Source organism: Bacillus aquiflavi, assembly GCF_019915265.1.
Taxonomy (GTDB): Bacteria; Bacillota; Bacilli; order Bacillales; family Cytobacillaceae; genus Bacillus_BT; species Bacillus_BT aquiflavi.
Genome location: NZ_CP082780.1, coordinates 2,191,515 through 2,249,185, shown reverse-complemented (window position 1 = coordinate 2,249,185; position 57,671 = coordinate 2,191,515). Strand labels below are relative to the sequence as shown.

The 57,671-nt window shown below is 36.6% G+C and carries 48 protein-coding genes, 9 pseudogenes and 1 riboswitch (2 of these 58 cut by a window edge); of the genes and pseudogenes, 50 read left to right on the top strand and 7 right to left on the bottom strand.

Translation table 11 applies throughout. From position 1 onward, the window contains the following. On the bottom strand, window positions 1-1,636 hold the 5' portion of the coding sequence (locus K6959_RS10850; RefSeq protein ID WP_223086494.1) for a DEAD/DEAH box helicase. The gene continues 35 nt to the left of window position 1, outside the view; the window shows 1,636 of its 1,671 coding nt (coding positions 1-1,636); its start codon is at window positions 1,634-1,636; its stop codon lies beyond the left edge, outside the window. Between the two features lie 258 nt (window positions 1,637-1,894). Continuing rightward, a riboswitch (glycine riboswitch) is annotated at window positions 1,895-1,985 on the top strand. Between the two features lie 183 nt (window positions 1,986-2,168). Here K6959_RS10850 and gcvT point away from each other — a divergent pair. From gcvT to gcvPB, 3 genes and pseudogenes are all read left to right on the top strand, one after another. Beyond that, complete coding sequence (gene gcvT, locus K6959_RS10845) at window positions 2,169-3,272, top strand: glycine cleavage system aminomethyltransferase GcvT (RefSeq protein ID WP_163239293.1); 1,104 nt, start codon at window positions 2,169-2,171, stop codon at window positions 3,270-3,272. Between the two features lie 18 nt (window positions 3,273-3,290). Further along, a pseudogene (gene gcvPA, locus K6959_RS10840) lies at window positions 3,291-4,642 on the top strand (aminomethyl-transferring glycine dehydrogenase subunit GcvPA). Then, window positions 4,635-6,098: an aminomethyl-transferring glycine dehydrogenase subunit GcvPB gene (gene gcvPB, locus K6959_RS10835; protein WP_163239287.1), complete on the top strand. Its 1,464-nt coding sequence runs from the start codon at window positions 4,635-4,637 to the stop codon at window positions 6,096-6,098. The pseudogene gcvPA and the gene gcvPB overlap by 8 nt, the downstream one beginning before the upstream one ends. A gap of 308 nt (window positions 6,099-6,406) precedes the next feature. On the opposite strand, the gene K6959_RS10830 is transcribed toward gcvPB, so the two are convergent. Continuing rightward, the gene (locus K6959_RS10830) at window positions 6,407-6,790 is read right to left on the bottom strand and encodes a rhodanese-like domain-containing protein (protein ID WP_163239284.1); all 384 of its coding nucleotides are present in this window, start codon (window positions 6,788-6,790) and stop codon (window positions 6,407-6,409) included. 418 nt (window positions 6,791-7,208) lie between these two features. Here K6959_RS10830 and K6959_RS10825 point away from each other — a divergent pair, with 418 nt between their 5' ends. The 3 genes from K6959_RS10825 (at window position 7,209) to K6959_RS10815 (ending at window position 11,996) form a co-directional block, all read left to right on the top strand. Further along, on the top strand, window positions 7,209-8,045 hold the full coding sequence (locus K6959_RS10825; protein ID WP_163239281.1) for a lipoate--protein ligase family protein: 837 nt from the start codon (window positions 7,209-7,211) through the stop codon (window positions 8,043-8,045). A gap of 419 nt (window positions 8,046-8,464) precedes the next feature. Next, window positions 8,465-11,023, top strand: a complete 2,559-nt coding sequence (locus K6959_RS10820) for a vitamin B12-dependent ribonucleotide reductase (protein WP_163239278.1) — start codon at window positions 8,465-8,467, stop codon at window positions 11,021-11,023. Window positions 11,024-11,111: 88 nt separating this feature from the next. Beyond that, window positions 11,112-11,996: a patatin-like phospholipase family protein gene (locus tag K6959_RS10815; RefSeq protein ID WP_163239275.1), complete on the top strand. Its 885-nt coding sequence runs from the start codon at window positions 11,112-11,114 to the stop codon at window positions 11,994-11,996. A 149-nt stretch (window positions 11,997-12,145) separates the two neighbouring features. Here the strand turns inward: K6959_RS10815 and K6959_RS10810 are convergent, their stop codons facing one another. Both K6959_RS10810 and K6959_RS10805 read right to left on the bottom strand, forming a co-directional pair. Next, complete coding sequence (locus K6959_RS10810; RefSeq protein ID WP_246234459.1) at window positions 12,146-12,508, bottom strand: SA1362 family protein; 363 nt, start codon at window positions 12,506-12,508, stop codon at window positions 12,146-12,148. 60 nt (window positions 12,509-12,568) lie between these two features. After that, a complete protein-coding gene (locus tag K6959_RS10805; protein ID WP_163239269.1) occupies window positions 12,569-13,510 on the bottom strand; it encodes a DUF1385 domain-containing protein in 942 nt (313 codons plus the stop codon). A 231-nt stretch (window positions 13,511-13,741) separates the two neighbouring features. Between K6959_RS10805 and K6959_RS19850 the strand changes: the two are divergent. From K6959_RS19850 to K6959_RS10685, 25 genes and pseudogenes are all read left to right on the top strand, one after another. Further along, window positions 13,742-14,255: pseudogene (locus K6959_RS19850) on the top strand (YqhR family membrane protein). 67 nt (window positions 14,256-14,322) lie between these two features. Beyond that, window positions 14,323-14,802 carry a type II 3-dehydroquinate dehydratase gene (gene aroQ / locus K6959_RS10795; protein ID WP_163239263.1) on the top strand — a complete coding sequence of 160 codons (480 nt, stop codon included), beginning with the start codon at window positions 14,323-14,325 and terminating at the stop codon, window positions 14,800-14,802. After that, the gene (locus K6959_RS10790) at window positions 14,774-15,835 is read left to right on the top strand and encodes a M24 family metallopeptidase (RefSeq protein ID WP_223086492.1); all 1,062 of its coding nucleotides are present in this window, start codon (window positions 14,774-14,776) and stop codon (window positions 15,833-15,835) included. The genes aroQ and K6959_RS10790 overlap by 29 nt, the downstream gene beginning before the upstream one ends. 24 nt (window positions 15,836-15,859) lie before the next feature. Further along, window positions 15,860-16,417: an elongation factor P gene (efp, locus tag K6959_RS10785; protein ID WP_163239258.1), complete on the top strand. Its 558-nt coding sequence runs from the start codon at window positions 15,860-15,862 to the stop codon at window positions 16,415-16,417. Between the two features lie 127 nt (window positions 16,418-16,544). Further along, window positions 16,545-17,966: an alkaline phosphatase gene (locus K6959_RS10780; protein WP_262421768.1), complete on the top strand. Its 1,422-nt coding sequence runs from the start codon at window positions 16,545-16,547 to the stop codon at window positions 17,964-17,966. Between the two features lie 80 nt (window positions 17,967-18,046). After that, window positions 18,047-18,607, top strand: a complete 561-nt coding sequence (locus K6959_RS10775) for an NAD(P)/FAD-dependent oxidoreductase (protein ID WP_163239255.1) — start codon at window positions 18,047-18,049, stop codon at window positions 18,605-18,607. A gap of 357 nt (window positions 18,608-18,964) precedes the next feature. Then, window positions 18,965-19,888 (top strand): stage III sporulation protein AA, encoded by a 924-nt coding sequence (gene spoIIIAA / locus K6959_RS10770; RefSeq protein WP_163239252.1) that lies wholly within the window; start codon window positions 18,965-18,967, stop codon window positions 19,886-19,888. Further along, window positions 19,889-20,404: a stage III sporulation protein SpoIIIAB gene (spoIIIAB, locus tag K6959_RS10765; RefSeq protein WP_163239249.1), complete on the top strand. Its 516-nt coding sequence runs from the start codon at window positions 19,889-19,891 to the stop codon at window positions 20,402-20,404. It begins immediately after the preceding gene. Between the two features lie 18 nt (window positions 20,405-20,422). Further along, window positions 20,423-20,629, top strand: coding sequence for a stage III sporulation protein AC (spoIIIAC, locus tag K6959_RS10760; protein WP_223086491.1), 207 nt, complete (start codon window positions 20,423-20,425; stop codon window positions 20,627-20,629). An 18-nt stretch (window positions 20,630-20,647) separates the two neighbouring features. Beyond that, the gene (spoIIIAD, locus tag K6959_RS10755; protein WP_179959001.1) at window positions 20,648-21,037 is read left to right on the top strand and encodes a stage III sporulation protein AD; all 390 of its coding nucleotides are present in this window, start codon (window positions 20,648-20,650) and stop codon (window positions 21,035-21,037) included. A 37-nt stretch (window positions 21,038-21,074) separates the two neighbouring features. Beyond that, on the top strand, window positions 21,075-22,271 hold the full coding sequence (spoIIIAE, locus tag K6959_RS10750; protein ID WP_223086489.1) for a stage III sporulation protein AE: 1,197 nt from the start codon (window positions 21,075-21,077) through the stop codon (window positions 22,269-22,271). Between the two features lie 12 nt (window positions 22,272-22,283). Next, window positions 22,284-22,610 (top strand): stage III sporulation protein AF, encoded by a 327-nt coding sequence (gene spoIIIAF / locus K6959_RS19645; RefSeq protein WP_316252479.1) that lies wholly within the window; start codon window positions 22,284-22,286, stop codon window positions 22,608-22,610. Further along, window positions 22,600-22,923 carry a stage III sporulation protein AF gene (locus tag K6959_RS19640; RefSeq protein ID WP_316252478.1) on the top strand — a complete coding sequence of 108 codons (324 nt, stop codon included), beginning with the start codon at window positions 22,600-22,602 and terminating at the stop codon, window positions 22,921-22,923. Before spoIIIAF ends, K6959_RS19640 begins: the two co-directional genes overlap by 11 nt. Continuing rightward, window positions 22,910-23,569, top strand: coding sequence for a stage III sporulation protein AG (spoIIIAG, locus tag K6959_RS10740; protein ID WP_163239240.1), 660 nt, complete (start codon window positions 22,910-22,912; stop codon window positions 23,567-23,569). The genes K6959_RS19640 and spoIIIAG overlap by 14 nt, the downstream gene beginning before the upstream one ends. Window positions 23,570-23,573: 4 nt before the next feature. After that, the gene (locus tag K6959_RS10735; RefSeq protein ID WP_223086488.1) at window positions 23,574-24,137 is read left to right on the top strand and encodes a SpoIIIAH-like family protein; all 564 of its coding nucleotides are present in this window, start codon (window positions 23,574-23,576) and stop codon (window positions 24,135-24,137) included. A 483-nt stretch (window positions 24,138-24,620) separates the two neighbouring features. Next, window positions 24,621-25,130 carry an acetyl-CoA carboxylase biotin carboxyl carrier protein gene (gene accB, locus K6959_RS10730; protein WP_223086486.1) on the top strand — a complete coding sequence of 170 codons (510 nt, stop codon included), beginning with the start codon at window positions 24,621-24,623 and terminating at the stop codon, window positions 25,128-25,130. A 14-nt stretch (window positions 25,131-25,144) separates the two neighbouring features. Beyond that, entirely contained in the window at window positions 25,145-26,515 is a 1,371-nt protein-coding gene (gene accC / locus K6959_RS10725) for an acetyl-CoA carboxylase biotin carboxylase subunit (RefSeq protein ID WP_163239231.1), read from the top strand. Next, window positions 26,508-26,912, top strand: a complete 405-nt coding sequence (locus K6959_RS10720) for an Asp23/Gls24 family envelope stress response protein (RefSeq protein WP_163239228.1) — start codon at window positions 26,508-26,510, stop codon at window positions 26,910-26,912. The genes accC and K6959_RS10720 overlap by 8 nt, the downstream gene beginning before the upstream one ends. Before the next feature lie 148 nt (window positions 26,913-27,060). Further along, complete coding sequence (gene nusB, locus K6959_RS10715; RefSeq protein ID WP_163239225.1) at window positions 27,061-27,459, top strand: transcription antitermination factor NusB; 399 nt, start codon at window positions 27,061-27,063, stop codon at window positions 27,457-27,459. A 62-nt stretch (window positions 27,460-27,521) separates the two neighbouring features. Continuing rightward, window positions 27,522-28,379 (top strand): bifunctional methylenetetrahydrofolate dehydrogenase/methenyltetrahydrofolate cyclohydrolase FolD, encoded by an 858-nt coding sequence (folD, locus tag K6959_RS10710; protein ID WP_163239221.1) that lies wholly within the window; start codon window positions 27,522-27,524, stop codon window positions 28,377-28,379. A gap of 36 nt (window positions 28,380-28,415) precedes the next feature. Next, window positions 28,416-29,774, top strand: a complete 1,359-nt coding sequence (xseA, locus tag K6959_RS10705) for an exodeoxyribonuclease VII large subunit (RefSeq protein ID WP_163239219.1) — start codon at window positions 28,416-28,418, stop codon at window positions 29,772-29,774. 25 nt (window positions 29,775-29,799) lie between these two features. After that, entirely contained in the window at window positions 29,800-29,997 is a 198-nt protein-coding gene (gene xseB / locus K6959_RS10700; RefSeq protein ID WP_246234469.1) for an exodeoxyribonuclease VII small subunit, read from the top strand. A 100-nt stretch (window positions 29,998-30,097) separates the two neighbouring features. Continuing rightward, the gene (locus tag K6959_RS10695; protein WP_179959000.1) at window positions 30,098-30,892 is read left to right on the top strand and encodes a polyprenyl synthetase family protein; all 795 of its coding nucleotides are present in this window, start codon (window positions 30,098-30,100) and stop codon (window positions 30,890-30,892) included. Between the two features lie 315 nt (window positions 30,893-31,207). Next, window positions 31,208-33,100: pseudogene (gene dxs, locus K6959_RS10690) on the top strand (1-deoxy-D-xylulose-5-phosphate synthase). A gap of 6 nt (window positions 33,101-33,106) precedes the next feature. Next, the gene (locus K6959_RS10685; RefSeq protein WP_163239545.1) at window positions 33,107-33,937 is read left to right on the top strand and encodes a TlyA family RNA methyltransferase; all 831 of its coding nucleotides are present in this window, start codon (window positions 33,107-33,109) and stop codon (window positions 33,935-33,937) included. A gap of 269 nt (window positions 33,938-34,206) precedes the next feature. Here the strand turns inward: K6959_RS10685 and K6959_RS10680 are convergent, their stop codons facing one another. Further along, window positions 34,207-34,608 carry a GNAT family N-acetyltransferase gene (locus tag K6959_RS10680; protein WP_394373037.1) on the bottom strand — a complete coding sequence of 134 codons (402 nt, stop codon included), beginning with the start codon at window positions 34,606-34,608 and terminating at the stop codon, window positions 34,207-34,209. 282 nt (window positions 34,609-34,890) lie between these two features. Between K6959_RS10680 and ahrC the strand changes: the two genes are divergently transcribed. From ahrC to K6959_RS10650, 6 genes and pseudogenes are all read left to right on the top strand, one after another. After that, window positions 34,891-35,340 (top strand): transcriptional regulator AhrC/ArgR, encoded by a 450-nt coding sequence (ahrC, locus tag K6959_RS10675; RefSeq protein ID WP_163239204.1) that lies wholly within the window; start codon window positions 34,891-34,893, stop codon window positions 35,338-35,340. Between the two features lie 19 nt (window positions 35,341-35,359). Further along, the gene (gene recN, locus K6959_RS10670; RefSeq protein WP_223086484.1) at window positions 35,360-37,048 is read left to right on the top strand and encodes a DNA repair protein RecN; all 1,689 of its coding nucleotides are present in this window, start codon (window positions 35,360-35,362) and stop codon (window positions 37,046-37,048) included. Window positions 37,049-37,176: 128 nt separating this feature from the next. Next, a complete protein-coding gene (locus tag K6959_RS10665; RefSeq protein WP_163239200.1) occupies window positions 37,177-37,431 on the top strand; it encodes a hypothetical protein in 255 nt (84 codons plus the stop codon). A gap of 403 nt (window positions 37,432-37,834) precedes the next feature. Beyond that, window positions 37,835-39,117 (top strand): annotated as a pseudogene (gene spoIVB / locus K6959_RS10660) (SpoIVB peptidase). A gap of 288 nt (window positions 39,118-39,405) precedes the next feature. Next, window positions 39,406-40,191 (top strand): sporulation transcription factor Spo0A, encoded by a 786-nt coding sequence (gene spo0A, locus K6959_RS10655; protein WP_163239196.1) that lies wholly within the window; start codon window positions 39,406-39,408, stop codon window positions 40,189-40,191. 180 nt (window positions 40,192-40,371) lie between these two features. Then, window positions 40,372-41,091, top strand: coding sequence for a glycerophosphodiester phosphodiesterase (locus K6959_RS10650; protein ID WP_163239543.1), 720 nt, complete (start codon window positions 40,372-40,374; stop codon window positions 41,089-41,091). Window positions 41,092-41,285: 194 nt separating this feature from the next. Here K6959_RS10650 and K6959_RS10645 read toward each other — a convergent pair whose 3' ends face one another. Next, a complete protein-coding gene (locus tag K6959_RS10645; RefSeq protein WP_223086482.1) occupies window positions 41,286-41,528 on the bottom strand; it encodes a DUF2627 domain-containing protein in 243 nt (80 codons plus the stop codon). Between the two features lie 143 nt (window positions 41,529-41,671). Here K6959_RS10645 and K6959_RS10640 point away from each other — a divergent pair, with 143 nt between their 5' ends. The 13 genes and pseudogenes from K6959_RS10640 (at window position 41,672) to K6959_RS10580 (ending at window position 57,106) form a co-directional block, all read left to right on the top strand. After that, a complete protein-coding gene (locus K6959_RS10640) occupies window positions 41,672-43,747 on the top strand; it encodes a sigma-54 interaction domain-containing protein (RefSeq protein WP_163239192.1) in 2,076 nt (691 codons plus the stop codon). A gap of 143 nt (window positions 43,748-43,890) precedes the next feature. Continuing rightward, window positions 43,891-44,796, top strand: a complete 906-nt coding sequence (yqiS, locus tag K6959_RS10635; RefSeq protein ID WP_223088363.1) for a phosphate butyryltransferase — start codon at window positions 43,891-43,893, stop codon at window positions 44,794-44,796. A gap of 27 nt (window positions 44,797-44,823) precedes the next feature. After that, window positions 44,824-45,927, top strand: coding sequence for a branched-chain amino acid dehydrogenase (gene bcd, locus K6959_RS10630; protein ID WP_223086481.1), 1,104 nt, complete (start codon window positions 44,824-44,826; stop codon window positions 45,925-45,927). 195 nt (window positions 45,928-46,122) lie between these two features. After that, window positions 46,123-47,235 carry a butyrate kinase gene (buk, locus tag K6959_RS10625; protein ID WP_163239181.1) on the top strand — a complete coding sequence of 371 codons (1,113 nt, stop codon included), beginning with the start codon at window positions 46,123-46,125 and terminating at the stop codon, window positions 47,233-47,235. Window positions 47,236-47,268: 33 nt separating this feature from the next. Next, window positions 47,269-48,690 (top strand): annotated as a pseudogene (lpdA, locus tag K6959_RS10620) (dihydrolipoyl dehydrogenase). 33 nt (window positions 48,691-48,723) lie between these two features. Further along, on the top strand, window positions 48,724-49,719 hold the full coding sequence (locus tag K6959_RS10615; protein WP_163239177.1) for a thiamine pyrophosphate-dependent dehydrogenase E1 component subunit alpha: 996 nt from the start codon (window positions 48,724-48,726) through the stop codon (window positions 49,717-49,719). Window positions 49,720-49,731: 12 nt separating this feature from the next. Next, a pseudogene (locus K6959_RS10610) lies at window positions 49,732-50,715 on the top strand (alpha-ketoacid dehydrogenase subunit beta). A 63-nt stretch (window positions 50,716-50,778) separates the two neighbouring features. After that, on the top strand, window positions 50,779-52,038 hold the full coding sequence (locus K6959_RS10605; RefSeq protein WP_163239173.1) for a dihydrolipoamide acetyltransferase family protein: 1,260 nt from the start codon (window positions 50,779-50,781) through the stop codon (window positions 52,036-52,038). A gap of 601 nt (window positions 52,039-52,639) precedes the next feature. Next, a pseudogene (gene ltrA / locus K6959_RS10600) lies at window positions 52,640-53,901 on the top strand (group II intron reverse transcriptase/maturase). Between the two features lie 134 nt (window positions 53,902-54,035). Beyond that, a complete protein-coding gene (locus K6959_RS10595) occupies window positions 54,036-54,185 on the top strand; it encodes a hypothetical protein (protein ID WP_223086479.1) in 150 nt (49 codons plus the stop codon). A 355-nt stretch (window positions 54,186-54,540) separates the two neighbouring features. After that, the gene (locus K6959_RS10590) at window positions 54,541-54,852 is read left to right on the top strand and encodes a hypothetical protein (protein WP_223086478.1); all 312 of its coding nucleotides are present in this window, start codon (window positions 54,541-54,543) and stop codon (window positions 54,850-54,852) included. A gap of 479 nt (window positions 54,853-55,331) precedes the next feature. Next, the gene (locus tag K6959_RS19165; RefSeq protein ID WP_262421767.1) at window positions 55,332-56,549 is read left to right on the top strand and encodes a hypothetical protein; all 1,218 of its coding nucleotides are present in this window, start codon (window positions 55,332-55,334) and stop codon (window positions 56,547-56,549) included. Between the two features lie 4 nt (window positions 56,550-56,553). Beyond that, window positions 56,554-57,106, top strand: a pseudogene (locus K6959_RS10580) (SUKH-4 family immunity protein). A 217-nt stretch (window positions 57,107-57,323) separates the two neighbouring features. On the opposite strand, the pseudogene K6959_RS10575 reads toward K6959_RS10580, so the two are convergent. Then, window positions 57,324-57,671, bottom strand: a pseudogene (locus K6959_RS10575) (IS256 family transposase); its annotated part runs 591 nt beyond the window's last position; the annotation flags it as partial.

Sequence of the window (57,671 nt, the reverse complement as noted above, 5' to 3'; positions counted from 1 at the left end):
CCTTCATTTCATCAGCAAAATGTATAATAGATGTTAAATTTTCCATTTTGATTCTCATTTCACCTTCTGACGAAGAATCATTAAAAATATCGGCAAGGTGTTCTTCGAAACTTCCGAAGTCAAGCTTTGTTAAAAAATCATCAAGCTCGCCGACAACTCTTTCAAATAAATTAATTTTCTCATAGAGGAGCTTTAAAATATGCTCTTCTACAGTGTCCTTCGTTGTAAAATTATAAATGTTCACATCCTTTTCTTGTCCTAAACGATGAATCCGTCCGATTCGCTGCTCTAGCTTCATCGGATTCCAAGGTAAATCAAAATTAATAATATGATTGCAAAATTGCAAATTAATCCCTTCGCCCCCAGCCTCGGTCGCGATTAAAACTTGAGCGTGATTTTGAAAAAGCTCACGCATCCAATCTTTTTTTCCGCGTTTGAATCCTCCGCGAAAGGGAACAGAACTAATTCCATGTTGTTTTAAAAACCATTGTAAATATAGTTGAGTTGCACGATATTCAGTGAAAATAATGACTTTATCGTTAATAGAGCGAATTAATTGTAATGCTTTTTCTGCTTTTGAGTTCGTGTTTACCTGTTCGACTTTAGAGATTAATTCGGTTATTTTTTCTTTAAAGGTTTGTGATGGTTTTTCCGTTTTAGAAAGCATGTTTTTTAAAGTGTAAAACACTGCCTCCCTGCTGCTGCATGCCTCGCGTTGTAATGTTATAATTGAAAACCTGCTGCTATTTTTTATCGCTGAGACTGCTTCATAAAGCTCGCGTTCCTCTTTTGTCAGTTCAACTAAAATTGTTTCTATCTTTCTTTTCGTCCATTCGATTTTAGTATCAGCTCGCCGATTGCGAATCATTACTTTATTCACTAACTTTTTTAAGTGCTCGTCATCGTTAATCGAACGGGAATTTTTATTATATTTTTCAAAAAAGGCAGTTTCATTTCCTAAGTGCCCCGGTTTTAATAATGAAACAAGATTAAAGATTTCATCAATTCTGTTTTGAATTGGTGTTGCTGTTAAAAGCAAACAAAATTTCTTTTTTAAGTTTTGGACAAACTCGTAATTTTTCGTTTTATTATTTTTTAATTTATGTGCTTCATCAATAATGATCAAATCATAATCCTGCTCATAAATAATATCCCTATGCGGATTTCGTTTAGCGGTATCGATTGAAGATACAACTACATCACATTGATCCCAAACATAACTTTTTCTTTGGACGACAGCTGGGATATAAAATTTCTCGTTCAACTCTTTTGCCCATTGAGTTACGAGAGAGGCAGGGACTAATATTAGTACTTTTTTTACTAGACCGCGAATCATATATTCTTTTAAAATAAGCCCTGCTTCAATTGTCTTCCCAAGCCCAACTTCATCTGCTAAAATGGCCTTACCGTTCATATTTTCAACAACTTGTTTTGCGACTTCAAGCTGATGAGGTAAAGGAGTTAATTGGGGTAAATGATTGGGTGCCTGCAATCCTTCAAATTCTGGAATGATGAGATGTTTTTCTACCTCGACAGCAAGTTGAAATAACTCCCAATTCCCCCACGGACCGTCATTTTCGATACGCTGTAAAAAATTCTCTTGCCAAGTAGAATCAAACTGTATTTGCACCGTCATACTTCCAACTCCTTATTGCACATAAAATGTATTGCCGATCATAATTATTAATGGTAGGATGATAATAGTTTAGAAAGCTTAGAATTTTCATATTCCTAAATAAATCACTACAAACGAATGTTTAGTAATAAATAGTATAGCCAGTGAAAAGTATATTATCCCTACTAGTGAGGGGAATCACTTAATACATAAAAGTGATAAGTAGCTTTTTATCAGCATCAAGTGGAGGAATGTGATGTTCCTAGCTTATAAAGGCGAATGATAGCAAGGGGAGAGACTACATTAGTAGCGCCGAAGGAGCAAACAAAAAGTTTGTGAATCTCTCAGGCAAAAGAATCCTTGTTTGACGCAGCTCTGGAGAGTGTTTTAGGTTTTTACTAAAACCACCAAAGGGGAAAGCCATTAAGGTTAAACTTTCAGGTGCCAGGACAGAGATCTTCTTTGCTATAAGCGGGAGAGCTCTGTCTTTTTTTATTAAGTTTACCTATTAAATGGTAATATATAAAGTATGATGATTGAAAGGGGAAAAGAGATGTCACAATTAAAACGAACACCATTGTTTGATGCTTATAAAGAATATGGTGCAAAAACGATTGACTTTGGCGGATGGGAACTTCCTGTCCAATTTTCAAGTATTAAGGAAGAGCACGAAGCTGTTCGAACTAAAGCAGGATTGTTTGATGTTTCGCATATGGGAGAAATTGAAGTAAAAGGCCCTGACAGTCTTAACTTTTTACAAAAGATGATGACAAACGATGTATCAAAAATAAATATCGGTGATGCACAGTATACGGCTATGTGTTATGACAATGGTGGAACTGTTGACGACTTACTTATATATAAGCTTGCTGATGAACATTATTTACTTGTTGTAAATGCAGCAAATACTGAAAAAGATTATGAGTGGCTAATGGAGCATTTACATGGAAATGTTAAAATTGAAAACGTTTCACCTGAATTTGCTCAGCTTGCCATTCAAGGTCCCAAGGCAGAAGAAATTTTACAAAAGCTTACGAAGGAAAACTTAGCTAATATTCGCTTTTTTAAATTTAAACAAGATGTTCTTATAAATGGAAAGAAAGCGTTAGTTTCAAGAACCGGTTATACAGGAGAAAATGGGTTTGAAATTTATTGTTCAAACGAAGATGTCGTCAGCCTTTGGCATGAAATGTTAGAAGCCGGAAAGGAAGACGGGCTTGTTCCATGTGGCCTTGGTGCACGCGACACATTGCGTTTTGAAGCGAACTTAGTCCTTTATGGTCAAGAGATATCTCCTCAAATTACTCCTTTAGAAGCGGGAATTGGTTTTGCAGTAAAAGTAAATAAAGAAGCAGATTTTATTGGTAAACAAGCATTAAAAGAACAAAAAGAAGCTGGAGTTCCACGTAAGCTCGTAGGAATTGAAATGATCGACAGAGGTATTCCGAGAAATGGTTATCCCGTTTTTAAAGCGGATGAACAAATTGGTGAAGTAACGACAGGTACTCAATCGCCTACATTAAAGAAAAATATCGGTTTAGCATTAATAAAAGCAAATGAAGCTGAGCTTGGTACTGAATTAGAAGTGGAAATTCGCAAAAAAAGATTAAAGGCTAAAATCATCAAAACCCCTTTTTATAAGCGGGATAATAATTAAAGGAAAGGGAGAATTCACATGAAGCATCGATACTTACCGATGACCGAACAAGACAAACAAGCGATGTTGGAAACAATCGGTGTAGCCTCTATTGACGAACTGTTTAACGATATTCCAGAACATGTTCGTTTTAAAGGAGAGTACAACATTAAAAAAGCGAAATCTGAAACAGAGTTAATGAGAGAATTGACGGAGCTTTCTAAAAAGAATTTAAATTTAAAAGAAAGTGTATCATTTCTAGGAGCGGGTGTTTATGACCACTATATGCCGGTTATTGTAGATCATGTTATATCACGTTCTGAATTTTATACGGCATACACACCTTATCAACCAGAAATTTCTCAAGGGGAATTACACAAGCTATTTTTTTGAGTTTTCAAACAATGATTTGTGAATTAACAGGAATGGATATCGCAAATTCTTCAATGTATGATGGAGGGACTGCCTTAGCAGAGGCAGCGATGCTAAGTGCAGGTCAAACGAAACGAAAAAAAGTATTAATTTCTTTTGCTGTTCATCCTGAAGCACGCGAAGTAGTAAAGACTTATGCAAAAGGTCAATATATAGAAGTAATTGAAATTCCTATAAAAGATGGAATGACAGATATAGCTGCTCTTAAAGAAATGATGAGCGATGAAATTGGAGCCGTTATGGTTCAGTATCCTAATTTCTTTGGACAAATTGAGCCATTAAAAGAGTTTGAGGAAATCATTCATGCAAATAAAGCAATGTTCGTTGTATCTAGTAACCCGCTATCGTTAGGAATTCTTACACCGCCTGGAAAGTTTGGTGCGGATATTGTTGTTGGTGATGCACAGCCATTTGGTATTCCGACAGCTTTCGGTGGCCCGCATTGTGGTTATTTTGCGGTAACAAAAAAACTTATGCGTAAAGTACCTGGACGCTTAGTCGGACAAACAACAGACGACGAAGGAAAACGCGGTTTTGTATTAACCCTTCAAGCACGTGAGCAACATATTCGCCGTGATAAAGCAACATCAAATATTTGTTCAAACCAAGCGCTATTAGCACTTGCTGCATCTGTTGCAATGACAGCTCTCGGTAAAAAAGGTGTTAGGGAAATGGCAGCTGCAAACCTTCAAAAGGCTGAATATGCTAAACAAGCATTTAAAAAGAAAGGCCTTGAAGTAGTATTTGCTGGATCATCTTTTAATGAGTTTGTTGTAAAGTTAAATCGATCAGTCAAAGAGATGAATGAAAAGCTGATTGAAAAGGGGATTATCGGTGGATATGATCTTGGGCGCGATTATCCACAGTTGAAAAATCATATGTTAATTGCTGTAACAGAACTTAGAACAAAAGAAGAAATCGATACATTTGTAACAGAATTGGGGGATTATCATGCATAAGCAAGATCAACCGCTCGTTTTTGAATTAAGTAAACCAGGTCGTATCGGCTATAGTCTTCCTGAAATGGATGTTCCAGAAATAGACTTAGCTGAACTTCTTCCTGATGGATACTTGCGTGAAGAAGAGCCTGAACTACCTGAAGTCTCAGAGTTAGACATTATGCGTCACTATACCGCTCTTTCAAGGCGCAATCATGGAGTTGATTCAGGTTTTTACCCGCTCGGTTCATGTACAATGAAATACAACCCGAAAGTGAATGAAAATGTAGCACGTTTTGATGGTTTTGCTCACCTTCATCCGTTACAAGATGAAAGCACTGTACAAGGGGCATTAGAACTTATGTATGACTTGCAGCAACATTTGAAAGAAATTACCGGAATGGATGAAGTTACGTTACAGCCTGCTGCTGGTGCACATGGAGAATGGACAGGATTGATGTTAATTCGTGCTTATCACGAGGCAAACGGAGATTTTAAACGTACGAAAGTAATTGTACCTGATTCCGCTCACGGAACAAACCCTGCATCTGCAACCGTTGCTGGTTTGGAAATAGTGACTGTTCGTTCTAACGAAAAAGGACTTGTTGATTTAGATGATTTAAAGCGGGCTGTAAATGATGAAACAGCTGCATTAATGTTAACAAATCCGAACACACTCGGACTGTTTGAAGAGGACATTTTAGAGATTGCTGAGATTGTCCATGGCGCTGGTGGAAAAGTTTACTATGATGGAGCCAACTTAAATGCTGTTCTTTCAAAGGCTCGTCCAGGAGATATGGGTTTTGATGTTGTCCATTTAAACTTGCATAAGACATTTACTGGTCCACATGGTGGGGGAGGGCCTGGTTCAGGTCCAGTCGGTGTAAAGGCCGATCTTATTCCATTTTTACCTAAACCAGTCGTCACTAAGCGGGACGGTGAATATATTCTAGATTATGATCGTCCACAATCAATTGGTCGGGTAAAGCCGTATTACGGAAACTTTGGAATTAATGTTCGGGCATACACATATATTCGTTCTATGGGACCTGATGGACTAAAGGCTGTTTCTGAATATGCTGTTTTAAATGCAAACTATATGATGCGAAGACTAGCTCCTTATTACGACTTGCCGTTTGATCAGCATTGCAAGCATGAATTCGTCTTAAGCGGAAAAAGACAAAAAAATCTTGGCGTTCGTACATTAGATATTGCAAAACGTTTACTAGATTTTGGCTATCACCCGCCGACTATTTATTTTCCTTTAAATGTTGAAGAATGTATTATGATTGAGCCGACAGAAACGGAAGCAAAAGAAACACTTGATGCTTTTATTGATGCGATGATTCAAATTAGTAAAGAAGCTGAAGAAAATCCAGAGATTGTTCAAGAAGCTCCGCATTCGACAGTTGTTGGGCGGCTTGATGAAACTACAGCTGCACGAAAACCAATTTTACGTTATCAAAAAAATAAATAGGCTATGATTGTTTAGGCTCAATCGCGTGAGTCTTCAGTCTCACACGCCCCAATGGACGATATGAAACATGAGGATGCTTGCTTCTTTGATTCATAAGAAGGGCAATGAGTCGATAAATTAGCCAGTTTTTTAAAAAAGGTTCTGCGATTACGGCAGGACCTTTTTGTTTTTGGGGAAATTAGTAAATTTCCATGTTGGGGTAATATTGTCTTTGTTCAAGGAATGATAAGGAGAAATTGTATTTTCATTCATTTTGCAAGCTAGAACCCTTTGTGTTTATTTTATAAAGGGTTCTAGGTTGATTTAAGTTATTTTTTCTTTTTAATTTTTCCTGTCCATTTTTTAAAGCCGCCTTGAAGATAGTATAATTGTTTGTAGCCCTTTCGGTGTAACATCTGTGCAGCTCGTCCGCTGCGAATGCCTGTATGGTCATATAAATAAACGGGTTTATCAGGACGGATTTCTTGTAGACGTATTTTCATTTGAGAAAGGGGAATATTTCTCGCTCCAAGTATATGACCTGCATCAAATTCATTAGACTCTCGTACGTCAATTAATTGCGCTTTTCGATACCCCGCGCGAAATTCATCTTCGGTTAATGGTTTTACTATTTTACGTTGATAAAGCCATGTAATAAGTGAATATGTAATAATGGCTCCTAAAAGTATAAGTAGAAAATATAATACTCCCACTTTTTTTGCTCCCTTCCCAAAATTGTAGACCAATACTAATTATATAAGTCTTTTTTTTAGTATAGAGTAAAGTCGTTTTTTAAAAAAAACGATTTCAAACTATTGACAATCAATCGTATTATTCATTGCTTGCACTTTGTTATCAGCTTATGAACGTCTTTTTTATTTGCTTCACTTGTTGCTCGGTGACTTGACTCACGCAGTTTCAACCAGTCTTGGGCTGTTTTGCTTTTAAGCTTCATTTTGTCTACAATTTAAAGAATTGCTTTGTAAATTCTTTTTTACAGCTTTATTTTGTTCAAGTGGCAGTATTAACATGAGCGTTAAAGTTATGAAGATTTATTTTGTTTTTTTTATTATTTTTTGATAAACTATAGGTTGCTTAAAATACTTGCATGTTTAAAATGAGGGAATTCATATGAAGAATGAAGTTTGGTATTTTATCGATTCTGGAGACTGTTCTCCCTCCTTTAATATGGCTTTAGATGAGGCGCTATTAGATTGGCATAGTGAAGGGAGAATTCCTCCTATTGTCCGTTTTTATGGTTGGGATCCTGCTACTCTATCAATTGGTTATTTTCAAAAGGTTAACAAAGAAATCAATCTCGAAGCAATAAAAGCACATCAGCTTGGTTTTGTACGGCGTCCGACTGGCGGAAGGGGAGTTCTTCATGAGCATGAGCTTACATATAGCGTAATTGTCTCTGAAATGCATCCAAATATGCCTGCGTCTGTAACAGAAGCATATCGAGTTATATCAGAAGGTATTTTAAAAGGCTTCCATCATCTTGGTCTAGATGCTTATTTTGCAATTCCAAAAACAGCAGAAGAAAAAGGAAATTTAATCAATACCCGCTCAGCCGTGTGCTTTGATGCTCCAAGCTGGTATGAGCTTGTTGTAGAAGGTCGGAAAATTGCTGGAAGTGCACAAACAAGACAAAAAGGTGTTATTCTCCAACACGGTTCTATTTTGCTTGATCTCGATGAGGATAAGTTATTCAGCTTATTCAAATACCCAAATGAGCGTGTAAAAGAACGGATGCAAAAAAGCTTTAAAAATAAAGCGGTTGCAATTAATGACATTAGCTCTCGTACTATCTCGATTTCAGAGGCAAAAACAGCCTTTAAATTAGGCTTTGCAGAAGGGTTAAATGTTAAGTTTGAGCCATATGAATTATGTGAGGATGAACTTTTGTACGTACATAAGCTCGCTAAAGAACGATATGAAAACGATGAATGGAATTTTAAACGATAACATGATGAAGCGGCGGAATTAGCCGTTTTTTCTTTTTTTGGCTAAAAATGATTGCTGATTTCAAGGTTGACGAAATTACTTTTTTATTATAATAATAAGGAGTTTGCAATATTATTTTGAAAACGACAGGACAGATTTATTCTATGAAAACCAAAAAAACAACCTTTAAAATTTATCAATAATGATTTTAATCTCTTAAAAAACAATTGAAAACTCCCATAATCTCTTTTTTCTAGTCCTTTTTAAGTTTGACAAAAAAGAGAATGTTTGAATTGGACACAATATATTGTGGTGAAAAAATAATTAGCATACTATATATTGATTTAGAGGTTTCGGTATGATAAATTTAGGGTACTTTAAAAAAAGCCTATTTATATAGTGCATGAATGATTGATTTTATGATAAAGGGGTTGTAAGTCTTGACTGTTGCGTTAAATCGAAACATGAGTATTAATTTTAAACGGCTTAATAAAGATATTGGTTTATTCCCTCAAGTTCATCCAATAACCGAAGATATGAAAATTACACATAAAGGGGTATCACGCCTCGTAATGCTTGATCGGTACACGTTCAAAGATACTGAAAAAATTACACTTACTGAAGGGGATTTTGTCGTATTAACGATTAAAGAAGATCCTAAGTTCCCAGCAAGAGGTCTTGGATTTATACTTGAAATTGACTGGGAGAATAAAGCTGCTACTGTTTTAGTAAACGAAGAATTCCGCGGAGTGCTTGATGATCCTAAGGAAGCGAACACTGGTGTCATAAAGCGCAGTCTCGATGTAATAGAAAAACCGCTGGAGCTCTTTTATGAGCAAATTGCAAAACGTAACGCAACAGGCTTGGCAGCGGTAGAAAAAACAGAAGAAAAACGAAAAGAATGGTTTGAAAAATTTTATCATGAGCTAGTCGGTTTGAATTTTATTCCAGCTGGTCGGGTTTTATATGGGGCTGGCGCAGAGACAGATGTAACTTATTTTAATTGTTACGTGATGCCATTTCCAAAAGATTCCCGAGAAGGGATTGGCGAGCATCGCAATAAAGTAATGGAAATTATGAGTCGAGGCGGAGGTGTCGGGACGAATGGAAGTACACTGCGTCCACGCAACTCATTAGCGCGAGGAGTTAACGGTAAGTCAAGCGGATCAGTTTCTTGGATGAATGATATTGCGCAGTTAACTCATTTAGTTGAACAAGGAGGTTCAAGAAGAGGAGCACAGATGCTCATGCTTGCTGATTGGCATCCAGATATTATTGAATTTATTATTTCTAAAATGCAAAATCCAAGAATTTTACGTTTCTTAATAGAAAACACAAAAGATGAAACGATTAAGAAACATGCTAAGGACAAGCTGAAGTTCACGCCGCTAACAGCGCAGGAGCAAGCAATGTACCAAGGAATCGCAAATTATAAAAACATTCCAGGCTATGGCGGATTTAATGAAAAGATTATAAAAGAAGCAGAAGAAAAATTAACGACTGGCGGTACATATGCCGTTCATAATCCAGAATTTTTAACAGGTGCTAATATTTCAGTATGTTTAACGAGAGAGTTTATGGAAGCGGTCGAAAACGATGCAGAATATGAACTGCGCTTCCCAGACGTTGAAGGTTATACAGATGATGAAATGAAGCATTACAATGAAGAGTGGCACAAAATTGGAGATGTACGCGAGTGGGAAAAGCTTGGCCATAAAGTTCGCGTTTATAAAAAAATAAACGCGATTGAACTGTGGAATTTAATTAACATATGTGCAACTTATTCCGCTGAACCAGGCATTTTCTTTATTGACAATGCAAACGAGATGACAAATGCTAAAAGCTACGGACAAAAAGTAGTTGCAACAAATCCATGTGGAGAACAGCCGCTTGCACCTTATTCTGTCTGTAATTTAGCAGCAGTCAATTTAGCAGAAATGGCGGATAAAGAGACGAAAACCGTTAATTATGAAAAATTAAAGAAGACAGTAGAAATTGGTGTAAGAATGCAGGATAACGTCATTGATGCTACACCATACTTCCTTGAAGAAAATAAACAGCAAGCACTCGGTGAGCGTCGCGTTGGATTAGGTGTTATGGGGCTTCACGACTTACTCATTTATTGCGAGACAGAATATGGTTCTACAGAAGGAAATGCACTTGTTGATAAAGTATTTGAAACGATTGCGACGACAGCTTATGAATCATCAGTTAAGCTTGCTAAGGAGAAGGGGAGCTTCCCATTTTTAATTGGTAAAACAGAAAAAGAGACAAGCCTTTTACGCAAGGCGTTTGTCAATACTGGTTACATGAAGAAAATGCCTGAACATATTCGGGAAAATATTTTAGCTAACGGTATCCGTAATTCTCATCTATTGACAGTTGCACCGACTGGAAGCACAGGAACAATGGTTGGCGTTTCAACAGGACTTGAACCGTACTTTTCATTTTCTTACTATCGAAGCGGTCGTCTAGGTAAATTTATTGAAGTAAAAGCCGATATCGTTCAAGAATATTTAAACGAGAATCCAAATGCAGATCCAAACAATTTGCCGCATTGGTTTATTACCGCAATGGAATTATCGCCAGAAGCACATGCTGATGTTCAATGTATCATTCAGCGCTGGATTGACAGTTCAATAAGCAAAACAGTAAATGCACCGAGAGGCTATACAGTTGAACAAGTAGAAAAGGTATATGAGCGTTTATACCGTGGTGGTGCCAAAGGCGGTACTGTCTATGTTGATGGATCTCGAGATACACAAGTATTAACATTAAAAGCAGAAGAAAACAGCTTTGAAGAACAAGATGACTTAGAAAAAAGACGTAAACAGCATGTTGTACTGCTAGATACTATTAGCGATCTTCGCTCAACAGATGTAACGATCGGTTCTGAAGTGGGCAATACATGTCCTGTATGCCGAAAAGGAAAAGTGGAAGAAATGGGCGGCTGTAACACATGTACAAATTGTGGCGCTCAATTAAAATGCGGCTTATAATCTCAATATTTTTAGCTGAAGTGTACTATTTTTCACCTTTGCTGCTTAAAGATGTATCAAAGTAATACATCGACAGGAGTGGCGCAGAATGTTCATAGACGGTGTTTTTTCAGGTGGAGGTATAAAAGCTTTTGCCTTAGTCGGAGCTTTTGAAGAAATAGAGAAGAAAGGCATTCGTTTTAAGCGTGTTGCGGGAACAAGTGCAGGTTCCATTATAGCTGCACTTATTTCTGCAGGCTACTCAAGTAAAGAAATTTTTACTTGTATAGATGAGCTTGATGTCAGTGAATTTCTTGATGTGCGAAACCCGTGGTTGCCAATGCCGATAACAAAATGGATATTAATGTATTGGCATCTTGGTCTTTACAAAGGGAACAAGCTTGAGCAATGGATTGCAGATAAGCTCTCTCAAAAAGGCTTAAAAACATTTGCTGATCTTCCTCTAGATACGTTGAGGGTTATCGCCTCAGATTTAACAAACGGACGTCTTCTAGTTTTACCTGATGACTTAGAAGACTATGGGATCCAGCCTCTCTCCTTTCCAATAGCAAAAGCAATTAGAATGAGCTGTAGCTTGCCGTATTTTTTTGAACCCGTTAAGCTTCGTTCTAGAAAAGGAACGAGTATTATTGTAGATGGCGGAGTATTAAGTAATTTTCCGATGTGGTTATTTGATACTAAAAATACGAAAAAAATTCGACCAGTAATAGGAATAAAGTTAAGTCATAAAATGAGTGAATTCAAACAAAACGATATTAAAAACGCTGTTAAGTTATTTTCTGCTTTATTTGAAACGATGAAAAATGCTCACGATGCTCGGTACATTTCACGCCGACATGAAAAAGATATTATTTTTATTCCGACAGAAGGCGTGTTAACAACAGAATTTCACTTAACAAACGAAAAAAAACACGAACTTTTAAAAATTGGGAGAGAGCATGCCGCTCATTTTTTTAGAACATGGAGTTATTGAGATTATTTTTGCATAAAAAATGTTTGAAAGAATTTCACTTAGCTTGTAGACATAGCTCATATTTTAAATTCCATCAGATTGGTTGAAAATGCTTTTCAGTCGAAGCACGCAATACGGGGTGGAAGCGAAGAATGATGAGAAAATCGAGCTCAAAATAGAGCTCGATTTTTCTTTTTACCTTTTTTTCCTTCAATCACGGTTAAGTGAGCTGCTGATTTTTTCCGTACGGCTATAGGTCTCTTTGGACTCATTGCTTGATTCCTCGGCTCTTTTTTTTGTTTCAAACGTTTAGCGGATTTCCGTGCTGCATTTAAAAATGCTTGTTGCTCTTTACGATTCTCTTTGTTTCCCGTTATATTTTTAACTAAAAAATAAATAATCCCGATTACAATCACGGTAATAAAGATTGATTGGATGAATCCGGTTGGATTATAAATGAAAGTTGAAATAATTCCAATGGCTCCCAATATGATTAGAGAATATACAATGTAAATAGATGTGCGATTTTTCAAGAAAGCCACCTCCATAAAACATAAAAGCATCATCAGCATTATTACCTTTATGAAACTACTTTAAACAATTTCTTCGGTTTTTAAACTTTTTTCTGTTTCTTTTTCCATACGAAGCAGTTCTTTAAAGGAATGAATAGCTACTTCTACTTGATCATCTTTTGGCTCTTTAGTTGTTAACAATTGAAGCCATAGTCCTGGTAAACCTAAATATTTTAGAATTGGAATATGACGAAGCTTATTTGTAAGCTGTAATACTTCAAAAGAAATTCCAAGAACAACTGGAATAAGAGCAAGTCTATTTACAACCCTTACCCATAAAGGTTCAGTTGGGACAAGCATATAGACAAACATGCCGACAATAACTGTAAATAAAATAAAACTACTGCCACATCGATAATGCAGTCGTGACTGTGCTTGAACATTTTCCACTGTTAAGTCTAAATCATTTTCAAATGCGTTGATTACTTTATGCTCAGCACCATGATATTGGAATACTTGTTTAATAATCGGTGTCATGGAAATAAAATAAATGTAAAACAGGAGAAGAATGAGTTTAAAGAAACTTTCAATAAAAATTTGCGCGAAATCTCCTGAAAAAATAGGTCTAGTCAATTCTGCTAAAAAAACCGGAACAAGTGTAAAAATAAACTTGCCAAATAAAAAGGAGAGGACGCCAATAACAGCTACACCTAATATCATTGTTAGCTTTGATCCTTCTTGCTCTTTTATTAAATAATCATCCTCGGGCGCAACATCATATCGTTCTGAAGAAAAATTTAAATGCTTTGATCCGTTTGCACTCGCTTCAATTATCGCAATAATTCCTCGTAAAAAAGGAATTCGCTTAAAATTTGTTAACATCTTATTTGATTTTCGCGGCAAACGGAAATATTCAATTGAACGATCTTTTCTCCGAACGGCAGTAACATAATGATGTTTTCCACCAAACATGACGCCTTCGACGACTGCTTGGCCGCCATAAACGGGCTTTTGATTTGTCATAGAAACTAACACCAACCTATATATCAAATTGCACATACAGCAACCGATAACCACAAAAAACATTAGCTGCATATGTACTTAAGTTTATTTTACTAAAAAAATGCTAAAACCTCTATATTACAGTTTTTAATTATGATGCAAGGTAATAAATGATCATGGACATAATAAGATGAAATGATTAGTAAAAGAGTAACACCGAATGTTTCTATAAAAAAAGGCGGAGGTTTTAAGATGCCGGAAGAACAGCAAAATTTGGAACAAAATCAGCGTGAAGATAAAATGTCTTTTATCGGAAAAACTATTGTAACGGGGTTTATTGCTGGAGTTTTTTGGAGTAGCATCGGTCAAATATGTTATGGATTAAATTTAACGGAAGTTAGTACGAATATGATTTTGGAACCATGGGCAGTCGGCGCTTGGAAAAACAGTTGGCTCGGCATAGTTATTTCAATCCTTCTTATCGGTTTTTTATCGATTGGTGTGGCACTGCTTTATTATGTGTTTTTTTAAAAAAAAATAAAGAGTATGTGGGCGGGAATCGGCTACGGAGTAGCATTATTTTTCCTTGTGTTTCTCATACTGAATCCAATTTTTTCCTGAAGTTGAGCCACTTCGAAAATTAGAAAAAAATTCAATTATTACATTGGTTTGTTTATATATTCTTTACGGTGTTTTTATCGGGTATTCTATTTCATATGAGGAAAATGAATTTCATAGTAAAGAAAATAGTCAGACAACATCATAATGAAAGTAGTTTTTCGTAAAAAAGTTATGATAGAATGTAAAAAGAACATTTTTTACGGGAGAAGATCATGAAAAAAATATTATTATTAAATGGTCCTAATTTAAATCTGCTTGGCCAACGAGAGCCAGGTGTTTATGGTCACGAAACGCTAAAAAGCCTTGAGGAAAAAGTGTCTTGCTTCGGAAAAAAATATGAAGTTGAAGTAACATGTTATCAGTCAAATGACGAAGGTGCGTTAATTGATCAACTTCATCGCGCACAAAGTGTAGGCATAGAAGGAGTTGTTTTAAATCCTGGGGCTTTAACTCATTATAGCTATGCTCTTCGTGATGCAATTAGTGGAATTAATATTCCTGTTATTGAAGTACATATTTCAAACATTCATGCCCGTGAATCATTTCGTCACGTGTCAGTAACGGCTCCTGTCACAATTGGCCAAATTGTGGGCCTTGGGATAACAGGATATGAACTGGCAGTCTTAGCTTTATTGGACTACGCAAAAGGGAGAGAGTGTGAAAATGGAGAAACTGAACAAGCTTCGAAGTGAGTTTGACCGGTTTGGAATTGACGGGATGTTAATTACAAGTATGTATAACCGCCGTTATATGACTGGTTTTACCGGTACTGCGGGTGTTGCACTTATAAGTGGGGAAAAAGCAGTGTTTATTACAGACTTTCGTTATGTTGAGCAAGCGTCTAAACAAGCGGAAGGCTATGACATTGTGCAGCACTCAGGTCAAATTGAAAAAGAAATAGGAATTCAAGCAAAAAAACTTGGGATTAACAAGCTTGGTTTTGAAGAAGAACATGTCACTTACGCAAACTACAAGGTATATAAAGAAGTGATTGAGGGACAGCTTATTCCAGTTGCAGAGGTAATTGAAAAGTTACGCTTGATTAAGAATGATTCAGAGATTAAGATATTAAAGGAAGCAGCAGACATTGCTGATGCTGCGTTCAAACATATATTAGATTTCATTCGACCAGGCAAAAGTGAGCTTGAAGTTTCGAATGAACTTGAGTTCTTTATGAGAAAGTGTGGTGCGACATCTTCGTCTTTTGATACTATCGTCGCGTCTGGTTACCGTTCTGCTCTTCCTCACGGGGTTGCAAGTGAGAAAATCATTGAACAAGGTGATTTTGTTACACTTGACTTTGGCGCTTATTATAAAGGCTATGTTTCCGATATAACCCGTACGGTTGCGGTTGGTCAACCTGATGAAAACCTTAAAGAAATTTACAGTATTGTTCTTGAAGCACAGCTTCGAGGAGTCGAAGGGATTAAACCAGGCCTAACAGGTAAAGAAGCCGATGCACTTACAAGAGATTATATTACAGAAAAAAGATACGGACAGTATTTCGGTCATTCAACTGGACATGGAATAGGTTTAGAGGTTCATGAAGGTCCTGGATTATCATCGAGATCGAATACGATTTTAAAGCCCGGAATGGTCGTCACCGTTGAACCTGGAATTTATATACCGGGACATGGCGGGGTGCGAATTGAAGATGATATTGTCATTACAAAGGATCATAATGAAGCATTAACACATTCAACAAAAGAACTTATCATTCTTTAATGAAATAGATTGGGAGGACAAAAGATGATATCTGTTAATGATTTTCGAACAGGATTAACAGTCGAAGTAGATGGAGGTATTTGGCGTGTAATGGATTTCCAACACGTAAAGCCTGGAAAAGGAGCAGCATTTGTTCGTTCTAAGCTTCGCAACCTTCGTACCGGAGCAATTCAAGAAAAAACGTTCCGTGCTGGTGAAAAAGTTGGGAAAGCGCAAATCGACAATCGTAAAATGCAATATTTGTATGCCAGTGGTGATCAGCATGTATTTATGGACACTGAAACATACGAGCAAGTTGAGCTATCACAATCATTTATCGAATACGAATTAAAATTTTTAAAGGAAAACATGGAAGTATACGTGATGATGTACCAAGGAGAAGTAATTGGTATCGAGCTTCCAAACAGTGTTGAGCTTAAAGTAATCGAAACAGAGCCAGGAATTAAAGGTGATACTGCTTCAGGCGGTTCAAAGCCTGCAAAACTTGAAACAGGGATTACTGTTCAAGTGCCTTTCTTTGTTAACGAAGGTGATATCCTTGTTATTAATACAGCAGAAGGTTCATACGTTTCTAGAGCATAACAAATAAAAAGCAGCCGCGGGATGATTCCCGATTCGGTTGCTTTTTTGCATAGATCTCATTTAAAAGTAAAAAATAAACCCGAAAAGCTTTGCAATTAATCATCTTTAAATGGAGCCGTGATAAAAAGTGGTGCGTATATGTAAGTTATTTATAGCTATCGGGTTATCTGTAAGTATGTTTTTTCATTACACTCAAGTTTCTGCAACCTCTTATCCAGAAGTAAACAACATCCAGCAGGAAGAGCCAAAAGTAAAAAATGTCATTATGATGCTAGGAGATGGAATGGGAGTCGGCCAGCTAGAAATAGCCAGACTGCTTGAGCATGGAAAGGAAGGTTCTTTATTTATTGAGACCCTGCCGCATGTAGCTTTAATGCGTACTTATTCTAATAATAATTTTGTGACAGATTCTGCGGCTGGTGGAACAGGTATTGCGACAAGCGTTAAAACGAATAATGGAATGATTGGCGTAAAACCGAACGGAAAAGAAGTTAAAAGTATTTTAGATGCGTTTCAACATGCTGGAAAAAAAGTCGGAATTATTTCAAATAATACAGTAACAGATGCAACACCTGCTTCTTTTACCGGGAGTACTACAGATCGTTGGAATGGCCAGGAAAAGATTGCGAGAGAAATGCTAAAAAATAAATATGATGTCATTTTAGGCGGCGGCTCTATATATTTTTCACCAGAAAAAAAGAAAGGGATCGATTTAATTTCAAAGTTTAAGGAAGAAGGCTATGCTTTTGTACATGATAAAACATCGTTGAAAAAAGTGAAAAATCCAGAACGGCTTCTCGGATTATTTCACCCGACCTATATGAATTATAAACTTGATTATGAACAAAAGAAAAGTAATGAACCATCTTTAATCGAAATGACAGAGACAGCTTTAAATGTACTCTCTACGAATGAAAAAGGTTTTTTCCTTATGGTAGAAGGAGCACGGATTGACCATGCAGCACATGCTGCCGATGCTACAGGTGTATGGAAAGAGACAATCGAGTTTGATAATACAGTAAAGGCAACTGTTAATTGGGCAAAAAAGCGGGATGATACATTAGTTATTGTCCTTGCTGATCATGAAACAATGGGAATGGCAGCGAGCGAGCCAATGGATATTGAAGGTTTAAAGAAAATTAAGGCTTCATCCGAGTTTATTGCTCATAAGCTAAAAATAGATAAAAACACGGGTAATTATCCCGCAGACAATATGAAAAAAATTTTAAAACAATATGCTCATATTGATATTTCCGATGATGAAGTGGAACAGTTTAATGAAAATGTAAAAAGAAGTTCTCAAGTCGGAATTTATCCTCAGTATGCTGTAACTTGGGAAATTGGCAGTTTAATTGCAGCACACTATAATGTTGGCGTCATGAGTCGTGATGTAAGAGCAAAGAGTAACACTACGAGCGGTCATTCAGGGAATATGGTGCCTATTTTTGCTTATGGCCCTAGTGCAGATCGGTTTGATGGTGTCCTTGATAATACAGATATTTCAAAAATGATTGGAGAAATATCAGGCGTTCCTTTCATAAAACGATGATCGGAAGCTGTTTTCTTTACATTAATTATCATTATTCCTATAATGTAATTGTTTTAAAGATGATGAAGGGAGAGAGTTGAATGTATGATGTAGCAGTAATCGGTGCGGGTCCTACAGGTGGGAGTGCAGCTTTATTCGCAGCAAAAGCTGGAAAAAAGACAGTTGTTTTTGATAATGGGAAAAGTATTACAACAAGAGCGTGGATGGAAAATCACTATGGAGTAAAAGAACTTAGCGGCCCTGATATGATCAAGATTGGAAAAGAACAAGTGTTAAAATTCGGAGGTAACATTGTTGAAGCAACCGTTGAAAACATTGAAAAAAGCGAAAACGGTTTCATTTTAAAAACGGACAATAGGGATTTTACAGCGAAGCATGTTATTTTTGCAACAGGCTTATCTGTAGATTTAGCAGAAAAAATCGGCTTAAAGTTAAAAGATGGAACAGAACCAAGAGTAAAGACGATTATCGATGTAGATAGTTACGGTAGAACAAACATTGATGGCATTTGGGCAGCAGGAATGGGAGCAGGTAAAGGGTTCCATACAATTATTACTGCTGGGGACGGTGCAAATGTCGCTGTAAATGTAATTTCAGAGTTAAATGGACAACGTTATGTAGATCACGATGTTTTAAAATAAATGAATATATAACATCGCCATAATAAAAAAGCAGTGATTCTTTACTAGCCTCACTGCTTATTTCGTTGAAGCCATATCCTCAAGATTCGAGGAGCCAAGTCATGATGCGGAAGCGAATAGAACAAATCGTTTATAAGTTCTGTTTATCAAACAATTAGGCAGTGATTCTTTTATTGGGATCACTGCCTTTTTCTATTCAAGTATGGAACAATTGAGAGATTCAATTCACTCTACTTTGCATTCGTGTTTCACAAAATAAAGTCATAATGTGACCAAGCAGGCATATATTTTAACTAGTGAATTAGACAAGTCTTCCTTTTATTTTATTAAAAAAGTCAGCTTGTAGGAGGAGTTATGATGGAATCCATTCGAACTATTTTACCGAAAAAAATTGCTGAACAGCTTGGAAAAACTTCTCCCTATTTAACAGAAGGAATCGAAGAAATCCGTATTCGCATTAACCGACCACTAGAGATAACAAAAAAAGGAACCCCGTTTTTTCTTTCGTACATTGTGCAGCAAGAAGATGCTCTTCACCTCTTAAATAAAATTAGTCAATTCTCAATTTATACGTTAGAGGAAGAGTTAAAACGTGGCTATATTACAATTGCGGGCGGTCATCGAATCGGTTTAGCTGGAAAAGTTATTTTGGAAAATGGAAATGTTAAAGCAATACGTGATATTTCCTCGTTTAATATTCGAGTTGCGAAGGAGCAAATAGGAATAGCTGATCAATTAATTCCCTTTTTATATGATAACGGCTGGTATCATACAATGATTATCGGTCCTCCGCAAACAGGAAAAACAACTCTTCTGCGGGATATCGCTAGAATCGTCTCAACAGGGTCATCGAAATATCAATTTTCTCCATTCAAAGTGGGGATCGTTGATGAACGATCTGAAATTGCCGGTTGTGTATCGGGTATTCCTCAGTTGACATTTGGTCCAAGGATCGATGTTTTAGATGCTTGCCCAAAAGTAGAAGGAATGATGATGCTTATTCGTTCAATGAGTCCAGATGTACTAATTGTTGATGAAATAGGTCGAAAGGCGGACAGTGAGGCGATTATGGAGGCAGTGAATGCAGGAATTAAATTGATCATGACGACTCATGGAGCTTCTTTTGAAGAAATTAAGAAGCGTCCATCCTTAAAGCCAATTTTAGATCAAGGCATTTTTGAGCGATTTATTGAATTAAGTCGTCAACATGGTCCAGGGACAGTAACGAGTATAAAGGATATCAATGGCATAGAGATTAGTCAAAAAGTGAGAGTGACATAAATGATTAAATTAATGGGGGCGGTTGTTATTTTAATTGCGACAACATGGACGGGCTTTGAAGCTTCTCGTCATCTTAATGAACGGCCGCGACAACTTAGACAGCTGAAGTCAGCTTTACAAACATTAGAAGCTGAAATTATGTTCGGTCATACCCCTCTTCACGAAGCTGCCAGACGATTAGCTTCCCAAACACCGAAGCCGTTATCATGGTTTTTTGAAGTATTTGCAAATAAATTGACTAAATGTGAAACAACTGTAAAAGCAGCCTGGGACGAAAGCTTGCAGGAAACTTGGAAACTGACTGCTTTTAAAAGAGGCGAGTTAGAAATTATGAAGCAATTTGGCGAAACACTCGGCAGACATGACCGCATTTCTCAGCAAAAGCAAATTATGTTGACATTGTCTCATTTAGAAAGAGAAGAGATGGATGCACGAGATAAACAAATAAAATATGAAAAAATGGTCAAAAGTCTAGGGTTTTTGTCCGGTCTCTTAATCATCATCTTACTTATGTAGCATTTAGGAGGAGAACGAATGGGTTTAGAGGTTGATGTCATCTTTAAAATTGCGGGTGTCGGCATTGTTGTTGCATTTTTACACACAATTTTAGATCAAGTTGGGAAGAAAGAATATGCCCAATGGGTTACCCTGTTTGGCTTTATATATATATTATTTATGGTTGCCTCCATTGTTGGTGACTTATTTCAAAAGATTAAATCCGTATTCCTGTTTCAAGGTTAGTTAAAGGAGGGTTTTGTCATTGAAATTATTCAAATTGTTGGCATCGCATTAGTGTCAACATTTCTTGCGTTAATCGTCAAAGAACAAAAGCCTAATTTTGCCTTCCTTTTAGTTGTATTTGTCGGTTGTACAATCTTCCTTTTTGTCGTTGATAAAATTTATGAAATTATTCATATGATTGAAAGAATTGCTGTCAATGCAAAAATAAATATCGTCTATGTCGAAACGATTTTAAAAATTATTGGCATTGCTTATATTGCTGAATTTGCAGCTCAAATAACGAAGGATGCCGGTCAAGGTGCTATTGCATCAAAAATCGAACTAGGTGGAAAAATATTAATTTTAGCAATGGCGATCCCGATTTTAACAGTTATGATCGAGACAATTATCCAATTAATCCCGAATTAGTTCTACAAGTAATCCCCTTTGTAAACGAGGTGAAAAAATGAAGCAACGGTGCCAGCTCATTTTCGTTACTACGTTTCTATTGTGTTTAGCTAGTGCTCAATTTGTCCAAGCATCCCCAGAAACCGAGGAAGATGCTGTAAATGCAGACATAGTAGATTCGCAGCTTGAAAGCTTAGAAATGGACGAGCTTAAATTGTTTTGGGAAAATATCATAAACGAATATGGTGGTTTTTTGCCAGAAAGCCAAAAAAGGAGTCTTTACGATTTTATAAAAACAGAAAAAAAAAAAAGCTTTTCTTTGAAGGAATGGTTTACGGGTGGATTAAAGTTTGCGTTTCATGAGTTTATAGTAAATGGAAAATTACTAGGAACATTAATTATGCTTACTATTTTTAGTATGTTTTTACAATCCTTACAAAACTCCTTTGAAAAAAGCACAATCAGTAAAGCCGCCTATGCAGTCGTATTTATGGTTTTAATTATCATTGCATTAAATAGCTTTAAGGTTGCCATTCAGTATGCAAGTGAAGCAATCGATTCAATGGTACAGTTTATTCTTGCGTTAATTCCGTTGTTATTAGCGTTAATTGCTTCGTCAGGGGGAATTGTGACGTCCTCCTTTTTCCATCCGGTTATTTTATTTTTAATGAATACAAGCGGCTTATTTATTCAGTATATTGTATTGCCGTTATTATTTTTGGCAGTTATGTTAAGTATTGTAAGTACTATGACTGAAGAATATAAAGTTACTAAACTAGCACAATTTTTAAGGAATTGGAGCATTGGATTATTAGGATTATTTTTTACAATCTTTATTGGTGTTGTTTCTGTACAAGGTGCTTCAGCAGCAATAACAGACGGTGTGGCGATTAGAACTGCGAAATTTATCACTGGGAACTTTATCCCGGTTATCGGAAAAATGTTTACTGATGCAACTGATACAGTCGTTAACGCCTCTGTCCTTTTAAAAAATACAATTGGAATTGTCGGCATGATCATACTCCTTCTTATGACTGCCTTCCCTGCGATAAAAATATTAATGATTGCATTTATTTATAAATTTTCCGCAGCGATTTTACAGCCGTTAGGAGGAGGAGCCATTATTTCTTGTTTAGATATTATTAGTAAAAGTGTGCTCTACGTTTTTGCTGCTTTGGCTATTGTCTCCCTTATGTTCTTCTTAAGCTTGACTGTTATTATTTCAGCAGGAAATTTAACAATGATGGTGAGATAGGGGGAAGAGGGGATGGACGTTATTAAGGAATGGGTGACAAATATCATTTTATTTATATTAATAGCAACGATTATTGACATGCTTCTACCAAATTCTGCTTTAAGAAAATATACAAAAATGGTAACAGGTCTACTTTTGATCGCTGTTATTCTTACACCTGTTTTTAATATATTTTCAAATGATTTTGAAAAAACATTAGCATCTATTTCCAAAATTGACCTTAACAAAGGAAATGGGATGGAAAATTTAATAGAAATGAAGAAAAAAGAAATACAAGCCTCTCAACATGCATATATATGTAGAACAAAAATGGGCTGTCCAATTAAAAATGGACGTTGAAGAGGAGTTGATAAAACAGTACGGGTTAGAGATTGTCAAGATTGATTTTTTAACAGATCAAAGCAAACGTGAGGCCTTCCCGGAAAACATTGATAAATTAATAGTCTTGCTTCAGGAGCCCCAAGAAGGAAACAGAGCAATTGAAGCCGTGAAAAAAATTGATATTAATACAAAAGCGCCGCTTCAGTCACAACAGGAAACAAATACAGAAACAAGTGTTGCAAAACTCCTTGCAAAAAGATGGGATATAGATGAAAAAATAGTCCAAGTCGTGTTAGAAGGAGGGATAGCTAAGGAGGATGGACAAAGATAAGGGACCATTAACATGGTTAAAAAACCAACTGACAAATTCTAAACAAGGAAAACGCAACAAATATCATTACTTACTTCTCGTCATTTTATTTGGAGCAGCAATTATGTTAATTGGTAATTTAATTCCAAGCGGAAACCAAAAATCGACTGACGATATACCAGTCATAAAAGGTGAAAAAGACATAAAGGAAGAGCTTCCGGCCTTTGGACAAAAAAACAGTAAAGATAATGAAATCATTACTGCTTATGAAAAGGCCTATGAAAATCAATTAAAAGAAGCACTCGAAAAAATGATAGGCGTTGAGGATGTGACTGTTGTTGTAAATATCGATGCAACTGAGAAGAAAGTACTTGAAAAAAACACAGTGACACAATCGCAAACAACTGATGAAACTGATCAAGAAGGAGGGAAACGGAAAGTAGAAGATCAGTCAAAGGACGAACAAGTCGTTATTATCCGTAACGGGGAGAAGGAAGTACCAATCGTGCTTGAAACGAAAAAACCTGAAATTAGAGGTGTTCTTGTTGTAGCCAAAGGTGCCGATCATATTCAAGTGAAAAAATGGATTATCGAAGCTGTTACAAGGGTTCTTGATGTGCCGAGCCATCGAGTAGCTGTAATGCCGAAAAAAACGAAGGAGGAATAAGGAAATGTTATTAAAAAAGCAAACTGTTTGGTTATTAACTATGTTAAGTTTAGTTGTTGTATTATCAGTTTATTATATTACTTCTCCAGAGCCAACAGGAGATCAATTAGCAACAGTTGAAGATGAAAAAGATCAAAAAGCAGGCAAAAAAAATGAAGTCGTTCAAGAAAAAGAAGGTCAAGATCAAGATGCTGAAATTATTTCCAGTCTAGCAGATGACGAAGTGTTTACAGCATTGCGCCTACAATTGCAAGATAAGCGGAGTAAACAAAAGGAAGAATTAACAATTGCGGTAGGTTCACCAGATTTAACTGCTGACGAACGAAATGAAGCACTAGAAGAGATCAAGAAAATAAAAAAAATTGCAGATAAAGAGGTTTACTTAGAAACGATGATTAAGACGCTTGGATATGATGATGCACTTGTTCGTGCCGATGGAGAAGAAGTCATTGTAACAGTAAAAGCGAAGGAGCTTTCTCCATCAGAAGCAAATGAAATTATCCAGCTTGTTTCAAAAGAACTTGGAGAGACCCAACCTGTAGCTGTTGAATTTCATCCAGAAAAATAAAATTAATTTCTTCGCTAAGCATGATAATTTTTCTCCAATGCTTAGCGAAGACTCTTGAAATTGAGACTTGCCCCTATATATGATTATCCTCAAATGAATTCCCTTTAATACTTTAGATTGATCCAGTACGAATCATTATATAGGAATATTTTTTTATGACTTGCCTCGAAATGGTAAATAAATTGTAAAGTAACATTGATTAATTATGATGTAACTAGGATAAAAGATAAGTACTTTACATATATCCGCTTTCATTTTTTTCTACTTTTCAATATTTATCTACGTTTGAAATATAACAAATAAACCCATTATCTCCTTTTAAAAGCTATTCTACAATTATTAAGTGAAGTTTTATAAAAAAAAAAGTCTAAAATTATTCTTTAACCCCACTTCTTTAAAATATTATATTGAGCTTACATAGAAAGTTATTGTATGCTATTAATAGCTAGTCATATAATAACTTTTTTTCAAGGGGTGTATGTAATGTTAAAAGTTCAAGAAATACGTGAACTTATAAAATTAGTTGATCAATCAAGTATTAGTGAGTTTGTTTATGAAATTGATGATGCAAAAAACAAATTAAAGAAAAATACTACTGTTACGACTGTTGAAGCTAAGCCAGCAGTTCAACAAGTAGTTGTGGAAGAAGTAGCAAAACCAAAAGCAGTCGAAGTTCAAGCGGTCAAACAAGAAACAAAAGTTGAAGCAGTAAAGGAAGAAGTCAAGAAGGACGAGACTATTGATACGTCCGACCTTCATAAAGTAACATCACCAATGGTTGGGACATTTTATCAAGCACCATCACCTGATTCAGATCCGTATGTTCAAGTCGGTTCAAAAGTTTCAAATGAAACAATTGTTTGTATCGTTGAAGCGATGAAATTATTTAATGAAATTGAAGCGGAAGTAAACGGAGAAATTGTCGAAATATTAGTTAAAGATGGACAACTTGTTGAATACGGGCAGCCATTATTTTTAGTAAAGCCTGAATAAGGAGCGATTTCACAATGATAAAAAAACTGTTAATTGCAAACAGGGGGGAAATTGCTGTTCGGGTCATCCGCGCATGTAAAGAGCTAGGTATTGAGTCTGTCGCAGTATATTCTGAAGCAGATAAGGAATCTTTACACGTACAACTTGCTGACGAATCGTATTGTATCGGCCCAACAGCATCAAAGGATAGCTACTTAAATTTTACAAATATCATTAGTGTTGCAAAGCTAACAGGTTGTGATGCAATTCATCCAGGCTATGGATTTTTAGCAGAAAATGCTGATTTTGCTGAACTTTGCCGCGAATGCAACATTACGTTTGTAGGTCCAAGCCCTGAATCGATAACGAAAATGGGAACAAAAGATATCGCTAGAGAAACGATGAGAGAAGCAGGCGTTCCGATCGTCCCTGGTTCTCAAGGGATTATTAATAGTATTGATGAAGGAAAAGAATTAGCGGAAAAGATAGGATATCCTGTCATTATTAAAGCGACCGCAGGCGGTGGGGGAAAAGGGATTCGCGTTGCCCGAACAGAAGAGGAGTTAGAAAAAGGGATTTCAATTACTCAGCAAGAAGCGGCAACAGCTTTTGGGAATCCTGGAGTTTATCTTGAAAAATATATAGAAGATTTCCGTCATGTTGAAATCCAAGTTCTTGCAGATACATATGGAAATGTTATCCATCTTGGAGAAAGAGACTGTTCTATTCAAAGAAGATTACAGAAATTACTAGAGGAAACACCATCACCTGCCTTAGATGGAGAAACTCGCGAAGAGATGGGACTTGCTGCTGTAAAAGCTGCAAAAGCTGTTGATTATATCGGTGCAGGAACGATAGAATTTATTTATGATTATCGGAATCGTAAATTTTACTTTATGGAAATGAATACGAGAATTCAAGTTGAGCATCCTGTTACGGAAATGGTAACCGGAGTAGACTTAATAAAAGAACAAATTAAAGTTGCTTCTGGAGAACGATTAAGCATTAAGCAAGAGGACGTAACATTTAATGGGTGGTCAATTGAATGCCGGATTAATGCTGAAAACCCAAGCAAAAACTTCATGCCTTCACCAGGAACAATTAAAATGTACTTGCCTCCTGGCGGGCTTGGTGTGCGGATTGATTCGGCTGCGTATCCAGGATATATGATCCCTCCATTTTATGACTCAATGATTGCAAAAGTTATCACTTATGGAGATACTAGAGAAGAAGCTATTGCACGCATGAGAAGGGCTCTTGGTGAATTTGTAATCGAAGGGATTCATACAACGATTCCGTTCCATATCAAATTGTTAGAGCATGAGAAATTTAGAGATGGAGAATTCAATACTAAATTTTTAGAAATGTATGATGTAATGAAAGAGGGAGGTGCAAAGGATGAGTGAATTAAATGTTTTGGAAATGGAAGGAAACTCAGGCCTCGGTAAAATAGAAATTGCTCCAGAGGTTATTGAAGTAATTGGCGGTATCGCTGCTTCCGAAGTAGACGGTGTTGCACAAATGCGCGGTAACTTTGCAACCGGTGTTGTTGAACGTTTAGGAAAGAAAAATCATGGTAAAGGTGTAAAAGTAGAGCTTTCCGAAGAAGGCATTAAAATTAATGTTTATTGTTCAATGAAGTTTGGAATATCCATTCCGGCTGTCGCGCAACAAATTCAAGATAACATCCGTCAAGCACTCCTTAATATGACAGCGCTTGAAGCAAGCGAAATAAATGTTCATGTCGTTGGGATTCAATTTGAGAATCAAAAATCAGAAGCGGATGAAGAGCAAGGAATATAAATAATGAAAAAACCAAAGACAACTTGTCTTTGGTTTTTTATTGAGTATACTTCACTTATAACTAACTAAAGCCGATCACGACTATGAAGTTTGTGTACTTTATGCTATTATCTTCATATAAATTTACACATATTAAAGGAGTAATAGGATGAGAAGAAGAACAGCAAGAGAAAAAGCATTACAGGCCTTGTTTCAAATTGATATGAGTGAAGCTGAACCGAACGCTGCAATTAAGCATGTATTAGATGATAAAGAAAATAGTGATTATTTAACGACACTCGTTACAGGAGTGATTGACAACAAGGAGGAAGTTGACAAACTAATCATCGATCATTTAGAAAAATGGACGCTTGAGAGGTTAAGTAACGTTGACCGTAACATTTTAAGGGTAGCTGTATATGAATTAAAATATTGTGATGATATTCCAGCAAATGTAGCCCTTGATGAAGCAATTGAGATAGCTAAGAAATATGGAGATGAAAAATCAAGCCGTTTTGTAAATGGGGTACTTTCAAAAATAAAAGAAACACTAGAATCTTCTTTATAATTTAGCTAGTGCTTCTTAATTTTTATGCGTTTTTTATACAAATATTGGAGGGGTAAAAAATAATGACAGCTAAATTGATAAATGGAAAAGAGATTGCGAGAAAAAAACGCATTCAAGTAGCTAACGAAGTGAAAAAATTAAAAGAAATGAACGTAACTCCAGGTCTGGCTGTTATTTTAGTAGGAGATAACCAAGCTTCACGAACATATGTGAGAAATAAACAGAAAGCTTGTCATGAAACAGGAATGCACTCAGAATTAATTGAATACGAAGATACTATTACGGAACAAGAGCTAATTAAAAAAATTACTGAATTGAACGAAGACCCATCTATTCATGGTATTTTAGTTCAATTGCCATTACCAAAGCATATTAATGAAATAAAAATGATCGAAGCGATTTCTCCAGAAAAAGATGTCGACGGCTTTCACCCAATTAATATTGGACGAATGATGACTGGTCAGGATACACTTTTGCCATGTACTCCTTATGGGGTGTTAGAAATGATCGCCGAAATTGATATAGATATTACCGGAAAGCATGCTGTAATTGTTGGTCGAAGCAACATCGTCGGCAAACCTGCCGGTCAATTGTTATTAAATAAAAATGCAACAGTTACATATTGTCATTCAAAAACAAAAGATTTAAAAGCTTACACAAAACAGGCTGATATTTTAATTGCAGCAGTAGGGAAAGCAAATTTAATAACATCTGATCATATTAAAGAAGGCGCAGTTGTTATTGATGTTGGGATGAATCGGAATGAGGAAGGAAAACTTTGTGGAGATGTTGCGTTTGATGAAGTAAAAGAAAAAGCTAGTTACATCACTCCTGTGCCAGGCGGAGTTGGCCCGATGACCATTACAATGCTGTTATTTAATACGCTCAAGGCAGCAAAAAACACTTTAAATAAAGAATAGATAGATCATATACGATAAAAATGAGGTAGTATTTTTATGTCGGATCAACGTTATTTAACTGTAAATGCATTAACGAAATACATTAAAAGAAAATTTGATGCAGACCCTCATTTGCATGATATATACGTAAGAGGAGAAATTTCCAACTTTAAGCAACATTCGAGTGGTCATATGTATTTTACATTAAAGGATGAAAAAGCGCGTATTTTAGCAGTGATGTTTTCTAGTGCAAATAGAAGAATGAAATTTTTGCCTGAAGACGGAATGAACGTGCTTGTTCGAGGCGAAATCACCGTATATGAACCAAGCGGCCAATATCAAATTTATGTTAGAAATATGCAGCCGGATGGGATTGGTGATTTATTTTTAGCGTATGAGCAATTAAAAGAAAAGCTTGAAAAAGAAGGGCTCTTTTTAGTAGATCATAAAAAAGGATTACCTAAATACCCTAAAAAAATCGGTGTTATTACTTCACCGACAGGTGCTGCGATCCGTGATATATTAACAACAATTGAACGTCGTTATCCGATTGGAAAAGTATTAATTATTCCTGCTCTTGTACAAGGAGAGCAAGCAGCACCATCAATTGTAAAAGCAATAAAAACGGCCAATGAGATAGATGAACTTGATATATTAATTTTAGGACGCGGCGGCGGGTCAATTGAGGAGCTTTGGGCATTTAATGAAGAAATTGTTGCTAGAGCTATTTTTGCTTCAAAAATCCCGATTATTTCAGCTGTTGGACATGAAACGGATTTTACAATTGCTGACTTTGTCGCTGATTTAAGAGCGCCGACACCAACAGGGGCGGCGGAAATAGCAGTTCCACATTTTGAAGAATTGATTGAGAGAGTGTTAACAAACAAGGGCAGACTTATCCGCGCTATGCAAGAAAAGCTTAGCATCCAAAGAGAACGATTAAATAGGCTCGAAAAATCGTACGCATTTCGTTATCCTCACAAGCTGTATGAACAAAAATATGAACAATTAGACAGACTAACCGAGCAGCTCGTTCGAAAAACAAAAAGAATGTATGAACAAAAAACATTTGACCACGAGACAATGAGGAAACAACTAAATAAAAATCATCCAAAAAAACTGAAAGAACGATGTGAGACTGAGTATCAACGGGTGATTCGCTCATTACAAAAGGAAATCCGTGACATTTTCACACATAAACAAAAGGATTTCGTTAATCTCATTTCAACAATCGAGGCATTAAGTCCGCTGAAGATTATGGAACGAGGCTATAGCGTAGCTTATTCCAGTGAGGGGAAGATTGTAAAAAATATTAAAGGAATAAAAAAATCTGATCAAATTAGTGTTCGTTTATCGGATGGAAAGCTCGATTGCGAAGTTATAAAGATCGAGGGGAGTGATCACTTTGACAGCTGATAGTAATTTAACGTTTGAAGAAGCAATGGAACAGCTTGCGAAAATCGTTGAGCGTCTTGAAGAAGGGGATGTCCCTCTTGAAGAGGCAATAGCGATTTACAAACATGGAATGGAACTTTCAAAATTATGCCATGACAAATTAAAAAATGTCGAAAAGCAACTGACAGAAATTTTGACAGAGGATGGTCAAACGGAGCGCTTTTCTATTCATGAGGAGGTTTAACATTGCAAAATGAAGCATTTCCCTCTTTTGCGATCCATTATAAAAAAAATTTAGAACAAAGTTAACACAATTTATTCATGATCTTAATGCGCCAGCTGTTATGAAGGAAGCAATGGACTATTCTTTGCAAGCAGGCGGAAAACGGATACGTCCACTTTTAATGTTTGCTACTATTGCTGCATGTAATAAAGATCCAAACATCGGAGTATATCCTGCTGCTGCGCTTGAAATGGTTCATACATACTCATTAATTCATGATGATCTTCCAAGCATGGATAATGACGATCTAAGAAGAGGCAAGCCAACAAATCACAAAGTGTTTGGCGAAGCTTTTGCAGTACTAGCTGGAGACGCCCTTTTAACTTACAGTTTTCAGTTAATTGCGGATATGCCACATGAGCATGCTGATGAAAAGACAAAACTCGAATTAATTAGACAGCTTGCAAAATCGGCAGGTGCTGAAGGAATGGTCGGTGGTCAAACAGCTGATATTCAAGGAGAGGGAAAACAACTAACGATCCAAGAGTTAGAGTATACACACATTCATAAAACAGGTAAATTGCTGCAATTTAGTGTGCTTGCGGGTGCTATTCTTGCTAATGCATCTGAAGAACAAAAGGAGAAGTTAACTAAATTTGCTCATCATCTTGGACTTGCCTTTCAAATCCGTGATGATATTTTGGATGTGGAAGGAAACGAGGCAACGATTGGAAAACCTTTAGGAAGTGACAGCGACAAAAATAAAAGTACCTATCCGCTGCTGCTTTCGCTAGATGGGGCAAAGCAAGCGCTTGCCAAGCATAGAGATGAGGCATGTAAGGCATTGCAGAACACAGGTTTAAACACAGTATTACTTGAAGAAATCACTAATCTAATCGCGACACGAGATCATTAAATTGTCACTAACTTTAAATAGTCGTTACCACGATACAACGTGTAAGCGGCTATTTTTTCATTCTATTGATTAGGTAGACAGTCGTCACCTGAAAGCAATTGTTATATTTAGATAGCAAATGTTTTTTTATTTAAAGAAAGACTTTGTTTGAAAAAATTATTTCTGTTATTATACTAGCAGTATTACTCTTTCACTCATTACCTTTACTTTTTTAACAGCCATACATGATGTTGTAGAAAAATATCATATCATTATAATAAAAGAGACAGAAGCAAAAGACTATGAACCAAAAAGAAATGAAAGTGAGTGAGCCGGATGGATCTATTATCGATAAAAGACCCCTCATTTTTAAACGACCTTGAAATTAAAGAATTAGAAGCATTGAGTGAAGATATTCGTCATTTTTTTATTAAAAAGTTATCAAAAACGGGTGGTCATATCGGTCCTAACCTAGGTGTTGTTGAATTAACAATTGCCTTACACAAATGTTTTGACAGTCCTAAAGATAAAATTATTTGGGATGTTGGTCATCAATCATATGTTCACAAAATATTAACGGGCAGAGCAAGTGAGTTTGATACTTTACGCCAATATAAAGGGCTGTGCGGATTCCCAAAAATGGCTGAAAGTGAACATGATGTATGGGAAACAGGACATAGCTCCACTTCATTATCAGCGGCGATGGGAATGGCGATAGCACGCGATTTAAAGGGAGAGAACTCCTTTATAGTCCCAGTCATTGGCGACGGAGCGTTAACAGGGGGAATGGCTCTAGAAGCGATGAACCATATTGGACATGAAAAGAAAAATATGATTGTCATTTTAAATGATAACGAAATGTCAATTGCTCCAAACGTTGGTGCACTTCACAATGTACTTGGCAGGTTGCGGACGGCTGGGAAGTATCAATGGGCAAAAGATGAACTAGAAATGCTATTAAAGAAAATTCCTGCAGTTGGGGGACGCCTTGCTTCAACAGCAGAAAGGATTAAAGATAGCTTAAAATATTTACTCGTTTCTGGGATGTTTTTTTAAGAAATGGGTTTTACGTATCTCGGTCCGGTTGATGGACATAATTTTGAGGTTTTATTTGAACATTTACGGTATGCTAAAAAAACAGAGGGCCCTGTTTTTTTACATGTTGTTACAAAAAAAGGAAAAGGATACAAGCCAGCGGAAACAGATAAGGTTGGAACATGGCACGGAACAGGTCCTTACAAAATAGAAACAGGCGACTTTCTTAAACCAGTTAACACTCCGCCAGCATGGAGCAAACTGATAAGTGAAACTGTTAGAAAGTTAGCAAGAGAAGATAAACGCATTATAGCGATTACTCCAGCTATGCCTGTAGGATCAAAACTTGAAGGTTTTGCAAGCGAATTTCCCGACAGAATGATTGATGTTGGAATTGCTGAGCAGCATGCTGCGACGTTAGCAGCAGGGCTTGTCACGCAAAAAATGAAGCCGTTTTTAGCTATATATTCAACCTTCTTGCAACGAGCTTATGATCAAGTCGTTCATGATATTTGTCGACCGAATTTAAACGTATTTATCGGAATTGATCGAGCAGGTCTTGTCGGTGCAGATGGAGAAACTCATCAAGGCGTTTTTGATATCGCTTTCTTACGGAGCTTACCAAACATTGTTATTATGATGCCTAAAGATGAAAACGAAGGACAACATATGGTATATACAGCGTTAAAATATGATGACGGTCCAATTGCATTAAGATATCCTCGCGGAAATGGACTCGGTGTTCCTATGGATAAGCAGTTAAAAGCAATTCCTATCGGTACATGGGAGATTTTACGTGAAGGAAAAGACGCAGCAATTCTTACATTTGGAACGACGATTGGGATGGCAATCGAGGCTGCAAATTTATTAGAGAAAAAGGGAATTCATATAAAAGTAATCAATGCCCGTTTTATAAAACCGTTAGATGAACAAATGTTAACTCAACTATTAAATAACAACATGCCAATTTTAACGATTGAAGAATCGGTTCTTCAAGGAGGCTTTGGAAGTGCCGTTTCTGAATTTGCCCACGATCATGGGTATCATCACGCCATTATTGATCGAATGGGGGTTCCGGATAAATTTATCGAACATGGCAGTGTAGATGCTTTACTAGAGGAGATTGGCCTAACGACAGCAAACGTTGTAAAGAAAATCTATACATTAATTCCGAAAAAAGAAAAAAGGGCATAGTGAATGATGAATAATAAGAAAGAACGCTTAGATGTATTACTAGTTGAACGAGGACATTTTGAAACGAGAGAAAAAGCAAAGCGTGCTGTGATGGCTGGTATCGTATATAGTAATGAAACACGCCTTGAAAAACCAGGAGAAAAAGTAAAAAGAGATATTAACATAACCATTAAGGGTAATAAATTACCGTATGTTAGTCGAGGCGGATTGAAATTAGAAAAAGCATTAACAGTATTTGATGTCAATGTTTTGGGGAAAGTTGTCATTGATATCGGTTCTTCAACCGGCGGATTTACTGATTGTGCCCTGCAAAATGGAGCAAAAATGTCTTATGCATTAGATGTAGGATATAATCAGCTTGCTTGGAAGCTAAGAAATGATGAGCGAGTCGTTGTAATGGAACGAACGAACTTTCGTTATGTCACTCCTGCAGATTTAAAAGGGGAAATGCCTAATTTTGCTACAATTGATGTTTCATTTATTTCTTTAACCCTTATTCTTCCTGTTTTAAAAACATTGCTTGTTAAAGGGAGTGACATTATTGCACTTGTGAAACCCCAATTTGAAGCGGGACGAGATCAAGTTGGAAAAAAAGGAATTGTTAGAGATATAAAAGTACATGAAAGTGTGCTTGTAAAAATGATCAACTTCTCTCTAAAAGAAGGCTTTGATGTAATGGATATTTCATTCTCTCCTATTACTGGGGGGGATGGAAACATTGAATTTTTACTTCATTTACGTTGGAATGGGGAGAAAAATAAAGGTACTAACTTTTTAAAAATAGAACCGAATGAAATCATTGCAGTTGCCCATCAGCAATTAACAGGCAGGAATTAGACTCACTAAAATCCTGCCTGAATTTGTAGATGTAGATAGACTGGTTGAAACACTTGTCAATCGAGGCGTGAGAGCACAGAGGAGGTTCATGAGCTTATATCGAAGAATGCGAGCGTTTGTCAATAGTCTGAGGGATAGATATCGTATCAATAAGATTAAGAACAGGATGTTGTGATTACTTTTACTTGTCACATCAATAAATAATTTGCCTGTATTTTAAGGGATTTCTTATTGAATATTAGCACTCGTTACTTAAAAAAGAAAAAATATTAAAGTTTCAATTTTAACCCTTCGTGTGTTGCTTTAAAGCCTAATCGTTCATAAAGACGTAAAGCATTTGGCCTCTTTTTATCTGTTGTAAGTTGAACCAAATGACAGCCGCGATCTTTTGCTCGTTTTATTGCCCATTGTATAAGCTCAGTTCCTACCCCTTTACCACGAACAGAAGATGCAGTTCTTACACCTTCAATAGTGGCTCGCCATCCTCCTTGATGCGTTATATATGGTGTAAAGGTAATTTGCTGAACACCAATAATTTCATTCTCCTGACAAGCTACTATTAGTTCATTATTAGGATCAGATGTGATAGCGTGAAAAGCCATTATGTAACTGTCTGGAAGTGGCTGCTCATAACGCTCCCTCTTCCTACCTAAATGATCATCTGCAAGCATTTTAACGATTTTATCCAAATCTTGTTCAGTAGCCAGTCTAAATTTTAATTCAGTTTTCAATAATACTCCCTCCTAATAACCGTATCACTTACATGTTATATTTTTTGGTGATTTCTAATTTATTTGATTTACTTTTAAAAACCTTTTATCAAATTTGTTGAATGTTTATTTAGTTAAATTTTTTCCACCTACCTGCTTATTTGAATAGTAAAACATTGTATAACTGTCCTAAATCGGCTAACATTATGATGAAAATCATTTTAGATTTTTGAGGTGATATTGATGACAAAAGGTCAGCGTCACATTAAAATACGTGACATTATAACAAATAATGATATAGAAACTCAAGATGAACTTGTAGATGAATTAAAAAGAGCTGGCTTCAAGGTTACACAAGCAACAGTCTCGCGTGATATTAAGGAACTTCATTTAGTAAAAGTACCTTTAATGGATGGAAGATACAAATATAGCTTACCAGCTGATCAACGTTTCAATCCGTTAAATAAATTAAAAAGAGCACTTATGGATTCATTCGTAAAACTTGACACGGCAAGTCATTTTCTTGTAATGAAAACATTACCCGGAAATGCGATGGCAATCGGAGCATTATTGGATAATTTGGCTTGGGAAGAGCTGCTCGGAACGATATGTGGCGATGATACATGTTTAATTATATGCCGGACACCAGAAGATGCAAAACAAATATCTGAACGTCTCCTTAACATGCTGTAAAAGAAAGAGGTGACCCTTCATGTTAAGTGTACTTTCAATAAAAAATTTTGCAATTATTGATTCCCTATCCATTTCTTTTGAAAACGGTTTAACTGTATTAACTGGAGAAACGGGTGCTGGTAAATCAATTATTATTGATGCGATTCATTTATTAGTTGGCGGAAGGGGATCACATGAGTTTGTCCGACACGGTGAACAAAAAGCTGAAATAGAGGGACTTTTTCAACTTGATGACGTGAAGCATCCTTGCTATGACAAAGCAGAAGAACTTGGCATAAAGATAGAAGATGGAATGCTTGTTTTGCGGCGAGATATTTCAAAAAATGGGAAAAGTGTTTGTAGAATAAATGGAAAATTAGTAACGATCGCCATTTTGCGGGAAATTGGTCAGACGTTAGTCGATATTCACGGGCAGCATGAGCACCAACAGCTGATGGATGAAACTATGCATTTATCGCTTTTAGATCAATTTGGGGGAGAAGAGATCGCGCTAGCACTAGTTGAATATAAGCATATTTATCGAAAATATGAACAATTGAATCAAAAAATAAAAAATATAACTGAAAATGAACAACAAATGGCACATCGTCTTGATTTGCTTCAATTTCAGCTTAATGAAATCCAAACAGCTCAATTAAAGCAAGATGAAGATGGACAGTTATTTGAAGAACGAAACGAGCTTGTTAACTTTGAACGGGTATTTGAGGCTTTAAAATCGTGTTACTCAGCTCTCCAAGGTGAACAGAAAGGACTCGATTGGATTGGGTTAGCAATGAGCTTTTTGGAAAATGGAGTAGAGTTAAATCCAAAATATAAGGAGTTATTTGAGTCTGTTACAACGAGCTTCTATTTGCTAGAGGATGCTGCAACTACAGTTAGAAATGAGCTAGATTGTTTAGAATACAACCCCGAACGATTAAATGAAATAGAAAATCGTATAATTGAAATTAATCAATTAAAACGAAAGTACGGTCAAACAATCGATGCTATTTTAGAATATGCAGCGATGATTGAAGAAGAAATAGAAACGTTAGAGAATCGAGAGGTTCATGTTAGCCAATTAGAAAACAAACTTACCTCCTTACGAAAAGATTTGGAACTTGAAGGAAAACAGCTGACAGATTTGCGGCATCAATACGGAAAGAAATTAACTGAATTAATTCATCGTGAATTAAAAGAACTTTACATGGAGAAAACCGTTTTTAGCGTCCATTTTAATGAAAATTTCAATCGCTTCACCGAAAGTGGTGCAGATGAAGTGCAATTTTATTTATCAACTAATCCAGGAGAGCCGTTAAAACCATTATCGAAAATTGCTTCTGGAGGGGAACTTTCACGGATTATGCTTGCATTAAAAAGTATTTTTTCAAAAAATCAAGGAATTACTTCAATTATATTTGATGAAGTAGATACAGGAGTCAGCGGCAGAGTTGCACAAGCAATCGCGGAGAAAATATATAAGGTTTCAACACATTCCCAAGTGTTTTGTATTTCTCATTTACCACAAGTTGCAGCAATGGCTGATACGCATTTATATATATCTAAAAAGATTAAAAATGACAGAACGTATACGACTGTAACACCATTAGAAAATAGTGAAAAAGTAAAAGAAATTGGTCGAATGATTTCTGGTGTAGAAATAACTGATTTAACAACAGAACATGCAAAAGAGCTACTTCAGCTTGCCGAAAAATTGAAAAATAAATAAAATATAGAAATAATAAAAAGATTAAAATGAATTGTCACAAATTATCCATTATTTATCCATGTTTTTCACTATACTAATGTGATTTACTAGATAATAAAAGACCTTTAAGGGAGTAAGGAGTCTATTTTATGCTATATGGAATTTTAATCATTTTAGTATTAGTTGTTATTGCTTTAATTATGACACTTTTTGTTGTGAAAGATGTCAGTAAAACAATTAAAAAGTATGAAAAAAATGGGGACAGTCTACAAAATGAAATTTTAAGGTCTCGAGAATATGAAGTAAAATCGTTAAAAGTCAATATTCGATCATTAACGTGGATTTACGTTGTTATATGTTTAATTATTATTGGCGTATCATTTGGTTTTGTATTTGTTGCATAATTGTCCCATTTTAAAAATTTTTGAATTTGTATTAGAGACAATAAAGGCGCACATTTGTCAACAATCTATAAGCATCTGTCTAGCCCAAATTATTGCCAAACGCTTGTATTCAGCTCATAAACGACTTCTCGTATTTGCTTCTGTGCGCCTTGAATCAAGTGTTTTCAATCATCTGAGCAAAATTTAGTTCGTTTACAATCATCAGCACCTCATATAGGTGCTGTTTTTATTTCACCTTTTCTTTGTGAAAAAATTCAACGGAGTGATGTTTTTTATAAAACTTCCCAAACAGGGGAGGATTTTTTTCACATCTATAGTTATAATTGCGGCTATTACAGGCAAAATTAAAGATGTAGCCATTTTAAAGATATATGTGGACAAGAAGCGAGGAGAGTGAAGATTTTTGAAAAGGGAATATGTAAGAAAAATAATTGGTGGAATTCTCCTTGTTTCATTATTATCCATTGGTTTTTATGAACCACTTCAACAATTTTTTTCCATACCAAAGCAAATAACGATGTTTGAAGGTGAAAAATTTACGTTTTCTAAAGGAAAACCAGTTTCAGCTGCAACTAATTCAAATGTATCACTTCGACAAGATGAACAATCTGTTTCAATTAAAGCGATGGAAACTGGAAATAATGAAGTGTTTTTAGAATTAGCTGGTTTTCCAATTAAAAAGGTCGATGTAAATGTACTAAAAAATCTCAAGGTGATACCTGGTGGTCAATCTATCGGTGTTAAACTAAATACAATCGGTGTCCTTGTTGTAGGACATCATTTAGTTGATACAAATGAGGGAAAAATATCACCAGGAGAAGTTGCAGGAATAAAAGTAGGAGACATTATTACAGAAATAAATGGGCAAAAGATTGAAAAAATGACTGATGTAGCCCCTTTTGTTAAAGAGTCAGGAGACACTGATAAACCGTTAGACATTGTCATAACTCGTGAAAATGAAAAGGTTACGACTAAGCTAATGCCATTAAAAGATAAGCAAGAAGATACGTATAAGCTTGGTCTTTATATTCGTGATTCAGCTGCAGGGATTGGGACGATGACATTTTATCATCCCCAATCGAAAAAATACGGTGCACTTGGTCATGTCATTTCAGATATGGATACGAAAAAGCCAATTGTCGTTGATGACGGGCAAATTGTTCGCTCAACCGTTACATCTATTGAGAAGGGCAGTACTGGTGATCCTGGAGAAAAACTTGCTCGTTTTTCTTCCGATCGAGAAGTAATAGGAGACATAAAAAGAAATAGTCCTTTCGGGATTTTCGGTACGTTAAATCAAAACATTAAAAACGGGATGATGGATAAGCCAATCCCCGTCGCTCTTTCACATCAAGTAAAAGAGGGATCGGCACAAATTTTAACAGTAGTGAATGAAGATGAAGTGAATCTTTTTGATATTGAAATCGTTAGTACGATACCACAAAAATTTCCTGCTACAAAGGGAATGGTTATTAAAGTAACAGATCCTAAGTTGCTTGAAAAAACAGGCGGCATCGTTCAAGGAATGAGCGGCAGTCCAATTATCCAAGATGGCAAACTTATCGGGGCTGTGACACACATGTGTTTGTTAATGATCCGACATCAGGATACGGTGTGCATATTGAATGGATGTTAAATGAAGCAGAGATTGACATATATGAAAAAACAGCAGAAAAAGCAAGTTAACCTTAAAAAGCGAGGGAATTCCTCGCTTTTTTTTCATTTTTATCCGTTAAAAATATGCTAAAATAAAACTATAAAGATTATTCGACAAATATAAAAGAAAAAATTTGTCAACTAGCGATTTAAGTCGAAAAAGTATGAAAAACAAAGATAAGATAAGAAATCATTACTTTTTTTAGAAAAAATAAAAAAATAAAAGGAATTACTGTTGCGTTGTCGAATTTGTCAATTAGAATATAAAGAAGATAGATAATTTTGAAAATGGAGAGGAAAATAAGGAGGAAACGTGAAGTGAAGAAAATTAAAGTTTTTATTGTTGATGACAATCGTGAATTAGTCATCCTATTAGAAGAATACTTATCTAAGCAAAATGATCTGGAAGTAGTCGGTACCGCACATAATGGTCAAGAATGTTTAAATATGCTTGAAAGAATCGAAGCGGATGTACTGCTGTTAGATATTATTATGCCCCATTTAGATGGGCTTGCTGTATTAGAAAAAATACGTGAATCAAAAAGACCGCTTCCGAATGTCATTATGTTAACAGCCTTTGGTCAAGAAGATGTTACGAAAAAGGCAGTCGAACTTGGTGCTTCCTATTTTATCTTAAAACCATTTGATATGGATAATTTGGCAAGTCATATTAGACAAGTAAGCGGAAAAATGAATGCAATTATTAAACAAACTTCAACTCCTTATCGTACTCATACAGAAGAGAAACCGAAAAATTTAGATTCCAGTATTACGAGTATTATTCATGAAATAGGTGTTCCTGCTCATATTAAAGGTTATCTTTATTTACGCGAAGCCATTTCAATGGTATACAATGATATCGAATTGTTAGGGTCAATAACAAAGGTGCTATACCCCGATATTGCTAAAAAATACAATACAACGGCAAGCCGTGTAGAACGGGCGATTCGTCATGCAATTGAAGTAGCATGGAGTCGAGGGAATATCGACTCTATTTCGTCTTTATTCGGTTACACAATCAGCATGTCTAAAGCAAAGCCGACTAATTCAGAATTCATCGCAATGGTAGCCGATAAGCTGAGACTAGAACATAAAGCTTCTTGAAAGGGCAAGGACTTTTAAAAATAGACAATAAAATTTTTAGTATGACCCTGTGAACATTGTTGTTTATAGGGTTTTTTCTTTTTAAATCCCTAAAAAATATGTCATTTGTCATATTTCCAGTTATATAATGTAAAATGAGAAGGTTTTTATTATAAATAGAGACGGAAGGGGGTTTTTGCAATAACGCTCATTTTTGCTCACCGTGGCTATTCAGGTGCATATCCAGAAAATACGATGTTAGCTTTTATGCAGGCGGAGAAATTTTGTGCTGATGGGATCGAGCTTGATGTTCAATTAACGAAAGATGGCGAAGTTGTCGTTATTCACGATGAAACGATTGACAGGACGACGAATGGGAAAGGGTTTGTAAAAGATTATACACTTGCTGAGCTTCAAAAGTTTGATGCAAGTTATACTTATAAGAAATTCGGGAAAAGAAACCCTATTCCTACACTCGAAGAGGTACTTCAATGGCTTCAGTCGAACCATTTATATTGTAATATTGAGCTGAAAAGCGGTACTTCATACGAAGAATTAGTAGAGAAGGTTATCTATTTAGTTCGTTCATATCGAATGAGTGAAAGAATCATCGTCTCTTCTTTTAACCATTACAGCATTGTACATAGTTATCGACTTGCACCGGAAGTTGAAATTGCGCCATTGTATCGAGAAGGGCTTTATATGCCGTGGATATATGCGGGTGCAATTCATGCTAAAGCCATTCACCCAAATTTCAAAGTAGCCCCTGATTTTATTATTAAAAGTTCCCTTAAACATGGGATTAAAGTAAGACCTTATACAGTTAATAATGAAAAAGAGATGAAACGGCTATTTTCGCTAGGCTGTTCAGCAATTATTACTGATGAACTAAAAAAAGCAGTACAGTATAGAAAACAATAAAATAAAGACCATGACAATTTGTTCAAGTGTCATGGTCTTAAGGCTGTTATCGAACGCTTGTATTTTTCGTTGTAAAGCTTATGAACGCTTATTGTATTCGCTTCCGCCTTGTTGCTCGGCGCCTTGACTGACAAGCGCATTTTGCAAGTATCAAATACTAACTTATCAACAAGCCCAGACCAAGTGATTAAATGTCATGGTCTTCTATTTTTAAAAAGGGGCTGAACTTTATTTTGTTTTCGATCACGATGTAAAATAAAACCGCCGATAAAACCTAAGCCGATAAAAAACATAAATAGACCTGCTAAAAACTGCAACCATAAAAATGGAAACGGCGCTTGAAGTATTCCAAATAACATATCTCTCATAAGCTTAATACCAATTGCGGCAATCATTCCAGGGATTAATAAAATAATTAAGGCGATTAATCGTTGCATGATGTCTAATTTATCCTTTCGAAATAAACCTTCTCACAAAAATCATATATGATAAAGGAAATTTGTCAAGAAAGATGATTGGCGATAAAATAGAACATGAAAAAAATTGCATTTTCTTAGTAAACGTAGAAATGAGGGATATGTTGCAAAAAGTGATGATTGTCGGCGCAGGTAAAGGAGGAAGCGCCATTCTTAAAATATTAATTGAAACAGCGGTATTAAAGGTAATTGCGGTTGTTGATAAAAATCTGAATGCACTCGGAATTCAATTGGCAAACGACATGGGTATTCAAGTCGGAACTGACTGGCATCACTTTTTGACTGATGATCTTGATATTGTCATTGAAGTAACAGGTGATCCAAACGTTTTTCGGCAAATTCGTGACACCCTCAGTAAAAAAATGGTATTAATTCCTGGCAGCGTTGCTTATCTTATTGCTCAATTAATGGAAGAAAAAGAAGAACTCATTAGCAAACTTCAAAATGAAACGTATAAACGAGATCTTATTTTTGATTCAACTGGCGATGGAATGATAGGGACGAATGAACAAGGTGAAGTCATTCTGTTTAACCGGAGCGCACAGAAAATGACTGGCATAAGTCAAGAAGAAGCAATTGGGAAACATATTCTTCAGTTAATTCCAAAAAGTAAACTTCCAAGGGTTTTAGAAACAGGCGTAATGGAAATGAATCAGGAGCTTGTGCTAGAAAATGGCTTAAAAATCATTACAACAAGAATTCCGGTAATCGATAAAAATAAACAGTTGATCGGAGCCTTCGCGGTTTTTAAAGACATAACCGACGTAGTCAACTTGGCAGAGGAAGTTACAAATTTAAAAGAAATTCAAACGATGCTTAAAGCGATCATTCAATCTAGTGATGATGCGATTTCGGTCGTAGACGAAGAGGGTAAAGGAATCTTAATTAATCGTGCTTATTCTAGAATTACTGGATTAACAGAGGAACAGGTAATTGGAAAACCGGCAACTGCTGATATTTCTGAAGGGGAAAGCATGCATATGAAGGTGCTAAAAACAAGACAAGCTATTCGTGGTACAGCACTAAGGGTTGGTCCGAAAAAGAAAGAAGTCATTGTCAATGTTGCTCCGATTATTGTAGATGGGAGATTAAAAGGCAGTGTTGGAGTCATTCATGATGTTTCAGAAATTCAAACACTAACAAAAGAATTAAATAAAGCAAGACAAAGAATTAGAACACTTGAAGCGAAGTATACGTTTGAAGATATCATTGGACCATCAGAGGAAATGACGCTTTCTATCGAACAAGCAAAATTAGCCGCAAAAACACCGGTGACTATTCTTTTACGGGGTGAATCAGGAACAGGGAAAGAACTGTTTGCTCATGCGATTCATAACGGAAGTGATCGTAAATTTAATAAGTTTATTCGTGTAAATTGTGCTGCATTGTCTGAAACGTTATTAGAGAGTGAACTGTTCGGTTACGAGGAAGGTGCTTTTTCTGGAGCGAAACGCGGTGGAAAACGCGGATTATTTGAGGAAGCAAATAACGGAAGTATTTTCTTAGATGAGATTGGAGAACTTTCTTTAAATACTCAAGCGAAACTTTTAAGAGTACTTCAAGAAAAAGAAATTGTTAGAGTTGGCGGCACAAAACCGATTCCTATCAATGTACGCGTTATTGCTGCAACGAACATTAATTTAGAAAAAGAGATTAAAAGCGGTACTTTTCGAGAAGATTTATATTATCGCTTAAATCGAATGCCGATACATATTCCACCTTTAAGAAAACGGAAGGAAGACATTTCGTACTTATGTGACAGATTGATTGAAAAAATTAATCAAGATTACGGAAGAAATGTTGAAGGAGTACTTGAGGAAGCAATAAGACTTTTAATGAGCTATGATTGGCCGGGGAATGTCCGTGAGTTGGAGAATATTTTAGGAAGAGCAATGATCTTTATGCAGTATAATGAAACCCATATACACGCTAAACATATTCCGCAATTAAAAAGCGATGGTACAACTAAAACGTTACAAGAAGATGTTCCTTTATCTGTTATTGAAGAAAAAACTTCATTAGCGATCATGCTAAATCAATATGAAGAAAAAATTATTAAAGAAACATTAGACTTTTATAAAGGGAACAAAACAAAAACGGCAAAAGCGCTTGCAATTTCAGTTCGAAACTTATATTACAAACTAGATAAATATGGTATTGCAAAGAATGACACGCAATAAATTTCATACCATGATAATTTTTGCAGACACAAAACTGTAACAATAAAGCGTTTTCATAAATAAACTATTGGCACAAAAGTTGCATTAATATTTATTGTGATATTGGGATGCTGTTATTTGAAAAGAAAGGACTTGAAAAATATATGCAAATAGAATCTCTTATTGAAAAAGCAACCCAATATAGTGAAAAAACAGTCGCTGTCGCGGTTGCAGAGGATGAAAACGTGATCGAAGCTATCGCGATTGCATTACAACGTAACCTTGCTAATTTCTTGCTTTTTGGAGATAAATATAAAATTTATCACTTAATTTCTGAAAAATATCCCAAGTTAGCAAAAAATGAAAAAATATCCATTATCCATGCTAATACAAAAGCCGGAGCTGCTGATTTAGCAGTTAAAGCAGTAAAGCTTAATGAAGCGGATGTTTTAATGAAAGGAAATATTTCAACAGCCATTTTACTAAAAGCAGTCCTTCATCACGAATATGGCTTGCGAACTGAACAAATTTTATCTCACGTTGCTTTATTTGAAGTTCAAGGGTTTGATCGCTTAATTATTGTAACTGATGCCGCAATGAATATTGCACCAGATTTACAGCAAAAAGTACAAATTATTCATAATGCGGTGCACGTTGCTAATTGTATTGGAATTGAAACCCCTAAAGTTGCGCCAATAGGAGCCGTTGAGGTTGTAAATCCAGCAATGCCAGCCACAGTAGATGCTGCTTTATTAACACAAATGAATAGACGGGGCCAAAACAAAAATTGTGTAGTTGATGGTCCACTTGCCTTAGACAATGCAGTGTCAGCTTTTGCAGCAGAACATAAAGAGATTCATAATGAAGTTGCTGGAAAAGCAGACATATTATTAGTGCCAACGATTGAAGTTGGCAATGTTTTATATAAATCACTAATTTATTTTGCAAAAGCAAATGTTGGAGCTGTGATTGTTGGAGCAAAAGCACCAATTGTGTTAACTTCTAGAGCAGATTCTGCACAAAGTAAATTAAATTCACTCGGATTAGCTCTTTGTATAGCAGAAAAATGATTGAAAAATAAATAGGAGGTATTATAGATGGAAATTTTTAAATATATGGAAAAAAACGACTATGAGCAATTACTATTTTGTCAAGATAAGCAATCAGGTTTAAAGGCAATTATCGCGATTCATGATACCACTCTAGGCCCAGCACTAGGCGGAACAAGAATGTGGACATACAAATCAGAAGAAGCCGCGATTGAGGATGCACTTGCACTTCGATTAGCGCGTGGCATGACATATAAAAATGCTGCGGCCGGTTTAAATCTTGGCGGTGGAAAAACAGTTATTATTGGAGATCCCCGGAAAGATAAAAATGAAGAAATGTTTCGTGCTTTTGGCCGTTATATTCAAGGTTTAAATGGTCGTTATATTACAGCAGAAGATGTCGGAACTACCGTTGCAGATATGGATTTAATTTATGAGGAAACCGATTATGTAACAGGAATTTCTCCAGCGTTTGGTTCATCAGGAAATCCATCACCTGTAACTGCATACGGTGTATATCGTGGAATGAAGGCTGCTGCAAAAGAAGCTTTTGCCTCAGACTCGTTAGAAGGAAAAGTGATTGCTGTCCAAGGTGTTGGAAATGTTGCTTATACATTATGCCGTCATTTGCATGAAGAGGGTGCTAAGCTTATTGTAACTGATATCAATAAAGAAGCTGTTCAGCGCGCTGTTGAAGAGTTTGGTGCACAAGCTGTAGATCCAGACGATATTTATCGTGTTGAATGTGACATTTATGCGCCATGTGCTTTAGGTGCAATAATTAACGATGACACAATTCCGCAATTAAAAGCAAAAGTTATCGCTGGATCTGCAAATAATCAATTAAAAGATACGTGCCACGGTGATATCATTCATGAAATGGGAATTGTTTATGCCCCAGATTATGTTATTAATGCTGGAGGCGTAATTAATGTCGCAGACGAACTATTAGGCTACAACAAAGAACGTGCTTTAAAAAAGGTCGAAACAATTTATGATAACATTGAAAAAGTGATTGAAATATCAAAACGCGACAATATTCCTACATATTTAGCGGCTGATCGAATGGCTGAAGAAAGGATAGAAAAAGTACGTCGTTCTCGCAGTCAATTTTTACTAAATGAGCATCATATTTTAAGTCGCCGCAAATAATGTAGCGCCAAAAACCACTTGGTCTCAGTTTGTTAGACAAAGCAAGTATTTACGATAACTGAAGCACGTAGTACTAGGTGATGGCGAATAGAACAGTCGTTAATAAGCTACTTTGTCAACAGTCTGGGACCAAAAAACTATCTGGCTTCTCCTCCTGCAATAGAAAAAGAAACTAAATAATATGGAGGGGCTTATATGTTAGAAGAGAAGAAATATAGGGTTCTCGTTATTAACCCTGGGTCAACTTCAACAAAAATTGGCGTCTTCGAAAATGAATTTTCTATATTTGAAAAAACAATTCGCCACGATACAGGAACAATTAATTCCTTTAAAAATGTGATTCATCAATATGGATTTCGAAAAAAACTCATTATAGAAACTCTTCATCAAGAAGGAATTAATATTTTGAATTTAAGTGCTGTTTGCGGTCGCGGCGGTTTGCTTCGTCCGATCGAAGGAGGAACTTATTTTGTAAATGAGGCAATGTTAGATGATCTTAAAAACGGTTATGCGGGTCAGCATGCATCAAACCTTGGCGGAATTTTAGCCTATGAAATTGCTTCTAATTTAAATATTCCTGCTTTTATTGTTGATCCTGTTGTCGTAGATGAGCTTGAACCAATTGCACGAATATCTGGTTTTCCACTTATTAAACGAAAAAGTATCTTTCATGCCCTTAATCAAAAGGCGGTAGCTCGTCGTGTTGCAAAGGAATTTGGAAAAAGTTATGAAGGCGCAAATTTTATTGTTGCTCATATGGGTGGCGGTATTACTGTAGGTGCCCATAAACAAGGAAAAGTGATCGATGTCAATAATGGTCTTCATGGCGACGGCCCGTTCAGCCCTGAGCGTGCTGGAACAGTTCCAGCGGGAGATTTAGTTACACTTTGCTACTCAGGAGAATTTTATCGTGAAGAAGTGATGAAGAAATTAGTCGGTAAAGGAGGACTTGTCGGTTATCTCGGAACAAACGATGCAGTAAAAGTCGAAAAGATGATTATCGAGGATAATGAAAAAGCAAAGCTCATTTATTCGGCAATGGCCTATCAAGTAGCTAAAGAAATTGGTGCAGCAAGTGCGGTGTTAGCCGGTGAAATAGATGCAATCATCTTAACAGGCGGGTTAGCGTACGGAAAAGAATTTGTAAACATGATTATCAATCGTGTAAGCTGGATCGCCCAAACAATTGTCCGTCCTGGTGAAAATGAATTGCAAGCATTGTCACAAGGAGCGCTTAGAGTTTTACGATGTGAAGAAGAAGCAAAAGAGTATCCGCAAATGAGTGATGCTCTGACCGAAAAGGTTTAACTTAAGATAAGGAATGAATGGAGGAGAGAGAAAATGGCTCATGAATACGATTTAGTTATTCTTGGTGGTGGAACAGGCGGTTATGTAGCAGCAATTCGTGCTTCACAGCTAGGACTAAAAACAGCCATTGTTGAAAAGGGGAAGCTTGGCGGTACATGTCTTCACGCTGGCTGTATTCCAAGTAAAGCCTTATTAAGAAGTGCAGAAGTATTTGCAACGACAAAAAAAAGTGAAGAATTTGGTGTAATTGCGAACGATGTTTCTGTAAATTTCGCTAAAGTTCAAGAACGAAAAAACAAAATAATTAACCAGCTTCATAAAGGGGTTCAACATTTAATGAAGCAAGGTAAAATTGATGTTTACGAGGGAATTGGGAGAATTTTAGGACCGTCCATTTTTTTACCGATGCCAGGAACGATTTCTATTGAGATGAATAGTGGCGGTGAAAACGAAATGCTTATTCCAAACAATGTCATCATCGCTACTGGCTCCCGTCCCCGCACGCTTCCCGGACTCGAAATTGATGGAAAATATGTGATGACATCTGATGAGGCGTTAGCGATGGAAAATCTGCCAAAGTCAATCATTATCGTAGGAGGAGGGGTAATTGGGATTGAGTGGGCTTCAATGCTCGCAGATTTTGGTGTTGAAGTAACAGTGTTAGAATATGCCGACCGAATTATTCCAATGGAAGATAAGGAAGTATCTAAGGAAATGCAGCGCTTATTAAAGAAAAAGAAGATTAAAATTGTTACAAGTGCGAAGGTGCTTCCAGAAACATTACAAAAAGGAGCAAATGTTTCTATCAGTGCTGAAGTGAAGGAGCAACAAAAAGAATTTATAGCAGAAAAATAGCTTGTATCGGTAGGCAGACAAGCAAATATAGAAGGAATAGGTATAGAGAATACGGACATTCAAGTAGAAAAGGGATTTATCGTTACAAATGAATATTATCAAACGAAAGAATCCCATATTTATGCAATCGGAGACGTAATCGGCGGCTTACAGCTCGCTCATGTAGCTTCCCATGAAGGAATAACTGCTGTTCATCATCTCGCTAATGAAAATCCTGAAATCATTCATTACAAGCTCGTTCCTAAATGTATTTACAGTAATCCTGAAGTTGCTAGTGTTGGTTTATCAGAGGATGAGGCACGAGAAAATGGTCATAAAGTAAAAGTCGGTAAATTTTCTTTTCGAGCAATTGGAAAAGCACTTGTGTTTGGACAAACGGACGGATTCGTTAAAATAGTTGCGGATGAAGAAAATGACGACATTTTAGGTGTTCATATGATCGGTCCTCACGTTACCGATATGATCTCAGAAGCAGGCCTAGCTCAAGTATTAGATGCAACCCCGTGGGAAGTCGCAAATACGATTCATCCTCATCCAACATTATCAGAAGCGATCGGTGAAGCTGCTCTTGCTGTTGATGGTAAAGCCATTCATTCATAAAAACGATAAAAACAGATTTTAGGAGGTATTCATATGGCTGAAAATCGTCATAAAACGTTAGGCTTATGTGATGAGAATGTACTAGAAATGTACGAAACGATGCTACTAGCCCGTCGAATTGATGAGCGGATGTGGCTGTTAAACCGTGCAGGTAAAATACCATTTGTTATTTCATGTCAAGGTCAAGAAGCGGCCCAAGTAGGAGCTGCGTTTGCGCTTAATCGAGAAAAAGATTATGTCCTTCCATACTATCGTGATATGGGGGTTGTCTTAACCTTTGGTATGACTGCGAAGGAATTAATGCTTTCCGCGTTTGCTAAAGCAGATGATCCGAACTCTGGAGGCCGACAAATGCCAGGACATTTCGGTCAAAAGAAAAATCGAATCGTAACTGGTTCTTCTCCCGTTACAACACAAGTACCTCATGCGGTAGGAATTGCTCTAGCGGGAAAAATGGAGCAAAAGGATCTCGTTACCTTCGTTACCTTTGGTGAAGGTTCATCAAACCAAGGAGATTTTCATGAGGGAGCTAACTTTGCGGGAGTCCATAAGTTGCCAGTTATCTTTATGTGTGAAAATAATAAATATGCAATTTCAGTTCCAATTGAGAAACAATTAGCATGTGAAAAAGTATCAGATCGGGCCCCAGGTTATGGAATGCCAGGAATCACAGTTGATGGAAATGATCCGCTAGAAGTATACCGAGTTGTCAAGGAAGCAGCAGACCGTGGTCGGCGAGGCGAAGGTCCTTCACTAGTGGAAGCGGTTTCATATCGGCTGACGGCTCACTCATCTGATGATGACGACCGCGCATATCGTGATCGCGAAGAAGTTGAAGCAGCAAAACAAAAGGATCCTATTTTTACATTTGCCACGTATTTAAAGGAGACAGGTGTGCTGGATGATGCATTAGAATCAGAGATTAACGATCGTGTCATGAAGCTTGTAAACGAGGCCACTGATGAGGCGGAAAAAGCACCATATGCTGAGCCTGAACACACATTAAAGTACGTATATGCCGAGAAGTAAGGGGGAGCGATTATGCCTGTAATTTCGTATATTGATGCCGTTACAACGGCTATTCGTGAAGAAATGGAAAGAGATCCGAAAGTTTTTGTATTAGGAGAAGATGTAGGTAAAAAAGGCGGAGTGTTTAAGGCAACAATAGGGTTATATGATCAATTTGGTGAAGAAAGAGTAATTGATGCTCCGCTTGCAGAGTCAGCAATTGCTGGTGTTGGGATCGGCGCTGCCCTGTATGGAATGCGTCCAATAGCTGAAATGCAATTTGCTGACTTTATTATGCCAGCTGTCAATCAAATTATTTCTGAGGCTACCAGAATTCGCTATCGTTCCAACAATGATTGGAGCTGTCCAATTGTCATTCGTGCTCCATATGGAGGCGGAGTTCACGGTGCGTTATATCATTCTCAATCAGTAGAAGCTATCTTTGCAAATCAGCCTGGATTAAAGATTGTAATGCCATCAACTCCTTACGATGTAAAAGGTTTATTAAAAGCAGCCATTCGTGATGAAGATCCAGTACTTTTTTTCGAACATAAACGGGCATACCGTTTAATTAAAGGTGAGGTTCCTGAAGAGGATTACGTTTTACCGATTGGGAAAGCTGATGTAAAACGTGAAGGTGATGATATTACAGTGATAACTTATGGATTATGTGTACACTTTGCTTTACAAGCTGCTGAGCGCCTTGCTAAAGATGGAGTGTCAGCTCATATCCTTGACTTAAGAACAGTTTATCCATTAGATAAAGAAGCAATCATTAACGCTGCTTCAAAAAAGGGAAAAGTATAACTCGTAACAGAGGATAACAAAGAAGGAAGCATTATGAGTGAAGTAGCTGCAATTATTTCTGAAAACTGCTTATTTGATTTAGATGCTCCAATAAAGCGCCTAGCTGGTCCAGATGTACCTGCAATGCCGTACGCGCCAACGATGGAAAAGTATTTTATGGTCAATCCTGATAAAGTTGAAAAAGCAATGCGTGAATTAGCTCAATTTTAGCCGAAATTAGTTCGGTATTTGCTAATAGATTTTTACGTGAATGAATAAGGAGGTTTACTCGTTTTGGCGATAAAACAAATTACAATGCCTCAATTAGGAGAAAGTGTTACAGAGGGAACGATTAGTAAGTGGCTTGTTTCAGTAGGGGATAAAGTTAATAAATATGATCCGCTGGCAGAAGTAATGACTGATAAAGTAAATGCAGAAATTCCATCTTCATATACTGGTGTGATAAAGGAGTTAATAGCCAAAGAGGGAGATACACTTCCAGTTGGTGAAGCAATTTGCGTTATTGAAGTTGCGGGCAGTATAGAAGAAACTGCGAAAGTAAAAATAGAAGAACGTGAAAAGGAAACGACAGCAAATCATAATCACTTTGCTAGAAGTCGTTATTCTCCAGCTGTATTAAAGCTGTCTCAACAACACGGCATTGATTTAACAAAAGTAACTGGAACAGGTGCAGGCGGAAGAATTACGCGGAAAGACTTATTAAAAATAATTGAATCTGGAAACATTCAAGAAGTAAGCAAACAAGAAGCTGAAGTTGTTAAACAAGCTAATGAGGAGCAAATAGAAGTTCCAAAAGCTACACCTGGACAAACAACTGTTCCAGTAGCTTCAGGTGATATAGAAATACCAGTTACAGGAGTGCGTAAAGCGATTGCAGCTAACATGTCCCGCAGTAAACATGAAGCCCCTCATGCTTGGACAATGATAGAAGTTGATGCTACAAACCTTGTTGAATATCGAAACTCAATAAAAGAAGAGTTTAAAATGAGAGAAGGTTTTAATTTAACATATTTCGCATTTTTTATAAAAGCAGTTGCACAAGCTCTTAAGGAATTTCCACAAATTAACTCAATGTGGGCTGGCGATAAAATTATTAGGAAAAAAGATATTCATATATCAATAGCAGTTGCGACAGAAGATGCTCTTTTCGTTCCTGTCATAAAAGATGCAGATGAAAAAACAATTAAAGGGATTGCTCGGGAGATATCGGAGCTAGCCAATAAAGTACGGTTAGGAAAATTAACTCCAGAAGATATGCAAGGCGGCACATTTACGGTAAATAATACCGGCTCGTTCGGTTCAGTTCAATCAATGGGGATTATAAACTATCCACAGGCGGCAATTTTACAAGTAGAATCAATTGTCAAACGACCAGTGGTGATGAATAACGGGATGATTGCAGTAAGAGATATCGTTAATTTATGTATGTCTCTTGATCATCGTGTATTAGATGGACTCATTTGTGGTCAATTCCTTAAACGGGTAAAAGAAATTATTGAAAATATTTCATCGGAAAACACTTCAATATATTAATAAAAAAAAAAGCTGCAAATAGTACTTGCGGCGGTTTTTTTTTTTGGTGCCCGGCATGCGCATGAACTATAGGGTGCAAGTCCCGAACCCCGAAGACAGAAGTAGAGGTTAGCCAAGAGCAAGGGTGTCCGTGGTGACATGGAATCTGAAGGAAGCTGGAGGCAAAACACCGATCCGAGGAACACGAATCTCATACAAGGCTAGATATGATTGAGTGAGTTTGCCAAACAAAAATAAAGCTCTTTCTGTCGAAGGTCATATCAAGTAAATGAGGCGGATAGATGGTGTGAAAGTGGATGCGCTTACCCGGGGAGGTCTGACAGAAACGTGAAGTTCCCTTCATAACCTACTTGGTGACAAGTAACTGAACTGTCAGAAGTCAGCAGAGGTCATAGTACGAGTTGGTCTAGAACAACTTGGAAGGACTGAACAATTAAGAAAGAATAGCCCCCTTGGCTTTCCAGTTTGGATGAATGAACACAGAAAACAGAGAAACCTCACGCTTAGAAAGTAGTGGTGAATCCCACGAGGGTATTTGCGGAGGGTGTAGTCCAACTGGGCAAAAGAAGATAAGCTATTCACGGGAAGGAACGAAATGGTAATGTTGAATCAAATTCTGGAACGGCAGAACATGATACGAGCATTAAAGCGAGTAGAAGCGAATAAGGGAAGCCATGGAGTAGACATGATGCCCGTACAAACCTTACGTCAGCACATCCTCGAAAATTGGGCAACCATTAAATCGCAGATTCTAACGGGAACCTATGAACCGCAACCAGTACGTCGAGTCGAAATCCCGAAACCAGACGGCGGTGTGCGCTTATTAGGCATCCCTACCGTGACAGACCGTTTAATTCAACAAGCCATATCGCAGATATTATCGAAGGAATATGACAAAACATTTTCGGATAACAGTTATGGATTCCGACCAAATCGGAACGCCCACGACGCTGTCCGAAAAGCAAAAGGGTATATAAAAGAGGGGTATCGCTGGGTAGTAGATATGGATTTAGAAAAATTCTTTGACAAAGTCAATCATGACCGACTAATGGCAACATTAGCGAAAAGAATTCAAGATAAACCACTCTTAAAACTGATCCGCAAATATCTTCAAGCTGGTGTCATGATAAACGGAGTCGTTTCGAGTACAGATAAAGGAACACCTCAAGGTGGACCTTTAAGTCCACTTCTTTCAAACATCGTATTAGATGAGCTTGATAAAGAGTTAGAGAAACGTGGACATAAATTCGTTCGTTATGCAGATGACTGCAATATTTATGTAAAAAAGTGAACGTTCAGGAAAGCGAACAATGGCAAGTGTGCAGCGATTCATTGAAGGACAACTACGATTAAAAGTAAATGAAACAAAATCGTCAGTAGACCGACCATGGAAACGAAAGTTCCTGGGTTTTAGCTTTACATTTCATAAAGAACCTAAGGTTCGCATTTGCGAAAACAAGTCTCCAACGAATGAAGAAGAAAATACGAGAAATTACCTCTAGAAAGATGCCATACTCTATGGAATACAGAATCAAGCAATTAAACCAATATTTAATTGGATGGTGTGGTTATTTTGCGCTAGCAGATACACCAAGTATCTTCAAGTTGTTAGATAGTTGGATTAAACGAAGATTGAGAATGTGTCTATGGAAGAATTGGAAGAAACCTCGGACAAGAGTCAGAAACCTCACTCGCTTAAACATCCCATACGGAAAAGCATATGAGTGGGGGAATACCCGGAAAGGGTACTGGCGCATTTCAAAAAGCCCCATATTACACAGAACCCTTGACAATTCCTACTGGGAAAGCCAAGGGCTGAAAAGTCTGCAAATTCGTTACGAAACTTTGCGTTATTCATCTTAATTGAACCGCCGTATACGGAACCGTATGTCGGTGGTGTGAGAGGTCGGGGGCTAATCACCCCCTCCTACTCGATGTGTGTCCTGTATAAGATATAATTTGTTGGTGAAAAGACACTTACGGGATTGAGGTGAAAAATGGAGAAAGTTTCTAGTTTAAAGGAAGCAAGGGCAAAATCCCTAAATGATGAATGGAAACTTTTTATAAAATCAACGAAAGTTGTTGTCAAACAATTAATCGCTAAATTTCTTGAAAAAAAAAAAAAACGGAATAATAAAAAAATTTAGAGACGAACTATCGTATGAAATTAACAGGATCGTAACGAAATATGTAAGAGTAAATAATACTAGATTATCGTTTTTGTTTTGTTGACTGCATAATATTTTAAGGAAGTTTCTTCGAATGTTGATAATCATCCACAATGAATATCCCCATCAAATCCCCTTCTAAATAACAAGGAGCTCATGTTTAAAGTTATATATCCGGATAATATCATTTTTAGGTTGAAAGTTCTATTTAAGTATTTATTAGTTAAAAAAAATACATAAAAGACTAGGAAAATAGATGTATAGAGAATGGATGATGAATTTAACATTATGATTGATATAGACAATATAAAAGAAAAAGTGAGTTGAGTTTTTCATGGGATCAACACAAGAAATTAAATTACATCTCGAAGAGCTTCAAACAACATTAAATCAATTACAAACTGGGATGAATGAGTTTACAAGCTACACGACAACCTTTCGCTCGAACACAAGGGATCGCTTAAAAAACTTTCATTCCGATTTTATCGCCAAAGTCGATGCCCTCCTCGATAACATGAATAATGATGTCAATCAAGATTTAATCAAACAGCTCCAAGAAATCTATCAAGCTGGCAAAACATTGCTAGAAAGCATGAAACAAGTAGATGAAGAACTTGGAGAGGCAATTGGGGGCGATCGGTCGTGAAGCGTGACTTACAAATAAATTATGGGATTTTAGATGACATGATTGGACAGCTTCATATGTATAAGCATGCCCTTGTAGAAATGAAAGACTCGCTTGATTAAGTTTCCACAGCGATTCAAACGAATCAGGGGAAAGTGTCGAGGCATGGGATCAAAAGATCAATCGTTCCCAGGAAAAAATCGAAAAATACGAAACACAAATCAACGATCTTTTGTCATTATTCGAAAATTATGTGGCAGATACAACCGTTTACATTTCCCCGATTGCGAGAAACGCTATGATGCGTGTCGACCGTAATGATATTTGGATTAATCTCACTCAAATAGAAAGTGGCATCACTAGAAACGTGACGAAAGCATTAAACCGAAGCTTCGAGACACCCTCTTCCATCTTAAGCTTGTTTGATGATCCAACCGAGCATTAAATCAACTAGAAACAAACTTCAAAACAAAATGGATGATCTGTGGGAACTATACGACATGAAAGTAAAAAAATTTGAAAATGTCGATGATGCGTACCATGATCGAGCCGCAAAAATGAAGGGGAAATATACGAACTTCTTTGAGGGAGTAGGAGATGTCGTCGAAAATATAACCGAAGGCGCCACTGATCTCATCAAGGGGCTGGCAAATGGAATCGTCGGGATGGTGACGGGATTGGTCACCGTTGTGGAAGATGCAGGTGTAGTGATTCTATCAGGTGTTATTCCTGATGTAATCGAACCACCTAAATTAAAAGAAAAGGCAGATCAAACGATTGATACATACACACAGGCTGCGATACAATTTATCCAAGACCCTATTCGTACAGCGGAATCTGTCGCACAGGTTGTGACCGATTCGGTTGAACAAGAAGGGATCATGTATGCAACTGGTTCTGCCTTGCCGTCTCTCATTCCAAGCACCTTATTAAAAGGAGCAAAAGGTCTTTCTAGCGTAAAGAGTCCTGGAAAATCACCGAAAGTGAACAACAGTAAACCATACAGCAAGGAATTTATCCAAGAAAAGATCAACGCAGCAAAAGCGGGAATGGGCAAGATGAAAGTCCCTGTACTTTATCGAGAGCAACTGTCGACAGGCTATTCTTCTCTGCCGATTATTGGAATGGGAACGAAACCGCTTGGAGACATTCGCCCGCAAATGTTTTCGGTGAAGAGTGAAGGTAGGGAGAAGATAACTAAGGATACGGGTAATAAGGAGGAAACCTTTACTGTTCCTAAATGGAGTAATGATGGCAAATATGATAAGGTTAGGGGATACAGAGGTAGAGACCTGACAAAGTATGATGAAGAGTATTTAGTTGACCCTAGACTTGTAGTTGAAATGAACTTCAAAGGGAAAACTAATTCAGGAACTAATGCTGCAGGATGGGAGAGAAATGCAAAAAAGTTTTTCAACACATTACTTAAAAGTAATCCGGAGTTTTGGAGTGTAGAAAATACGGCTTTGATAAAGAGAGGTCGAGTTCCAATTGTTGATGAACAATTTATAAAACATTTTCCCCAGTATAAGGAGTATATAAAAGAACCAATGAGGCATCATCATATAGGAGAAGGTGGTCAAGCTATAGCTTTACCAAAAAGTTTGCATCCTGGATATGGTGGTATTCATAATGTAGAAAAGGAATGGGGGATTACTGGTATAGATGATGAAATTGCAACTAGATTAGAAACTTTTATAAATAATTTAAGAAGGTGAAAAGATGATGTTACCAGAGGAATTTAATGATAAATGGGATGTTAACAAATATGGTCCACTAATTAAATTTAATTCCAAAGATTTAATGAGCACAAATTTTTTGATGATGATGAAAGAAGTTTTTGTCTATAGGAGGTTTACCAGAAACTCCGCCACCATATTTAGAGTTTACCACGTCACAATCTTTAATAAGATCTATTACAAATGTATTTAAGATGCCAGAAGAGTTTCAAAAATATTGGTTTCTGGGATCAACTAGTTCTGGCGATCCGATATGTATAATTGAGAAACAAGAAAATATAGTATTTCTTAATAATAGTGATAATTATAAAGAAGTATTTATTAATTCTTCTATAAACCAATTTGCAGAATGTTTATTAGTGTATTCAAAAATGATTGATAAGGCAATAGAGATAAATGGTGAGGATGCCTTTATTGATAATGATATACCAGAATATGTGATTAATTGGTTAAAAGAAGAATTAAAAAGAATTGACGTCAAGTGTATGGAAGAGGAATGTTTTTGGGTTACGGAGATTGAGAATTTGTATGAATAACTATGGCATTTTATTTAAAATAGGTTATTTTTTTAGTCTATGGTGTATTGCAGAAGGAGAGGCAGTGTCAATAATTTTGTGTAAATGACTTTTTAACCCTTTCAGGTAGAACGTCACTTCTGTATTCAAGTGAACTTGTTTTGAAGGTTTGATTTGGATGTGTAGGAAAGGGCTAGCCCTTTCCTACACATCCAAATTTCGCACTGGCGCGTCCGACTTACTTTGCCGGGTTCCTGTAGCTCTTCAAACATTTCTCCAGTGCTGCACGGGCCTTGTTAAAACCGATGTGACACCGTGTGGCGAAACGCTCATTGTAATCCTCAAACTGCGTCACTAAGAAACGTTCCAACGATTCTTCATTAGGAAACTGTTCTTTACGCTTTGTATACTTCTTGATTTGTTTATTAAACGACTCAATTAAATTCGTCGAGTAAATGCTTCGCCAAATATCCTTTGGAAACTGATAAAATGTGAGTAAATAAGGGTTTTCAAGTAATCCTTTCGTGACTTTTTTATACGATTTTCCCCATTTGTCGCAGAACGTTTGAAGTGCTGTTTGAGCTAA

Bases quoted from the DNA above. Each gene is read 5' to 3' on its own strand.
- K6959_RS19640 (WP_316252478.1), top strand. From the start codon at position 22,600: ATGGACGTTGAAGAGGAGTTGATAAAACAGTACGGGTTAGAGATTGTC.
- efp (WP_163239258.1), top strand. From the start codon at position 15,860: ATGATATCTGTTAATGATTTTCGAACAGGATTAACAGTCGAAGTAGAT.
- K6959_RS10695 (WP_179959000.1), top strand. From the start codon at position 30,098: ATGAAGGAAGCAATGGACTATTCTTTGCAAGCAGGCGGAAAACGGATA.
- K6959_RS10720 (WP_163239228.1), top strand. From the start codon at position 26,508: ATGAGTGAATTAAATGTTTTGGAAATGGAAGGAAACTCAGGCCTCGGT.
- aroQ (WP_163239263.1), top strand. From the start codon at position 14,323: ATGAAAAAAATATTATTATTAAATGGTCCTAATTTAAATCTGCTTGGC.
- xseA (WP_163239219.1), top strand. From the start codon at position 28,416: ATGTCGGATCAACGTTATTTAACTGTAAATGCATTAACGAAATACATT.
- gcvPB (WP_163239287.1), top strand. From the start codon at position 4,635: ATGCATAAGCAAGATCAACCGCTCGTTTTTGAATTAAGTAAACCAGGT.
- K6959_RS10595 (WP_223086479.1), top strand. From the start codon at position 54,036: ATGGAGAAAGTTTCTAGTTTAAAGGAAGCAAGGGCAAAATCCCTAAAT.
- folD (WP_163239221.1), top strand. From the start codon at position 27,522: ATGACAGCTAAATTGATAAATGGAAAAGAGATTGCGAGAAAAAAACGC.
- spoIIIAC (WP_223086491.1), top strand. From the start codon at position 20,423: ATGGGTTTAGAGGTTGATGTCATCTTTAAAATTGCGGGTGTCGGCATT.
- buk (WP_163239181.1), top strand. From the start codon at position 46,123: ATGTTAGAAGAGAAGAAATATAGGGTTCTCGTTATTAACCCTGGGTCA.
- K6959_RS10805 (WP_163239269.1), bottom strand. From the start codon at position 13,510: ATGACAAATCAAAAGCCCGTTTATGGCGGCCAAGCAGTCGTCGAAGGC.
- nusB (WP_163239225.1), top strand. From the start codon at position 27,061: ATGAGAAGAAGAACAGCAAGAGAAAAAGCATTACAGGCCTTGTTTCAA.
- K6959_RS10645 (WP_223086482.1), bottom strand. From the start codon at position 41,528: ATGCAACGATTAATCGCCTTAATTATTTTATTAATCCCTGGAATGATT.
- K6959_RS10735 (WP_223086488.1), top strand. From the start codon at position 23,574: ATGTTATTAAAAAAGCAAACTGTTTGGTTATTAACTATGTTAAGTTTA.
- spoIIIAA (WP_163239252.1), top strand. From the start codon at position 18,965: ATGGAATCCATTCGAACTATTTTACCGAAAAAAATTGCTGAACAGCTT.
- K6959_RS10825 (WP_163239281.1), top strand. From the start codon at position 7,209: ATGAAGAATGAAGTTTGGTATTTTATCGATTCTGGAGACTGTTCTCCC.
- spoIIIAE (WP_223086489.1), top strand. From the start codon at position 21,075: ATGAAGCAACGGTGCCAGCTCATTTTCGTTACTACGTTTCTATTGTGT.
- spoIIIAF (WP_316252479.1), top strand. From the start codon at position 22,284: ATGGACGTTATTAAGGAATGGGTGACAAATATCATTTTATTTATATTA.
- xseB (WP_246234469.1), top strand. From the start codon at position 29,800: ATGGAACAGCTTGCGAAAATCGTTGAGCGTCTTGAAGAAGGGGATGTC.
- spoIIIAB (WP_163239249.1), top strand. From the start codon at position 19,889: ATGATTAAATTAATGGGGGCGGTTGTTATTTTAATTGCGACAACATGG.
- K6959_RS10790 (WP_223086492.1), top strand. From the start codon at position 14,774: ATGGAGAAACTGAACAAGCTTCGAAGTGAGTTTGACCGGTTTGGAATT.
- yqiS (WP_223088363.1), top strand. From the start codon at position 43,891: ATGCAAATAGAATCTCTTATTGAAAAAGCAACCCAATATAGTGAAAAA.
- K6959_RS19165 (WP_262421767.1), top strand. From the start codon at position 55,332: ATGAAAGTAAAAAAATTTGAAAATGTCGATGATGCGTACCATGATCGA.
- K6959_RS10590 (WP_223086478.1), top strand. From the start codon at position 54,541: ATGGGATCAACACAAGAAATTAAATTACATCTCGAAGAGCTTCAAACA.
- K6959_RS10665 (WP_163239200.1), top strand. From the start codon at position 37,177: ATGCTATATGGAATTTTAATCATTTTAGTATTAGTTGTTATTGCTTTA.
- K6959_RS10815 (WP_163239275.1), top strand. From the start codon at position 11,112: ATGTTCATAGACGGTGTTTTTTCAGGTGGAGGTATAAAAGCTTTTGCC.
- recN (WP_223086484.1), top strand. From the start codon at position 35,360: ATGTTAAGTGTACTTTCAATAAAAAATTTTGCAATTATTGATTCCCTA.
- accC (WP_163239231.1), top strand. From the start codon at position 25,145: ATGATAAAAAAACTGTTAATTGCAAACAGGGGGGAAATTGCTGTTCGG.
- accB (WP_223086486.1), top strand. From the start codon at position 24,621: ATGTTAAAAGTTCAAGAAATACGTGAACTTATAAAATTAGTTGATCAA.
- ahrC (WP_163239204.1), top strand. From the start codon at position 34,891: ATGACAAAAGGTCAGCGTCACATTAAAATACGTGACATTATAACAAAT.
- gcvT (WP_163239293.1), top strand. From the start codon at position 2,169: ATGTCACAATTAAAACGAACACCATTGTTTGATGCTTATAAAGAATAT.
- K6959_RS10685 (WP_163239545.1), top strand. From the start codon at position 33,107: ATGAATAATAAGAAAGAACGCTTAGATGTATTACTAGTTGAACGAGGA.
- bcd (WP_223086481.1), top strand. From the start codon at position 44,824: ATGGAAATTTTTAAATATATGGAAAAAAACGACTATGAGCAATTACTA.
- K6959_RS10680 (WP_394373037.1), bottom strand. From the start codon at position 34,608: ATGCTTGCAGATGATCATTTAGGTAGGAAGAGGGAGCGTTATGAGCAG.
- spoIIIAG (WP_163239240.1), top strand. From the start codon at position 22,910: ATGGACAAAGATAAGGGACCATTAACATGGTTAAAAAACCAACTGACA.
- K6959_RS10615 (WP_163239177.1), top strand. From the start codon at position 48,724: ATGGCTGAAAATCGTCATAAAACGTTAGGCTTATGTGATGAGAATGTA.
- K6959_RS10775 (WP_163239255.1), top strand. From the start codon at position 18,047: ATGTATGATGTAGCAGTAATCGGTGCGGGTCCTACAGGTGGGAGTGCA.